We start from the raw sequence: 56,193 nt of genomic DNA on the forward strand, positions 1-56,193 counted from the left end.
CATCGTTACCTCATGGTCTGGCCGATTTACCCAGTGACTTGGCCACCAGCTGTTCGTAGAGTTCGGCGTAGGGTTCCACGGCCTGGCACCAGTTGAACGGTGCCGACATGGCCCGGCAGCGCATGGCGTTGAGCAGGCCGGGGAACTCGAAGACCTTGAAGGCCCGGCTCAGCGCCTGCTTGTAGCTCTCCACGGTGGATTCATCGAAGAGGAAACCGGTGATGCCGTCCTCAATGGTGTCCGCCAGCCCGCCGGTGTTGCGCGCCACCGGCAGCGAGCCGAAGCGCTGGGCATACATCTGGCTCAAGCCGCAGGGCTCGTAGCGCGATGGCATCAACAGGAAATCACTGCCGGCGAACATCCGCCGCGCATCGGTTTCGTTGAAGCCGATGCGCACGCCGATCCGACCGGGAAAGCGCAGGGCCAGCTCACGCATTGCCTGTTCTTCTTCGGGTTCGCCGCGACCGATGATGGCGATCTGGCCGCCAGACTCAACGATGAACTCCGCGACGGCTTCGGTCAGGTCCAGGCCTTTCTGGTACACCAGGCGCGACACCACGGCGAACAGCGGGCCGGTGGATTCATCCAGGCCAAACAGGTTGCGCACATGGGCGGCGTTGACCGCTTTGCCTTCCCAGTCGCCGATGGCGAAGTTGTGCAACAGGTGCGAGTCGGTGGCCGAATCCCAGCTTTCGTCGATGCCGTTGGGAATGCCGCTGAGCAAGCCTTGCTGGGTCTTGGATGCGAGGAAACCGTCGAGCCCGCAGCCGAAGGCCGGCGTGGTGATTTCCTGGGCGTAGGTGGCGCTGACGGTGGTGATGTGGCTGGAGTAGGCCATGCCAGCCTTGAGGAACGACAATTTGCCGTAGAACTCCATGCCTTCCTGTTGCAGGGCGTGTTCGGGAATCCCCAGCTCCGGGCACGACGCCAGGCTCACCACGCCCTGGTACGCCAGGTTGTGGATGGTGAACAGGGTCGGGGTGCGTTGTCCGCGCCAGTGCATGTAGGCGGGCGCCAGTCCGGCCGGCCAGTCGTGGGCATGGACCAGGTCCGGGCACCAGTGGATCTGCGCCAGGTTGGCGGCAATGTCGGCGGCGGCCAGGCCCAGTCGGGCGAAGCGGATGTGGTTGTCGGGCCAGTCGCGCCCGTTGTTGGCGCCGTACGGCGAACCTTCGCGGGCAAACAGTTCCGGGCAGATCAACACGTAGATGACCAGGCCGTCGGCCATGTCCATGCGCCCGATCTTGCACGGCGGCAACGCCGCGTGGCCGCCCAGTTCGCCGATGATGTGGATCGGGTTGCCGCTGTTCATGACCTGCGGATAGCCAGGGATCAAGACCCTGACATCATGCAGGCTGGCCATGGCCCGGGGCAGGGCGGAGGAAACGTCGCCCAGGCCTCCGGTCTTCACCAGGTCGGCGATTTCCGAGGTCACGAAGAGGATTTTCTTGCGATTGGGATTCTGTCGAACGACAGGGAGCAGTGCCTTGCCTCCGGTGGACAGTACCGGTGTCGTCGGCGATTCGGCCGCCAGCGGTAGTTGAGAACGGACTTGCTGTAGTTCCAAGGCAGCACTGATCATAAATGGCTCCTGTTTCGATCGGTTTCCGGCAAGCGCCAGAGCTGTTGTTTCATTGGCCGAATCCTGCGGCCAGGCGCACAAACACTACGCAAGGAGAGCAAAACGCTGCCCTATGCGACGAAGCGAATCAGCTGAAAGGGCTGCTGCATGGACTTGCAAGGACTGCACCAGCCACCGATGCCCTACCTCTAACCTGACCCGTCGCCGTTGCGAAAAGTTTCGACTTTTTTTCATCGGAGTGACCGGTCGGTTTTCCCCCCGGAGAGCCAGTCTAGGACAGAACATAGAGCGGTGCGGCACGCTTCGTCGCATTGTCGGACAATCGCGGTTTTTGTCGGCAATGTCTTACATGGAAAGGGGAGATATGCGCCGACGAAATGCATGGAGTTGAAACAAAAATGCTGTACGACGAGGGGGCTGTTCTATTGGTGTGCGCGATGTGATGACGGGGTGCACTATTGTGGTGCTGGATGAGGATGCGGTTCACTGACGATTTGGGCACTGAAGCCAGACAGGATGTGTGCTGCCCGGGTGGGGGCAGGAATCAGGCAGGCGGAGTCAGCAAACGGATCGGCTGGCCCTTGGCCCAGGCCAGCAGGTCTTCGATCATCTGGGCATAGAACTGCTGGTAGTTCTGTTGGCTGACGTAACCGACGTGAGGCGTGCCCAGTACGTTGTTCAGGGTGCGAAATGGATGGTTCGGTGGCAAGGGTTCCTGGGCGAATACATCCAGGGCGGCACCGGCCAGGCGCTTATGGCAAAGGGCGTCGATCAGCGCCGCTTCGTCGACGATCGGTCCGCGGGCGGTGTTGACCAGCAGCGCTTCGGTTTTCATCCAGCCCAGCGCCTGGGCGTCCACCAGGCCCCGGGTGCGTTCGCTGAGCACCAGGTGGATCGACAGGATATCGGCCTGCTCGAACAGCGCCTGCTTGCTGACATAGGTCACGCCCGCTTCGGCTGCTCGCTCGGCGGTAAGGTTCTCGCTCCAGGCAATCACTCGCATGCCGAACACCTGGCCGAACTGCGCGACCCGGCGGCCGATGCTGCCCAGCCCGAGAATCGCCAGGGTCTTGCCGTGCAGGTCGCCGCCCAGGCCTTGTTGCCACGCTCCGGCGCGCAGGGCATTGGCTTCCTGCACCAGGTTGCGGGTCAGCGCCATGACCAGCGCCCAGGTCAGCTCGGGGGCGGCGTGCTTGTAGCTTTCGGTGCCGCACACCTGGATCCCCAGTTCGGCAGCGGTCGCCAGGTCCAAGGCGGCATTGCGCATTCCCCCGGTCAACAGCAGCTTGAGATTGGGCAGGCGACGTAGCAGGCGCTCGTCGAACACCGTGCGTTCACGCATCACGCAGATCACCTCGAACGGCTGCAAGCGCTCGGCAAGAACCTCGGAGCTATCGGGATAGTCATGGAGGAACGTCACTGGGCCGATGCCGTCGAGCACCGACCAGTCCACCACGTCCCGCGCCACGTTCTGCCAATCGTCGAGGACTGCTATCTGCACCGCCATGGATCACCTCGTCAGGGAATGGATTTGTTCAGCCAAGCCAGTAGGGCCTTGAGTCGGACGATCTGCTTGCTACGTCAACGGGCCGGGTAATCGGCCACCACGGTCTGGCTACCGTCCGGCTTCTGGCCGATGACCTGGTACGCATCGCTCATGTCGTCCATCTCCATGCCGGGCGAACCCATGGGCATGCCGGGTGCCGCGACGCCGAGCAAGTCATTGCGCTTGCTCAATGCCAGCACCTGGTCGGCAGGCACGTGGCCCTCGACGAATTTGCCATTGATCTCGGCGGTGTGGCAGGAGCGCAGGTTCGGCGCTACGCCCAGGCGTTGCTTGACCGAACTCATGTCGGTCTCGACGTGGTCGTTGACCTTGAAGCCATTGGCTTGCAAGTGCGCGATCCACTTCTTGCAACAGCCGCAATTGGCGTCGCGGTGCACGTCAAGGGTGACCGGCTCGCTGGCCTGGACCAGAGTGGTGACGAACAGGGCGCTCAGGGCGAGCAGGTGCAGGGGATTAGCCATGTGGGCAGTCTCGTGTAGAACGGTTGGGCGGGAGGATAACAGGTTAGCGGGTGCGAGCTGACAGGTGGCTGAGGGATGGATTACAGCCTTGTCAGGTTTCGGCGGGGGCGCTCGATGTCGGTGTGCGGGCAGGCGTCTTCGGTTGTACCATGGCAAGCCGCTCGCTTCCCGTCGTCTCAAGACTTTTCGCACAGAGCCTACGGACGGCGTGCGGATTCAGAACGCAACATTCAGGAAATTGGCAATGACCCATTCGCAACGTTTGAAATACTCGATCCTGATCGTCCTCGTCGTGCTGGCGATCATGCTGGGGCTGTCCTGGATGCAGGGCCAGGGCATGATCAGCGAGAAGCTGTTCCAGTACATCGCCATTGCCGTGGCGGTCATCGTGGTGGTGCTCAACGGCGTGATGCGGCGCAAGGTCAAGCCCTGACCGTCTCGATCACCCGTCCGCCTGGAGCACCGCGACGGCATCGGGGTGCAGGCAGTAGGTTTTATCCGGGTTGAGGATGACCACCCCTTCGCTGCACAGACGCTTCAATACTTCGCGGACGCTGAGAAAGGACAAGGGAATGTCCAGCCCCAACAGTTGACTGTGCACGCCCCGCACGCCCAGGTTGCGGTTTTCTTCGGCGGCCTTGAGCAACGCATCGAGGACTTTCAGGCGGATCAGACTGGTCCTGAGCCCGAAGCGCTTGAGCAGGCGCTTGATCTGTTCGTTGCTGCCTCGCTCGGCGCTTCTGTCTGACAGGCGCTGGGGGGTGGTCATCGTGACGCCGGACGAGCGTGACTTGCCCTCCATGGGCAGTTGCGCGTTATGCATGCAAAAACTCCTTACGAGCCTGTTCAGAAAAGATCACCGACACTCTCCTGTAATAGGACGAACGAGGGAGGCCGATCATGAAGGCCGGGATGTGAAAAATTTGCCGGGGCCCTGTCAAAACCCCGTGATCAAAGACCCGAATGCCCTGTACCCATCAGCGCATGGCCATGTATTGCGAAGGTCTCGGGTCGAGTTGACGCCCCAGTTCACAAATCAGCAGTGTGATCGAGTCGGCGTTGCGAAGGATGATGTCGATTCGCTTGTCCGGCGATACCGGATCGAGGAAATCAGCGCGCGCCCTGTCCATGGTCTTGGCACCGGTTATCTTGAGGATTTCCCGGGTGGTTTCCTTATAACCGGGCAACAGCTCGATTTTCTTGTACGTGTTATCCGTGCTGTCCCATTCCGTGAACAATTTTGCTTTGGGTGTGCTCAACGAAAGCCCGTTGAGTTGCAGGTTCTCTAGCCTGTCGTATTGCTGTTTCCCCCAGTGAGTCACGGTAGAAATCAAATCGAGGAAGGGCAGCAGGGCGTCGAGGTAAGTGATGTCGAACGTATTGAACAGCTGATGCGACAGCTCATGGATGAAAGTTGCGCCCTGGGCGTGCGCCTCGACATTGAAGAACTCCGGTACGAGGGACTTGTATGAATCCAAGCCCATATCGAAGAAGAACTGCGTGAGGTAGATCCTTCCGACAGAGGAGGGCTCGAGCACGAAGGCCGTCGCTCTGTCCGCCAGGTGCTTGAGGTTGCCGATGACGATGTTCTCGGCATTCTTTAATTCCCAGGAAGGATCGGCCAGTGCCTGGCAGATGGGCGCGATCGCCGCTTCGATCTTGCTGATCAGGCGGGTGTCGACAGTGTCGACGCCAAAAAAAGACCTGAGGAATTTATCCAGCCGAGATCCCGCACGCGGTTGTCGCTTGAATTGATCAAAGTTGTAAAGGGTATTGAACGAGTAGAACCTCGCGGTTTCCAGGGCCTGGACAATCACATTGGCACGGTGCGGGTATTTGCGACGGATTTCAGCCATGCCGCGAGCTTCGATGTTCAGTGAACCCTTGGCCTTGAAGTCGCTATAGGTGACGGCCATCTTCGACCCGGCCTTACCAAAGCGTATGGTCTGGCGTTGAGGATCGATTTCCCAGGTTCGGCGGTCAGCCGATTTCTTCAATAACGGCCCTTCGGCGTCTACGTGAACGATCCGCCAGCTAGCATCGGCTTTCGCCACTTCAAAGACCTTGCCGGCAAGTGGCACATAAGACCGGCCGCTTTCCAGGGCTTTGTAGGTTCCATTGACCAGGTCTTTGTGTAGCTGCGACAAACTGATGCCCGTGGCTTCGAAAATGTTCAGGTCGGTACGCAACTGGGCGGTAGAGCCGATGTCCTTCCAGCGGTTCGCCAGCGAGCTTGCCTGGGAAAGCGGTTCCATGGGGTCGAGAAGCCCGAATGTATCGTTGCGGTTCAGCATGCCCAGCGACACCATCTCTGCGGCGCCGGCGATAAAGTCGTGCAAGCCCGTTTTCCAGTCGTGTTGCTGCAAGGCTTCGGCTGAGGCCTTGAAGTCCTGGTAGCTTTCCCAAAGCGTTTCGATAAACGTCAGTCTGCCCGCCACCTGCTTCCCCAGGAACTGGGCGCCGGAGCTGAGCCGATGCAGTACCGTGTTCCAGTCGACCTGGCGTTTTGCATGGGTTTGTGAGGTCAGAAGGTGCGATAACAATGCGACATTGTCGTTGAACAAGGTGTCGAGCAGATTGGTATGGATCGGATTCGAGGCCAGGGTTATTTCCGAACGTTTCCCGAGCGTGGCAGCGAACAGGTTCTTGAAAGTGGCCTGCTGGTTCTCGGGCAGTCGGCGAATCAGCAGGTCCTGAAGTGGGCCTGGCGCATTGAATGCGGCGATGAGGCTCGCTTCATCCTTGAACTCGGTGAAGTAATGACCCTCATGGTAAGGCGAATACAACACTTGAGGGGCCGTGGCATCGACGTTCGAACCGATCAAGTACAGCCCCAGCGCGGAATCCGGCACGGCGCCGCGGGTCTTGATCAACTCCAGGGGCCGAATCAGCGCATCGGCACCGTCCATCGCTTGCCGGGCGACGGCGTCGGGCATGTCCAGAACCTGACGGATCAAGTCAAATCCCCGGGCAGAGAGATGCTGTTGCAGATACCGCGCGTGTGCGTAGTGCAACAGCTGCCAGGGCAGTTGCCGGCGGAAGGCGGTTTTTCTTTGCTCAACGTCCGAGGTGGTGCCGGACAGTTTTTGCGCGATATGTTTTTTATAGTCGGTCAGGATATCCAGTGACGACAACATCTGCCTGACGGCGGTCTCGTTCAGTTTGTCCGGTAGCGGCTGCGTCGATGTTGAAGAAACCTTGAAGCCTTGCCGGGTCACTTCGATGTGCTGCACGGCAAAGTCGGTCAACGAGCAGGCCGGTCCCACGACGGCGAGGTTCGGCGTGATCTGGAGGGTATCGGGGTCAAGGTGTTTTTCAGCGAAGCGCGCGTCCAGCAGCGCCTTGAGTTTATTGCGCACATAGGTGCGCAGAGGCTCGACCCCGTCCAGGTAGTCCTTGCCATCCGCCAGGCTGTTTTTATATTGCTCCAGCAGTTCGACATGCAGGCGTTGATCGTCAAGCGCCGCTGTGCCGAACCAGGCGGGGAGTTGTTGCTGTCTGCGGTTGGCCTGGGCGATGCAGGTGGCGCGCTTGAGGTTGGTTGGAGCGCCTTTGCCGAACAAGGTTTCCAGGCTTTTCAATAATGCCTTGCCGGTCAGTTGCCAACGCCCGGCTTTCAATGTGCTCAGATAGCCATGTTCGGTTTCGAAGAGTCTGATGAACGACCCCATTCGATTCAGCAGCGGGTTGTCTTCGATCAACTCAAACCTTTGGAGTTGATAGCGCCCATGGGGCTTGCATTGAGCGGACGGGAGGTTGGCGAGCAAGCCGAAGCGTCTACGGGAATCGAGCAACTGTCGATTCAACTGCTGGGTGGCCACCTCGACGGAGGAAAAAGCCTGCAAGCCAGCGGCGGGCGTCCAGAGGATCGCCAGGCCCGAATGGGGCGTATCAAGTCCTCCGCGCTCGGTTAAAAAAAAGCAATTGGCAAGGGACAGGTAATCCGTCCGGCCTTTTTCGCTGTACGCCAGTGTCAGGGAGTAGACATCCGGTCGAAAACCCCGCACGCCGATGCGTTGTGAACGGTCCGGGTATTGCGCGTCATAGGCGAACACCGTGTTGATCAGCTCATTGGCAACCGGCGGCAGGCTCGCGTTAAGTTCCCGGAGTTCGGCTTCGGCGCGTATCCCCAGGGAAAACACATTGGTCAGTTCAGGCAACAACTGTCTGATTCCGCTATGCAACGCAACGTGGGTGGACGTCGGCAACCGGGTAAAGAGGCTATCGAAAGCCGCTTCGACATCGGTGTAGCTCTTGGCCTTTCTTTGCAGCTGATCGGCCATGAAGTTGGATGGTCGCAGGTCGCCATGGAAGGCCGGATGAGTTCCCCAGTGCCCGGCGGTTGGCTGGTTCAAGAGGCGTTTGCCGATGAAGGCGCGTATGTCCAATGCCTTGTCAATGAGCGGATGGATGTCGACATCGCCCTGGCGAGACATTTCCAATGTGTAATGAAGGTTGTTCTTCTGTTTTTCGATTATTGCGTTCGCCATGGATTCGGACACGGGCAACGCCAGCGGCGTGCCTGACACCTGTGGCGCGTCAAAGCGCAATAACCGGTTGCGCTCCTCCAGGCTCAGGAGGTTATAGAGCGCTTCCTTTTGCGCGGTGGTTGCAGGGTTGCCGAACAGCGCCTCCTTGAAATCCAGATAGTTTTCTACCGTCTGAAGGCCATGGAGGGGGGTGTACAGGTAGTTTTCCTTGGCGCTGATCATCAAGGAGCCTGCAAGCTCCACGTACTGTGGCGCATGTTCCCAGAGGCGAATCGTTTCGATGAACAGCAGCGTCTCGTCAGGGCGAGAGGGCCTGAACAGTCGGAGCAACTCGCGACATTGTTCATCCGTGAGTTGCCCTTTTTCCCGCCCGGCCAGAAAGGTCGCCCATAACCCGTCGCGGATGACCTGCGCCAGGAACTTGCGACGTGACAAATAGAAATAGGCCGTGGTGCCTTCCCAGAAGGCATCGATGCGGCCGATGAGCGTGGGGATCAGTTTGCCCGCAACGCCCCTGATGATGTCTTCCCATTGCGCGGCGGTGTAGGAGGAGGCGGGCGTACCGGGATGAGTCAGATCGATGCCGTGCCCGGCAGGCCAGCCCTGATGGTGGAAATAAGCCAGGACTGTGTCGGCCAGCGGCATGCTTTCGGACACCTTGATAGCCCGCCGATCCGCTGGGTGATTCCCTTTGCTGAAGGCCAGGCGGATCTGTCGATGATCCAGGTCTGGCAACGCTTCGTCCAACACGTGGTCGAGCATGACGCGTAACGAGGGCTGTTCGATCAGCTCATTCACCATGGCCAGGGCGTTGAGGTCTTGGGCCTGCTCGATGGCTTCGATCTGGGTCTGGAGAACATCGCCCGTGATGATCTGCCGGGTCTGTGTGATGTCGGCGGTGCCGTACAGTTCGCTGCGCTGGGGAATCGACAGGAGGCGAAACAGGTCGTCGCTCGCGGTGGTGTCCAAGCGCATCTGGTCAATCTTTGCTTCAAGGGCTGTCAGGCTGTCGAATTTCGTGATGCCCCTGCTTGGCGTATAGAGAAACGCGTGGCGGCCTGGCGAGGAGCTGAGGGCAAAGCAGCCTGCCAGCGCAATCGGCGGCTTTCCCCCGGCCTGCAAGAGAATCGTTTCGGCCATCATCGGCGGTGTCTGCGCTTGGCGTTGCGTGTGGCTGGGCAGAGTGATGTGGCGCAACCAGTCGAGGTCTGCCTGCGTCAGGCCGTGGGAGGCGGGCAAGTCTTCCAGGCCACGGGCGTTCAGTACCTTGGGAAATAAAAGTGGCGCGGTTTCAGTGGTCATCGTTGCTTCTCTATCGAGGCGCCTGAAGCGGCGCGAGCGTGGAGGAAGCGGCCAGACTAGGCAACGATGGGCGGGCGAAGGTGGTACATATTTATCGCATGGGGGCGGCGGGCGTCGGGACTCGGAACTGCCACGCTTACAAGGATTGACAGTGCGCGCCTGAAGCGGTGTTTAATCACCCGGCGAGTCTTTCTACGCTGTTGCTACCTCCAACAATCATTCTGGAGCTTCAGATGTCTGCGCCATCCGATCATGCCGCTTCTTGCACCTTGTCCTTCGATGCGCTGGTGAACTTGCTGGAGAGGATTTTCCTGCGCCATGGCACTTCGGCCGAAGTCGCCCGGTGCCTGGCTGAAAACTGCGCCGGGGCCGAGCGCGATGGGGCCCATAGCCATGGGGTGTTTCGCATCCCCGGGTATGTTTCGACACTCGACAGCGGTTGGGTCAACGGTAAGGCGGTGCCTAAGGTCGAAGACGTCGCGTCAGGCTTCGTCGCGGTGGACGCCGGTAACGGGTTTGCCCAACCGGCCCTGGCCGCCGCGCGCCCCTTACTGGTGGCGAAGGCCCGCAGCGCCGGTATTGCCGTCCTGGCCATTCGCAATTCCCATCACTTTGCCGCCCTCTGGCCGGACGTCGAGCCGTTTGCCTATGAAGGCCTGGTGGCGTTGAGTGTGGTCAACAGCATGACGTGTGTGGTGCCCCATGGCGCGGACCGTCCGTTGTTCGGCACCAACCCCATTGCCTTTGCCGCGCCACGGGCCGACGGTGAGCCGATTGTCTTCGACCTTGCGACCAGCGCCATCGCCCACGGCGACGTACAGATCGCCGCCCGCAAGGGCGAGTTGCTGCCACCGGGGATGGGCGTGGACAGCCTCGGTCAGCCTACCCGCGACCCCAAGGCGATTCTCGAGGGCGGGGCGCTGCTGCCGTTCGGCGGGCACAAGGGTTCGGCACTGTCGATGATGGTCGAGTTGCTGGCAGCCGCCCTCACGGGTGGTCATTTTTCCTTCGAATTCGATTGGCGCAATCACCCGGGCGCCAAGACGCCGTGGACAGGTCAACTGTTAATCGTGATCGACCCAAGCAAGTCCGCCGGCCAGGACTTCGCCGAGCGCAGCCAGGAGCTGGTCAGGCAGATGCATGGTGTCGGGTTGCGACGGTTGCCGGGCGACCGCCGCCATCGTGAGCGCAGCAAATCCACTGAACATGGGATCACGCTGGATGAGCAGACACTGGCACAGTTGCGGACGTTGGCGGGCGTCTGAATCGGCCTATCGAATCCGTGGCGCGTCTTGCGCCACGGTTTTTCCTCCTCCCCTCAGTGTTTCGACCCGCGCCAGTGCCGTGACAGGCTGCACCAAGCCTTCTACTATGGCCGCTTCTTTTCTCTGGAATCGCCTGGATGAGTAAGCCCGGCCAAACGGTGCTGATTGCGCTGCGCAGGATGATCGCCTCGGGTGAGCTGGCGGCTGGCGAGCGCTTGATGGAAATACCCACGGCCGAGTTGTTCGGTGTCTCACGGATGCCGGTGCGCATGGCGTTTCGTACCCTGGAACAGGAAGGGCTGCTGGTGCGCTTTGGTGGGCGAGGCTTCCAGGTGCGCTCGGTCAGCGCCGAAGAAATTGCCGGGGCCGTGGAGGTGCGTGGTGTGCTGGAGGGCCTGGCGGCGCGGCAGGCAGCCGAACATGGCTTGTCTGACGAAGCACGCACGACACTTGAGCAATGCCTGGCGCAGGGGGATGAACTGTTCGCCAAAGGCTATGTGACCGAAGAGGACCTGGAGGTCTATCACGACCTCAATATGCGCTTCCATCAAGTGATCGTCGCGGGCAGCCACAACCCTGCGATTGCCGATGCCCTGGCCCGCAACGACCATCTGCCTTTCGCCTCCGTCACCGCCCTGGCGGTGGATCGCCAGAACATGGCCGGCGAGTTCCGCCGCTTCAACTATGCCCACATGCAACACCATTCCGTGTTCGATGCCCTGGTCAATCGCCAGAGCGGTCGAGCCGAAGCGATCATGCGCGAACATGCCAATGCGACCTTGCGCTACGCAGAAGTGTTCGGCTCGACACTGGCGGATGAGCGGATGAAGGTGATCCAGCGGTCGGACTGAGCTGCCTCCTGCTACCTGGACTGGACCGGTTTAAAGATCCAGCACCAGCAACGGCGTCCTGGACCTGGAGCAACAGGGGGTGAACTGGTCATTGCAGGCCTGTTCCGCCTCGGTCAGGAACATGTCCCGGTGCTCCGGCACACCTTCAAGCACGCGCGTCAGGCAGGTGCCGCAAACGCCTTGTTCGCAGGAGATCGGTATTTCGACGCCATGGCTTTCCAACACCTGTACCACGCTGCGATCCGCCGGTACGTCGAACACCTGGCCGCTGCGGGCGAGTTTCACCGAGAAGGCGCCATCCGCGCTGGCGTCAACGGGGGCGGCGGCGAAGTACTCGCGGTGCATACAGTCGTCCCGCCAGCCCAGGGCCTTGGCCGTGTCGAGGATGTGCTGCATGAACCCGCCAGGGCCACAGACGTAGAGATGCAGGTCGTCGCCAGGTATGGCCAGCACCCGGGCGGCGTCCAGGATCGTTTCGGGTTCTTCATCGAAATGCAACGATACCCGGTCGGCGTACGGGGATTGGCGCAGGCGCTCGACAAACGCGGCGCGCTCGCGCGAGCGCGCACAGTAATGCAGCTCGAACGCCGCGCCGCTCTGGGCCAGGTGTTCGGCCATGCACAGGATCGGCGTGATGCCGATCCCCCCGGCGAACAACACGCTGCGCCGGGCCTGTGGTGCAAGGGCGAACAGGTTGCGTGGTGCACTGATGTGCAGGCGCATTCCCGGCTGGATCTGCTCGTGCAGGCAGCGCGAGCCGCCGCGCGAGGCCGGGTCCTTGAGTACGCCGATGAGATAACGATGCCGTTCCTCAGGGTGATTGCACAAGGAATACTGGCGGATCAACCCGCCGGGCAACTGCACATCGATGTGGGCGCCGGCAGTGAACGCCGGCAAAGGCTGGCCGTCGATACGGGTGAGCTCGTAGCTGCAAATGTCGAGGGCTTCAGGGTGTCGCGCTGCAACCTGGACTTCGATCATGACCGCTGCTCCGCATGCTGTGCCGGGCGGCTGCTGGCGATCAAGTCGGCCTGCGCCTCGCGCTCGCGGGCGATCCAGCGCTCCAGCACTCGGCGTGATTGCACACCGCCGGCGTCGATGTTGAGCTTGAGCAGGTTGCGTTGTGGATGCTCCAGCAGGTTGCGCTGTTGGCGCTCGAGCATTTCCAGGTCTTCGCTGAAGATCTTGCCCTGGCCCTCGCGGATGCTCGCGGTAAGCGCTTCGTCCTGTGGTTGGAAATGCCGGGCCATGCCCCAGAAATACCAGATGGAGGTTTCGGTTTCCGGGGTGATGAAATCCACCACGATGCTCGATGCCTTGAACTGCGATGCAGCGTGATAGCCGCCGTGGCCGGCATGGGCCACGCCGACTTCGATCATCACATGGCTGGGGGGCGTGAAGCGGCAGATCTGCCAGCGGTCCACCGGTACATCATCGGCCAGGTTGTTACCCCGCAGGGCCATGCGCCAGAACGGCGGGGCCATGATGTTTTCCATGTGTCGGGCAGTGACCACTTCATCGCCCTCGACCGTGGTCACGGGCGGTGCCTCGTCGATTTCCTTCTGGCCGATGCTCGATGCGTGGACATAGGTCTCGTGGGTCAGGTCCATCAGGTTGTCGATCATCAGGCGATAGTCACACTGGATATGAAACAGGCCGCCGCCGTAGGCCCATTCGTCATTGTCCGCCCATTCCAGAGGATGGATCAGCGTCGGGTCGGCCAGCGCCTGGTCCCCGGGCCAGACCCAGATGAAACCGTGACGCTCCTGCACCGCAAAGGTCTTGTTGCACGGAAACCCTCGCACCCGTTGCCCCGGCATCTCGACGGTCTTGCCGTCACAACCCATCACCAGGCCGTGGTAGCCACACACCAGGTTGCCGTTTTCCACGTAGCCCAGGGAAAGCGGGGCGCCACGGTGGGGGCAGAAGTCTTCGACGGCGGCGACCTGACCGCCATGCCCATGGTAAAAAACCATTTTTTCGCCGCAGATCTGGCGACCCAACGGTTTGTCGGCGATTTCATCGGGGGTGCAGGCAACGTACCAGGCATTCTTGGGGAACATGGGGATCTCCAGACGGATGTTGTTTTTATCTGTGGATCCATTAACTCTCTTAACTAATTTGTTTGTCAACAATTTGCAGGTTAAAAAGGACGTTTGGTTTATTTTATGGATCCATTGATTCGAGATGCGCCTTATCTGGCCCAGGCGGAAACGCGTGTCGTCTGCGGCACAAGAAGCTGAATTTCTGAATTTGTTGGCCCACACTCCGTCGAAGAACAAGACGGCGGGTCCTGTCCTGGACCTTTCTGCTGCACGGCGCGGAGTGATTCATGAAAACCAAAACGGTACTCACGGAACAAGACGTTGCGCAATTGCTGGTGGTGGCCAAGGAAATTGCCCATCAGCGCCAATGGGCGGTGTCGATCTGCGTGGTGGACGACGGCGGCCATCCCCTGGGGTTGTTGCGCCTGGACGACGCTTCACCGTTGTCAGCCTACATCGCCGGCGAAAAGGCTCGCACTGCCGCTGTCGGGCGGCATGACAGCAAGTTCTACGAGGACATGATCAACAGTGGCCGCTATGCCTTTCTCAGTGCCCCGCACCTACAAGGCATGCTCGAAGGCGGCGTGGTCATTCGCCATGATGGCCAGTGCATCGGGGCTGTCGGGGTGTCCGGGGTCAAGGCTGAGCAGGATGCCGAACTGGCCCGGCTGGCGGTGGAGACAGTGCAGCAGGCCATTTCGCCGGATACCTGAACGTCAGGTCTAGAACCGCCCCCTGGGGCGAGGAAGCTTGCTCCCGCTGGTCTGCGAAGCAGGTCCCTGCATTGTTTTAGGCCGCCGCTCGGATCTGCACAAATCTTCCAGACGTGATCGCCCTGAACGGTTAACCTGCCCCGAGCGGATACACAAGATGGGGCAGGGCATGACGACGCGTAATTGGATCGATCTCAAGCAGGACGCGACGTCCGGTATCGAGACCGTGCGCGCGCATTTCGAGGGGCATGCCTACGATCCCCATTGGCATGACACCTACCTGGTAGGCGTGACCGAGCAAGGCGTGCAGCAGTTTCATTGCCGCCGCCAGCAGCACAACAGCACACCTGGCAAGGTGTTTTTGCTCGAGCCCGGCGAATTGCACGACGGCCACGCGCCCCATGCCAATGGCTTCACCTATCGCACGCTGTACCTTGAACCGCATTGGCTGGAGCGCGAGCTGCGTTCGTTATTCGACGTGGCGCCGGACAATGCGCAGCTGGGCTTTGCCGCGACGCTGGCCGATGATGCGCGCCTGGCCAATGCCACCTCCATGGCATTCCAGAGCCTGCATGAGCAGGAAATCCGCATCGTGCGCCAGACCGCCCTCGACAACTTGCTGGCCAACCTGACCCAGCACTTGCACTGGCGGGCGCGCATCGACCCTGATCCACGCCTGCCGTGGGTGGCGCAGCAGGCCCGTGATTATCTACACAGCCACCTGAGCGAGGACATTGGCCTGGACGATCTGGCGCGGGTCACCGGCGTCGACCGTTTTCGCCTGAGCCGGGCCTTCAAGGCCGCGTTTGGCCTGGCGCCCCATGCCTATCTGATCCAGTTGCGGCTGGCCCGGGCCCGCCGTTTGCTGGCCGGTGGCGAGAGCCCCGTGTCGGTAGCGGCCATGCTCGGCTTTGCCGACCAAAGCCATCTGGGGCGGTGGTTCAAGCGTGCTTATCGGCTGAGCCCGGCGGACTACCGCAAACGCTGCTCAAACGTTCCAGACTGAATCGCCCCTCCTTGGCGATGATCGACTCACGATCATCACCGAGAAGTCGCTCCATGGACCAGTTGCTGCCGTTTGCCTTGTTCGCGTTTGTCGCCTCTATTACTCCCGGTCCGACCAACATTCTGGTCTTGAGCCACAGCTCGCGTTTTGGCCTGGCGACCACGTTGCCGATCATCCTGGGTGCCTGCGCAGCCGCGGCGTTGCTGGTGCTGCTGGTGGGCACGGGGTTAGGGGGTGTGCTGGCGCGCCACGCCACGGTCCAGGCCCTGCTGACCTGGGCCGGCATCGCCTGGCTGAGCTGGATGGCCTGGCAGATTTTCCGCGCGCCGGCCCAGGCCATCGATCCTCAGCGGCCGATTGAAGGCCCGCGATTGGGCCTGACCGGGGCGGCGGGATTGCAATTGGTCAACCCCAAGACCTGGATGATGGCGTTGGCGGTGGTCAGTGTGTTCGCCGGGAGCGACGCCGAGCGCACCGCGCGGGTGTTGTGGTTGTCGCTGGTGTTCTTCGCCATCTCGATTCCGTGCCTGATCGCCTGGGCCTGCCTGGGGCGCGGGGCGGCGCGGTTTTGCCGCTCCGCCGAGGCAATGAAACGGTTCAATCAGGTCATGGCGGTATTGTTGCTGGGGTCGGCGTGGTTGACGCTGGCGGTGTAGCGATCAGAGGGCGGCGTCGTTACGCTTGAACACCAGCGCCTTGAGACCACATTCCTTGTCGGTGTCGGGGAATTCCGGTGGATTGGCCAGGCGCTGCTCGAAGATCATCCCCGGCGCTTCGCGCGTGACGCCCTCGATGAGGAAATCCGAACCGGTGGCCGGGTCGTTGCTGCACGCCAGGACCGTGCCCTGCTCGGTGAGCAGTTCCGGTAAACGGCGCAGCACGCGCTGGTAATCCTTGGTCAGCAGGAAACTGCCTTTCTGGAACGTGGGTGGGTCGATGATCACCAGCTCGTAGGGACCGTTGTTGATCACCTTGCCCCAGGACTTGAACAAATCGTGGCCCAGGAAACTCACCTGGCTCAGGTCATGGCCGTTCAAGCGATGGTTGTCGCGCCCCCGGCTCAGGGCCGCGCGGGACATGTCCAGGTTGACCACGTGCCGGGCACCGCCGGCAATGGCCGCCACCGAGAAACCGCAGGTGTAGGCAAACAGGTTCAAGACCCGCTTGCCATGAGCATTGGCGCGCACCCAGTCGCGGCCATGACGCATGTCCAGGAACAGGCCGTTGTTCTGTTTCTTGCCCAGGTCGATGCGGTATTGCAGACCACCTTCGGTCAGGGTCCATTCGTCGATGGGCTCGCCCACCAGCCATTGATTGTCGCTTTGCGGCAGGTAACGGTGCTGCACGGCCAGTGTATGGGCCTTGCTCTGTTGCCAGGCGGGCGACGTGGCAAGGGCCAGCAGCGTCGTGAGCAAGTCGTCGAGCTGCGTGGGTTCCGGCTCCTTGAACAGCGAGACCAGCACCACACCTTGCAACCAGTCGACCGTGATCTGCTCCAGGCCCGGCCAGCAGCGCCCACGGCCATGGAACAGACGACGGGTTTCTTCCGGTACCGACGCCAGGGCGGTCAGCAGGTGGGCGTGAAGGGTTTGAAGGGCGACAGGATTCATCAGGCAACGCCAGGGATTCGAAAGGGCGGCATTTTAACCAGCCTTTCAGCGGGCGCAATCGGTGGCGAGGGGATTTAGCCACCGCTGGTAGCCAGAGCGCTCGCAACCTGCTGCGGCTGGCAGTTGAGATAGGCCGAGCGCTTGAGCCAGCTCGGATCCGGGTACCAGGAAAACATGAATTGGCCGCCTTTGAGTTTGTCGATCACTTGGCGTGCCACCTGTGGGCGCACGGCAGGGCAGCCCTGGCTGCGCCCGATGCGGCCCTGGCGCAGGCTCCACAACGGGTTCACATAGTCGGCGGCGTGGATCACGATCGCACGGTCCCGGGCCTGGTCATTGAAACCCGGCTCCAGGCCGTCCATGCGCAGGGAATAACCGTGGGTGCCCTGGTAGCTTTCCTGGGTGCGGAACAGCCCCAGGCTGGACTGATAGCTGCCCTGGCGATTGGAAAACTGCGTGGCGAAATTCTCGCCCGATTTCTGCCCGTGGGCCACGAGATCGCGCAGCACCAGCTTCTTCTGGCGCAAGTCGAAGATCCACAGGCGCCGGGCCGTGGAGGGTTGCGAATAGTCGATGACCGCCAGGTGCCGGGCCTGGGTTGCGCCATTGGCGACGGCGCATTGCATGGCGCTCAAGGCACTTTTGAGTGCCAGGGGATTGAGTTCCGGCGCTGCCTGGGAGAGGCTGTTGTAAAGGGTGGGCGACTTCGCCTTTTTTTCCGCCAGCGCCGGGCTGCAAATGATGCCCAGGCCCATCATGACCAGGCAGAATCGGCGCAAAAAGCCCGCTACAGGCGAAGATTTTCCAACGTGGTGTTCGTTTGCGGCATCCCGTCCGAGTTCGTGTGTGTGCATCATGATGGCGGGTCGTACCTGTCGCAAAGTTCACCGTCAGCGAGACGGCCATGGAATGGAGTAAAGCAGTTGTTTAAAAAGTCCGCATGTTACCTGAGCCTTTTATTGCTCACGGCGCCATTGGTCGCCACGGCCGAGGACAGCGATCTGACGCCGGTGCAGAACACACTGGCGCAATTGACGGTCGCATGCCCGGGAGTGGCCGTGGGTGTCGACTTTCCGACGATCGTCGACTTGCAGGCGTTCTACGAGCAAAACGCAGGCCAGCAAGTCTGGACGGAAGACGAACGGCGGATGGCGTTGCAGATCCAGTTGCAGCAACTGGCCGACGATGGCCTGGATCCGACGCGCTATGGCCTGCCGGTCCAGGACACGATCCAGGATGCTCATTGCCTCGACATCGCTATAAGCCAGCGCTACTTGCAAGCCTTGCATGACCTGCGTTTCGGCTATCTGCCCCAGGACGGGCTGGAGCCCGTGTGGAAGGCCAACCCGCAGCCCCAGGATCCTCAGGTCGTGGTGCTCGCCATCGCCGTGCCAGGCGTGCAGAACGTGGCTGGCGCCTTTGACCTGGCGCGGCCACGGCTGGACCTGTATCGCAACCTGCGTGCCCTCTATGCCCAGCTCCGACAACAGCCGTTATCCGATTGGCAACCGGTGCCAGGCGGTCCGTTGCTGCAACCGGACAAGCAAGACGCGCGGGTCCCGGCCCTGGCCCAGCGCTTGTTCAACGAAGGTTACCTGAGCACGCCGCTGCCCCCCGTCGACGAGCATTACAGCCCGGAACTGGTGCAAGCGATGAAGAGTTTCCAACTTCATCATTCGCTACAGGCCGATGGCGTGGTGGGGCCATGGACGGTGACTGAGCTGAACATCAGCCCGGCCATGCGCCGCGAGCAATTGCGGATCAACCTGGAGCGCATGCGCTGGCTGGCCCAGGACCTGGAGCCCGACAGCGTGCTGGTCAACGTGGCGGCTGCACAATTGACTGTCTATCAGGGCGGCACGCCGATCTGGCAGACCCGCACCCAGGTCGGGCGCGCGCAACGGCAGACACCGCTGCTCAAGTCCCACGTGACCCGGCTGACGCTCAACCCGACCTGGACCATTCCGCCCACCATCCTGCGGGAAGACAAATTACCCGAGATCCGTCGTGATCCCGAGTTCCTCGAACGGCAAAACCTGCGGATCCTCGACCGTGAGGGGTTGCCGTTGGCTGCCGCGGACATCGATTGGGAGCACCCGGGCAATCTCATGTTGCGCCAGGACCCCGGTCCGAAGAACCCCTTGGGCAAAATGGCGATCCGTTTTCCCAACCCGTTTTCCGTCTACCTGCACGACACTCCCAGCCAGGCACTGTTCAGCAAAGGTCCGCGGGCGTTCAGTTCGGGTTGTGTGCGGATCGAACAGGTGATGCATCTGCGCGACCTGCTGGTCAGTCCGGCCGAACGCGCGCGCACCGATACGTTGCTGGCCAGCGAGCAGACCCATGAATTCCGGCTGGCCCGGCCGGTGCCGATCTTGCTGGGTTACTGGACGGTGCAGGCCGACAGCCAGGGCCAGGCGGTGTACATCCCGGATATCTATGGGCGTGACGCCACGCTGTCTGCCGCCCGGGGGCGGACGCTCTGACGCTCTGAATGGAAGCCTGCGTTCTGGCGTCGACCGTCACGAAAGCATGCGCCCCCCCCTGATTCCATAGCCGAGCCCAGGTGGGCGCTTGCTCGCGATGGTGTCCGCACAATCAGCCTCTTCGAGCCCGACTGGCGTGTTCATGTCCAGCCTGACAACGCTGCACTTTTATGAAGCCGTGGCGGGGCATTCGCACCATCGCAAGGCAGTAGGTGGCGCTGGCGAAACGGGGCTGGCGTAAGTCAGTTCGCGTTGGCTGAGCTGCCGTCTTCGCGCTCGGACCCGCCCCACAGGGGCTTGCGCTGCGAGTGCGAGGCCGTGAACGCCGGGCGGATGCGGTTTGGCACGCTCGCTGCAAGAACCCTGGCAGGCTCACCGCGAACACAGTCGAGTGAGCAGCCCCGTCGGTCAACGAAGATCGAATGCCAGCAGGCCGGGGGACAACGGTAGATCATGGCGCAGTCGCCGGATCGATACCGCACAGAACAGGCAAAGACGCCTGGAACCGCAAGGTTTCAGGCGTCTTTTTTTTGCTTTCAAAATCGTGATGGGCTTTTTGTCGGGTGCTTTTATGAATTCCAACGTTGCGTCTCTGAACAAGCTGCAAACGCTGATCGTGATCGGCAATGGCATGGTCGGCCATCACTGCGTCGAGCAACTGATCGAACGCGGCGCGCTCGATCATTACCGCGTGCATGTGTTCAGCGAAGAGTCGATGCGGGCCTATGACCGCGTGCATCTGTCCGAGTATTTCTCGGGGCGCGATGCCGAGTCCCTGGCCCTGGGCGAAGCGTCGTTGTACCAGACTCCCGGCGTGACGCTGCACTTGGGCGTGCCGGTGCTGGAAATCGACCGCCAGGCGCGTGAAGTCGTGACTGCGCGGGAGCGGATCAGCTACGACAAACTGGTGCTCGCCACCGGTTCCTATCCGTTCGTGCCGCCGATTGAAGGTGCCGAAGGCGATTCGTGCCTGGTCTACCGCACCCTGCAAGACCTGGACGCGATCCGTGCCGCCGCCGGCAACGCCCGGCGTGGCGTGGTGGTCGGTGGCGGCCTGCTGGGTCTGGAGGCGGCCAACGCCCTCAAGACCCTCGGCCTGGAAGCCCATGTCGTGGAATTCGCCCCGCGGTTGATGCCGGTGCAGTTGGACACCCAAGGCGGCCTGGCCCTTAAGGCGCGCATTGAAAAACTGGGCGTCGGCGTGCACCTGTCCAAGGGTACCCAATCCATCAGCGTCGGCGAGCAGCACCGTTATCGGATGAATTTCGGCGACGAAGACTTTCTGGAAACGGACCTCATCGTGTTTTCCGCCGGGATTCGCCCCCAGGATGCCCTGGCGCGCCAGAGCGATCTGCAGATCGGTCCGCGCGGTGGCGTGGTGATCGATGATCATTGCCAAACCAGCGATCCAGACATTTATGCGATCGGCGAGTGCGCCGCCTGGAACGGCAGCATCTTCGGCCTGGTCGCCCCGGGCTACCAGATGGCCCGCAACGTCGCCGCCCGCTTGTGTGGACAGAACGCTGAAGCCTTCAGCGGCGCCGACATGTCGACCAAGCTCAAGTTGCTCGGCGTGGACGTCGGCTCCATCGGCGATGCCCACGGCAACACCCCGGGTTCGCGCAGCTTCCAGTTCATCGACGAAACCAGCGCCAGCTACCGGCGACTGGTGGTGGACGCCGACGGCAAGCGCGTGATCGGCGCGGTGCTGGTGGGCGACAACAGCTACTACGACACCTTGCTGCAATATATGCAGAACGCCATCGCCTTGCCCAAGGACGCGGCCAGCCTGATCCTGCCGTCGTCCGAAGGCGCCCCGACCCTGGGACCGGCGGCACTGCCCGATGCCGCAACCATTTGCTCGTGCCACAACGTCACCAAAGGTTCGATCTGCTCGGCCATCGACGGTGGCTGCACCGATCTGGGTCAGCTCAAGTGCGACACCAAGGCCGGCACCGGTTGCGGGGGATGCGCGGCCCTGGTCAAGCAAGTGTTCGAACACGAACTGGTGGCCCGTGGCGTCAGTGTCGACAAGAGCCTGTGCGAGCACTTCGCCTACACCCGCCAGGAGCTGTATGCCTTGGTGCGCGTGGAGGGCATCATCAGTTTCGAAGAGTTGCTGGCCAAACACGGTCGTGGCCACACTGGTTGCGACCTGTGCAAACCGGCGGTGGGTTCGATCCTGGCGTCGTGCTGGAACCAACCGATCATGGACCCGTCCCTGGTGCCGTTGCAGGACACCAACGACACCTTCATGGCGAACATGCAGAAGAACGGCACCTATTCGGTGGTGCCACGGATTGCCGGTGGGGAAATCACCGCCGACAAACTGATCGCCATCGGCGTGGTCGCCAAGAAATACGACCTGTACACCAAGATCACCGGCGGCCAGCGCATCGACCTGTTCGGTGCCCAGTTGCACCAGTTGCCGGACATCTGGGGCGAGCTGATCGAAGCCGGCTTCGAAACCGGCCATGCCTACGGCAAATCCACCCGCACGGTGAAATCCTGCGTGGGCAGCACCTGGTGCCGCTACGGCGTGCAGGACAGCGTGCAAATGGCGCTGACTCTTGAGGACCGCTACAAAGGCCTGCGCTCGCCACACAAACTCAAGTTCGCGGTCTCCGGTTGCACCCGTGAGTGCGCCGAGGCCCAGAGCAAGGACGTCGGCGTGATCGCCACCGAGAAGGGCTGGAACCTCTACGTGGCGGGTAATGGTGGCATGCGCCCGCGTCACGCCGAGCTGTTTGCCACCGACCTGGACGACGCCACGCTGATCCGCTACATCGACCGCTTCCTGATGTTCTACATCCGCACCGCCGACAAATTGCAGCGCACCTCGGTCTGGCGCGAAAGCCTGGAGGGCGGCCTGGACTACCTCAAGGATGTGATCATCCACGACAGCCTGGGGCTGGGGGCCGAGCTCGAAGCGCAGATGCAGCTGGTGGTCGACCGCTACGAATGCGAATGGGCCAACGCCCTCAAGGATCCGGAAAAACTCAAGCGTTTCCGTACCTTCGTCAATGATGGCCGTGGCGACCCGGATGTTCATTTCGTCCGGGAGCGCGGCCAGCGCCGGCCGGTTCACGCCGGCGAACTTCACCTGATTCCCGTCACCGAGGAGGTGCTTTGATGAGCCAGTCAAACGTCGTTCGTATCACTCGCGAATTCGCCCAGGAACCGTTGCAATGGCGCGCCCTGTGCAACCGCGAGGACCTGGTGCCCAACTCCGGCGTCGTCGCCTGGCATGACGGCAGCCAAGTGGCCTTGCTGTACCTGCCCGAGCAGCAGGACAAGCCGCTGTACGCCATCGACAACCGCGATCCGAAATCGGGGGCGAATGTCATCGGCCGCGGCCTGTTGGGCAGCATCAAGGGCGACCTGGTGATCGCCTCGCCGATGTACAAGCAGCATTTCCGCCTGGAAGACGGCCATTGCCTGGAATACCCGGAGCAACGCCTGCGGGTCTGGCCGGTACGCTTGAACGGTGATGTGGTGGAGATTGGTGAAAGCTGATCGCCCAATGCAAGTGTGGTGGGGGAGCTAGCTCCCCGCCACAAAGGCAATTACAAGCACGCCATTATTTCAAACCGGGGATTTGCCATGAAAACCGCCGCTCAACTGGTGAAACTCAAAAGTGTGCTGCACCAGCAGGTCCACAGCATCGCGCCGGAGCAGACCGTACTCGAAGCGTTGCAGATCATGGCCGAGAAGAATGTCGGTGCCTTGCCGGTGATCGAGGACGGGCAGGTGGTGGGGGTGTTCAGCGAGCGTGACTATGCTCGCAAGATGGTCCTGCACGGGCGTTCATCCGTGGGCACCCCGGTGCGCACCATCATGAGCACGCCGGTGATCACCGCCGACAGCCAGCAGAGCATCGAACGCTGCATGGAGGTCATGACCGACAGCCACTTGCGGCACCTGCCGGTGTTGGATAACGGCCAGTTGATCGGCTTGTTGTCGATTGGTGACTTGGTCAAGCAAGCCATTGTTGAACAGGCAGACCTGATTCGGCAGTTGGAACATTACATTCGCGGGCACTGAGCGCGCGTTCCCGCTAGCGAGGGTCGACCGTGGGCCGGTGCTGTCTTAGCAGCTCGATCTGCTGGGACGGGACCAGCGCTTGCAACGCCTTGTAGAGTGCCCGGGTTTCCAGCAGGTTCCAGATGCGCAGCATGGTTTCCAGTGCGTCCAGAGGTTTGCTGATGAAATCCCTGGCGCCGAGGGCGAGGGCGCGCAGGCGGGTGTCGCGGGTCGCGTCGGCGGTGAGCACCAGGATCGGCAGGTAGTCGTTGGGCGGGATGCGTCGGTTGAGTTGCTCCAGCACGGCGAAGCCGTCGAACGCCGGCATGTGCAGATCGAGGATGACCAGGTCCGGTTCGAAGCTGTTGAACAGGTCGAGGGTGCGCAGCGGCTCGGTGCTGCTGAGCACGTTGTGCAAGCCCTCCCGGGCCAGCAGTTGCTCCATCAGGTCCAGGTTGGGACGCTGGTCGTCGACGATCAGGATGCGTAAGTCGTGATTCATGCGGGCTCCGGCAAATAGTGTTCAAGGTGGCCCAGGAAAGCCTGGATATGAATAGGCTTGGTCAGGATCGCCGTGGCGCCGGCATCGTACAGGGCGCGGTGTGTCAGGTCGCTGGCATCGGCCGTGATCATCAGCACGGGCGTCGATGCAGTGACCGTGCATTGACGCAGGCGGCGCAGGACCTCCAGGCCTTCCAGGTCCGGCAGGCTGACATCCAGCAAGACCAGTTGCGGGCCGTGCTGGCGAGCCAGGTCCAGGCCCATCTGGCCTTGCATGCTCGACAGCAACTGAATGCCGGGGCGGCGTTGCAGCAAGGTTTCGATCAGCGCAAGGCTCGACAAGTTGTCTTCGATGCACAGGACTTTGCCGTGATATTCGACGGGCGGGCGCGGTTGTGCCAGGGCCGTGATGGCAGGCAGGTGCGTGTCGCTCACCTGGGCCGCGGGCAATTGCAGGGTGAAGCAGCAACCTTGTCCCGGCTCGCTGCGCACCTGGAGGGTGCCTTGCATCATCTCCAGCAAGCTCTTGCTCAGGGACAGGCCCAGGCCGGTGCCTTCGACTTCGGGATCGGCCCCGAGCCGTTCGAAAGGCTTGAACAACCGCTCCAACTGTTCGAGGGCGATGCCCTGGCCGGTGTCGCTCACGGCGATGCTCACCCGCTGGCCTTGGGCGGTCACGGCAACGCGGACTTCGCCGCCGGGCCGGTTGTACTTGATGGCATTGGACAGCAAGTTGAGCAATACCTGCACCAGGCGTTGACGATCGGCAAGCACACCGTTGCCATCGGGTAATGTCGGCAGTCCCGCGAGGTGAATCCCGGCGTCGGCGGCCATGGGCGAAACCAGGGTCAAGGCCTCGTGCAATACGCTCGCGAGGGCGATCGGCTCGATGTTCAGCGGCAGGCGACCGGCCTCGATCCGGGCGATGTCCAACACCTCGTTGATCAACGCCAGCAAATGCTGGCCGGCCCTGAGAATGTGACTGACCTGGGGACGCTGGCCCGCCGTGGAGTCCATGTCCAGCAGTTGGGCAAAGCCGAGGATGGCGTTCAATGGGGTGCGCAATTCGTGGCTCATGCGCGAGAGAAATTCACTCTTGGCCCGGCTGGCGCTTTCCGCTTCTTCGCGGGCCGTGCTCAGGGCGATTTCGGCGGCGCGCCGGTCGGTGATGTCGCGGGTGATCTTGGAAAATCCGCGCAAGGCCCCGGTGCTGTCGTACTGCGCGGTGATGACCACGCTGGCCCAGAAGCGGCTGCCGTTTTTGCGACAACGCCAGCCTTCTTCCATGTAATGACCGTCGCGGGTGGCTTCGCGCAGCGCCATGTCCGGGTGCGCGGGGCATTCTTCGGGCAGGTAGAACAGGGAGAAATGCTGGCCGAGGATTTCCTGTTCGGTGTAGCCCTTGATGCGTTCGGCGCCGACGTTCCAGGTGGTCACGTAGCCCTTGGCATCCAGGGCGAAGATTCCGTAGTCCTTCACGCCGTCGATGATCAGCCGCAAGCGCTCCTCGTTGTCGCGCAGGGCGCGTTCGCGCTCGGCAAGCAACTGCCCGGCCTCCACCAGGCGGGTGCCGAGTTGGCCGATCTCATCCTGCTCCGGTGGTTGCGGCAGCAAGGGTTGGCCCAGGGCCAGGCGCTGCGCATTGCCTTGCACCTGTTGCACCCGGGCGACGATGCCTTTGGACAGGAACAGCACCGCGACAACGGCGCCCAGCAACCCGCACACCGCCGCCAGCAAGGTGGCGAACAACAAGCGCATGCGCGTGGCCGAGGCGGCGGCGCTGCGTTCGGCCAGCAAGCCATCCTCGCGGATGCGCATGGCGCTGATCTGCTCGCGCAGCACGTCCAGCACCTGTTTGTTTTCGATCAGGATCCGGGTGATGGCCTCGTGGTCGTCGGGCCTGCCGTTGCGCAGCGCGAGCAAGCCGTCGAGCTTGTCGGCGATCAACGGGGTGATGGTCTTGAGGTGCTCGCGCATCCGGGCGTCGCGAATGTTATGGTCCAGCCGTTGCAACGCCGCTTGGATCAGGGGCGTGGCTTGTTCGTAGCTGGGCAGGAAGTCCTCGCGCCGGGTCAACAGGTAACCGCGCACACTGGCCGCCGCCTCGGCCAGCAGGGTGTGCACTGTCTGGATATCACCCTGGACCAGCAGGACCCGGCGCACGTCTTCTTCGGCGCGGGCGGTCTGGCGTTCGGTGATGTAGATCAGTACCAGCGACAGCAGCAGGACCACCAGTGGCAGGGAAATCACTACCAGTGCTTTGCCCCGCAGGGGCAGGTCGGCCCAACGGCGGGCAGCCAGGAACCTCATGGCCATTGCCCCGCCGGTTGCGCCACCAGGCCCAGGGCAACGCCACGGACCGCCGCCTGGGTCCGGTCGGCGGCGCCCAGCTTGCCGATCACCCGCTCGACATGGGCCTTGGCGGTGCCAGGGGCAATGCCGAGTTTTTCGCCGATTTCACGGTTGCTGAAGCCTCCGGCCACCAATCCCAGTACCTGGCGTTCGCGGCTGGTCAGGGCTTGGACCGGCGTCGCGCCCCCGGCCCCGCGCTCGGCCATGCGGCGCAGCAAGCGAGCGCTGACCGAGCTGTTCAACGCCTCTTCACCCAGGGCGACCCGCCTGAGTGCGTCGAGTACTTCATCGCGGCTGGCATCCTTGAGCAGATAACCGACCGCTCCCGCGCCAATGGCGGCTTCCAGGTGATCGGGGCTGTCGTCCATGGTGAAGATCACCACTTTGATCCCGGGCTGGCGCTGTTGCAGGATGCGCGCCGCGCCCAGGCCATTGAGCACCGGCATGCGAATGTCGAGGATTGCGATGTCTGGCCGCAAGCGCTCGCACAGCTCGAGTGCCTCCTGGCCATCGCGGGCCTGCCCGACGACTTCGAACTCCGGATTGCCGGCGAGCATACTGACGAACCCGGCGCGGGTGACTTCGTGGTCATCGGCCAGCAGTAAGCGTAGAGGCGCGGTCATGGGTGGACTCCGTGGGTCGACAGGGGCACGCGGGCGAGCAAACGGGTGCCGATGCCAGGCTCGCTGACGCAGGAAAAATGACCGCCCAGCAGGCTGGCACGTTCCTGCATCGCCGCCAGTCCCAGATGGTAGGTGCCGTTGCGCTCGATGGGTGTTTCCAGGATAAAACCCCGGCCATTGTCCTCGACCCGTAGCGAGGCTTGTTCGTCGTCCACGCTCAGGCCCAGGTGGATGTGTCGGGCCCGGGCATGCTTGAGAATGTTGTTGATGCCCTCCTGGGCGATGCGGAACAGGGCGATCTCGACGTTCCCCGGCAGGCGGGCGGCGCTGTGTTCGGACCAGTCCACCGCCAGGCCTGCCTCGCGCAAGCGATCGGCCTCCTTATCGACGGCCTTGTACAAGCCAAAATCATCCAGCACGTGGGGACGCAGGCCGCCGATCAATCGCCGGCCCTCACCGACGCAGCCCTGGGCCAGGTCGAGGATGGCACTCAACTGATCGGCCATCTCCACCGGCAGCGCCGGACACCGGCCGGCGAATCCTTGCAGGCGTTGATGCAGGCCGGCGAGATTTTGCGCCAGACCGTCATGCAGGTCGTAGGCCACGCGCTTGCGTTCGTCTTCCTGGGCGCTGAACAAGCGGTGGACCAGCTCGGACATGGTCCGCTCGCGGGCCTGGAGCGCTTCGAGCAGGCGGCTGTTCTCCAGGTGTGTCGCCAACAGGGTCGCCAGCAATTGCAGCGATTCGAGGTCTTCGTTGTCCGGGGGGGCCAGGGCTACGCTGTTGCCCAGCATCAGGGCGCCGAACACCACACCATCGGAGGTGCGCAGCGGCACGCGCAGGACCTGGGGCAGGGCGCTGCCGGGATATTCCAGCCATTGCGCAGCGAGCGACGGTGGCTGCGCCAGGCCGGCAAGCAGGTCGAGCCGTTCGCTGCTGCCGTGGCTGGCGAGGGTGCGCAATGGGGTGTCTGGCGTCCACTCCAACAACAGGCCGTGGTCCATGGCCATGAAGGCACATGCACGCTGCACCACGCTCTGGCGCATCTGCGCCAAGGGCAGCCGGGTCAGCTCATCGCCGGTGCCCAGCAGCAGGCCCAGGCGCGCTGCGCGATTCTGTGACTGGCGGTACTGGGTGCGTATGGCCAGCGCGCTGCCAGGGTCATGAGGTGGGCTTTGCATGGGAACTCCAGCGTGAAAGGGAAGCGGTCCGGTAATCGGCGAACCCATTAGACTCCGCCATCGACATCGGGCCTATCTGCCGATCGGCATAGGTAATGTGCACCGGTTGGCCGATGGCGCGGGCCGCGTGGGCCGGCAAAGTACAGGCATTGAAACCCAAAGGAACGCTTCGATGAAAATGAAAACCTGTGCCATGGCTGCTTTTTTTCTGCTGGCCGCTCCGTTTGCCCATGCCGCTGACGTCACACCTTACGTGTATCGCACCGTGGCCGAACAGCCCAGCAACGTGAAGGACCGGGAAATCGCCGGCCTGTTCGATCGCTGGAACGCCACCCTGCAAACAGGCAGCGCCAAAGCCGTGACGGCGCTCTATGCCCCGGATGCGATTTTGCAACCGACCGTGTCCAACAAAGTACGTAGTACGCCGGCGCAGATCCAGGATTACTTCGAGCATTTCCTGGCAGGCAAGCCGGTCGGTCAGATCAACTACCGGGAGATCCGTCACCTGGGGCCCGACGCGGCAATGGACAGCGGGGTCTACACCTTCACCCTGACCAATGCCGATGGGTCCAAACGCGACGTCCAGGCGCGCTACACCTTCCTCTACGAGCGTCTCGACGGGCAGTGGAAGATCATCAACCATCACTCCTCGGCCATGCCCGAGGCGGCGAAGACGCTGCACGCCAGCAAATGACAATGGGCTTGCCGTCGGCGTCTGGCGTACACCATCCCCTGTAGAAGGGGGTTCCGGAGCTGGGCTGCGCGGCAGTCCAGCTTCATCTTTTTCAGGATTTACCTATTCCGCTGCACAAAGCGCTTGGATTAGCCCACAAGCATTAATTAGAATCAGTCTCATTTGAGACATTCCTTGCGCAAGGCTTCTTGACATGTTTGACGCAGCGACGCCGAACGAGCACTCCCTACATGCGTTATACCGTGACCACGGCAGTTGGCTGGAAGGCTGGTTGCGGCGGCGCATGGGCAATGCCTGGGATGCGGCGGACTTGCGCCAGGACACCTTCCTGAGGGTGCTGGCCAGCGCCCAGATGCCGGCCGAGCTGCATGAGCCTCGCGCCTATCTGCTGACGATCGGCAAGCGCCTGCTGAGCAACTTCCATACCCGTCGCAACGTCGAGCAAGCCTATCTCGATGCCCTGGCGAGCCTGCCAGAAGCCTGCGTGCCGTCGCCGGAGGAGCGCTGGTTGTTGCTGGAAACCCTGCAAGCCCTGGACGAACTGCTCGATGGCCTGCCGCCCGTGGTGCGGCGGGCCTTTTTATGGAGCCAGCTCGAAGGCCTGGGCTACCGGGAGATTGCCGAGCGTCTGCAGGTGTCCGAGCGCACCGTCAAGCGCTACATGGCCCAAGCCTATGAACACTGCCTGCTGGTGGACTTTTGATTCGCCCGGCTCCATCGCCTGAGGCCCGGGAAGTCGCCAGGGCAGCGGCCCGCTGGCTGGCGATGATGGAGTGCCACGGGGACGACTTCGACGGCGCAGCGCTGCAGAGTTGGCGGGACAGCAATGCCCTGCATGAAGCCGCCTGGCAAAAGGCCCAGCGCTTGCGTCAACGGTTCGCCGCTGTCCCGGCGTCCTTGGGCATGGCGACTCTGGACCGCCCGGCAATGAGCCGGCGCGCCGCGCTCAAGCGTGCATTGGGAGTCGCTGCGCTGCTGCCAACCGCCTGGTGGCTGGGGCGAGAGCTGCCGCTGGAGATCTGGCGCGCCGACCTGCGCACCGCCACGGGGGAACAGCGACGGTGGTCGCTGGCCGATGGCAATTCGTTGCAACTGAACACCGACAGCGCGTTGGACCTGGATCCCAAGGCGCGGCGCCTGGTACTGCTGCGCGGTGAAATGGCCCTCAAGGTCACAGGCACTGCACCGCTGGTCATCGAGGCCCCTTATGGGCTCATTACAGTCAGTCGTGGCGAAGTCTGCGTGCGCCTGCATGAGCGTGATTGCCGGGTGTCGGTGGCCAGCGGCGCGGTGCAGTTGCAACCCCTGCAAGGACCGTCGCTGACACTGGAGGAGGGCGAGCAAGTCACCTTCCAGGCTTCAGGCACGGGGCCGGTGGGCACTTTCGATGTGGCACAGCTGGGTTGGCGCGACGGCGTGCTGGTGGCGCAAAACCAGCCTCTTGGCGTTTTCCTGCGTGAACTGGGCCGTTATCGCCCTGGCGTGTTGCGCTGGGAGCAGGCCCTGGAAACGTTGCGGGTGACAGGCAGCTTTCGCCTGGAAAACACCGATCGGATCCTCGCGCTGCTCTCTGCCAGCTTGCCGCTGGACGTACAAACCCGCACCCGTTATTGGGTCACCCTTACGCTTCGCAAAAAGATTGCCTGAAGCCTGTCCCCTTTTTTTGTCTCGCTTGTCATTCAAGGCAACTGAACAAAAAATGCGAGCTATCTGCAATGTCGACAGTAGTCCCTCTGCGTTTGCGCCCGGCCCAGGCCGGATGGCGTCCGCTGCTGAACCTGAGTCTCCTGCTGAGCCTGAGCGCCGGCCCCTTTTTCATCTCGTCCAGCTTTGCCGAGGAAACTGTCCGGCGCAGCTACCAGGTGCCAGCCGGCAGCCTGAGCGCGGCGCTGACCCGCTTTGCGGGGCTGGCGGGCGTCAACCTGTCGGTGGACCCAGCCCTGGTGAGCGGTCGCAACAGCGCCGGGCTGTCCGGCGAGTATGGCGTGGAGGAGGGCTTTGCCCGGCTGTTGCAGGGTTCGGGCCTGCAGTTGCAGCCCGTGGGCGAACAGGCCTACATGCTGACCCCGGCACCCGAAGGCACCAGCCTGCAACTGGCCTCCACTTCGATTTATGGCTCCGCGAACGAGACACAGGGCGAGGCTTATGCCGGCGGCCAGGTTGCCCGTCGTGGTTCGCAAGGCTTGCTGGGGTCGCGGGATTTCATGGAAACGCCGTTCAGCATGACCACCTATACCAGCGAGACGGTCAAGAACCAGCAGGCCCGTACCCTCGGCGACTTGATCGCCAGCGACCCTTCCGTGCGTTCCACCAACCCGGCGGGCGGGCGTTATGAGCAGTTCACCATCCGTGGCTTCAGCCTGTTCAACAGTGACGTTTCCTATAACGGTCTGTACGGTGTGCTGCCAACCTATACGATCGACATGGAAATGGCCGATCGGGTCGACATCCTCAAGGGGCCGAGCCAACTGATCAATGGTATTTCGCCACGGGGCAGCGTGGGGGGCGGGATCAACGTGGTGCCCAAGCGTGCCACCGACAAGCCCATCACCTCGTTCACTGGCAGCTATGCCTCGGAGAACCAGATCGGCGGTGCCGTGGACGTGGGCCGGCGCTTTGGTGAGGACAACAAGTTCGGCATTCGCTTCAATGGCGTGAAGCAGTCTGGCGATACCGAATGGGACCACCAGAGCGTGGACCGCGAGATGGCCGTGCTGGGCCTGGATTTCCGCGGCGAACGCCTGCGGTTGTCAACGGATATTGGTCGCACCGAGCGCGATACCGATGCGCCGCAGGAGCGGGTGCAGGTTGCCGCCGCCGCGCCGGTTCCCCATGCCAGTGATGTGCGTCGCAACTATGCGCAATCGTGGAGCAAGGCGCGCACCAAGGACACGTTTGGAGCGGTGAATGCCGAGTACGACGTAAGCGACTCGGTCATGCTGTACGGCGGTGTCGGGGCGCGTGAAAGTAACCACGAGTTCCTCCGCCATGCTGTTTCGGTGCTCAATGCGGCCGGTGATTTTCGTGTCCAGCCCCGTGACTTCACCCGGGATGAAAGTGTCCGGACAGCCAACGTGGGGGTGCGCAACTGGTTCCACACCGGCCCGGTGAGCCATGAGGTCAACCTGGCCGCCAGCTATTTCTACATGGACTTTACCAACGGCGGCGCCCGCTACGGACAGACCAACAGCAACCTGTATAACCCGGTGCAAACGCCGACTCCGAGTGTCATCGTGCGTCCCGACCCTAAGGTCTACACCGAGAACCACTTCAGCGGCGTGGCGTTGTCGGACACCTTGGGCTTTTTCGAAGACCGCCTTCTGCTGACCCTGGGCGCTCGCTGGCAGCGGGTGGAGGTTGACGACTGGTCGGACGGCGTCAAAGGCCGTACCGCCTACGATGAGGAAAAAGTCTCGCCGTCGGGCGGCATCCTGTTCAAGGCCACCGACAAACTGTCGCTGTATGCCAACTACATGGAAGGCCTGAGCCAGGGCAAGATCGCGCCGTCGACCTCGATCAACGAGGATGAGATTTTCCCCCCGTTCATCAGCCGCCAGGTCGAGCTCGGTGCCAAGTACGATGCCGGTCCGTTCGCCGTGACCGCCGCGGTGTTCCGTATCAAGCAACCGGCCTACGCAACCGACACCACGACCCTCGTCTTCGGTCCGAACGGCAAGCGCGAGAACACCGGGGTGGAGCTGAGCGTGTTCGGTGAACCCGTGAAGGGCACCCGCCTGCTTGGCGGTGTGATGTATATCGACAGCGAACTGACCGACACCACCGGCGGCACGTTCGACGGCAACCGGGCACCTGCGACACCGAAATACAACGTCAACCTGGGTGCCGAGTGGGACGTGCCGACTGTCCAGGGCCTGACCCTGACCAGTCGCGGCATCTATTCCAGCGCGCAGTACCTGGACCAGGCCAACACCAAGGAAATCGATTCCTGGGTGCGCATGGACGTGGGGGCACGCTACGGTTTCAAGGTCGATGAAAAGAACATCACCCTGCGGGCCAACGTCGAGAACGTGGCGGACAAACGCTATTGGAGTTCGGCCGGCGCCTCGGATGACAGTGAGCCGGGCCTGACCCTGTCGACGCCGCGTACCTACGTACTATCGGCCACTGTGGATTTCTAAGAAAAGATGCTTAGCCCGAGCACCCCCAACCAACGGGCTGACCGTCAGGCGTCGCGAAACAGGTCGTGAGCGTCCAGCAGTCGCCAGGCGATTTCGGGGCGCTTTTCCAACCCGCGCCGGATCGCCGCCGGGATCGACTGGCGGATCTTGCGACACAGGCCGGGTTGTTCCTGGAACTCGATGGCGATGCCGCGCATGGTGCGGACCTCGTTGTAGCCGGGTTCGATGGTCACGCGGATCCCCAGGTTCTCGAGCATTCGCTGCTGCAAACGCTCCAGCTCATCGAGGCTCTGGATGTTCTCCAGCCGTTCGAGCAGGCGTTTTTCTTCCTGGCGGTTCAGGCAGAGGATGCGCAGGTCGCTGCCAGGCGCCTGCAACAACGCGTCGCGCCCGCAATCACAAACGCCGGGCGGGCAGGGGGGGCGAATCGGAATCGACGCAGTCATAAGCTCCACAACGTCTGCAACACAACGAACGGCCTCGTGCAAATGGGCGCTCATGCAATGTGATGCCTGGCGACCCGGCGGTCAACCCTCGCCATGGGCCGCCGGTCTATCACCGTCGATCGAAGCCACTGTCAGGGTGCCCTCGACCTCCAGCAACGACACGGCCGCTGAGCCGGTGCCCCCGGTCGAGCACATAGATGCTGTAGATCTGGGTCAGCACTGTTTTTCCTATGAGCAGAGCTTGGCCCCACAGACACAAATCGACGTTTCATGGTGTAAGCTCATCCGCTCTTCGGAACCGACCTATTGCGAGCCCTATGCCGTCGCTCTTCAAACGCTCCCTGCTGCCCAAGCTGCGCAGCTTCGCCCTGACCGCCGAAGCGGTGACCATCCTCGATGGCGCCGCCGAGTTTCGCCGTTGCCTGCTGGAGAGAATCGCCCAGGCCACCCAGCGCATCTACATCGTCGCCCTGTACCTGCAAGAGGATGAGGCCGGCCAGGAAATTCTCGATGCCTTGCACGCCGCCAAAGCCGCACGTCCCGAACTGGACGTGGCGGTCGTTGTGGACTGGATGCGAGCCCAGCGTGGGCTGATCGGCGCCAAGAAGCAGCCGGGCAACTCGGCGTGGTACCAGGATCAGACCCGTTCCCATGCCAGCGAAGTGCCGATCTACGGCGTGCCAGTGCAGACCCGCGAACTGTTCGGCGTGTTGCACTTGAAGGGTTTCGTGATCGACGATTGCGTGCTGTACAGCGGTGCCAGCCTCAATAACGTGTACCTGCACAAGTTCGACAAGTATCGCTACGACCGCTATCACCTGCTGCACAACGCGGCGCTGGCCGACTCGATGCATCATCTGGTGCAGCACGGCCTGGTCGCTTCCAGGGCCGTGCACCGTCTCGACCTGCCGAACCTTCCCACCACCCGCAGCCTGCGCAAGGACATCGGCGACCTGCGCAGTCGCCTCAAGTACGCGGCGTATGACACCACCGCCGGCAGCCTCGACAAGAGCGGCCTGTCGGTGAGCCCGTTGCTGGGCGTGGGCAAGAACAACCCGTTGAGCCGGGCGATCGGCGAGCTGATCGCCAGCAGCCGCCGGCAACTGACTATCTGCACGCCGTATTTCAACCTGCCCCTGGCCGTGACCCGAGAGCTGAACCGTGCGTTGGCGCGAGGCGTGAAGATCGACATCATCGTCGGGGACAAGACCGCCAACGACTTCTTCATCCCGCCGAGCGAGCCGTTCAAGATCATCGCCGCGTTGCCGTATCTCTATGAAATCAGCCTGCGACGCTTCGCCAAGCGGCACCAGCGTTTCATCGACAGCGGGCAATTGAACCTGCATCTCTGGCGCGATGGCGACAACAGCTATCACCTCAAGGGCATGTGGGTCGACGAGCGTTACACCTTGCTGACTGGCAACAACCTCAACCCACGGGCCTTTCGCCTGGACCTGGAGAACGCCCTGTTGCTGGACGATCCCAAGGGGGAGTGGCTTGCACCGCGCCAGGCCGAGCTTGAACGGATCATGGGACACACCCGTCGGATCGGGCGTTTCCAGGACCTAGAAAGCCTGCCGGATTATCCGGCGGCGGTGGCCAAGTTCCTCAAGCGGGTCAGTCGGGTGCGGATCGAGCGACTGCTTTACCGGATCCTGTGATCAGGCGCGTCATGTCGGAAAAAGACACCATCTCCATCCAGTTGGTCCGTGAGGCGTTGCTGCAAAGCTGCCCCCCGGGACCGGCCACCCATGAAGTGCTGGGTAAGGTCGGCATCGATCCCGGGTGGCTCGACGATCCCCAGGCGCGTGTGCCAGCCCATGCCTATGCGCGGCTCTGGCGTTTGCTGGCAAGGCGTCTGGATGATGAGTTCTTTGGCATGGACCCGCGCAAGCTCAAGGCCGGCAGCCTGGCGTTTCTCTGCCAGTGCGCCATGGCCCAGCCGACGCTGGCGGCGGGGTTGACGGCGGGGCTGGGCTTCCTCTCGCTGATGCTCGAACACTTGCCGGCACAGTGGGTGCGCCAGCAGAGCCTGGCCGAGATCGTCTTGCTGGAGGACGACAAGGCCCCGCGCCGGGCCTTTACCTACTTCACTTATTGGATGATCGTCCACGGCGTGGCCTGTTGGCTGGCCGGGCGGCGCATCCCGATCCTGGCGGTGGAGCTGCGCTGTCCGGCGCCGGATTTCTGTGACGATTACCGGGTGATGTTTTCCCAGAACCTGCGCTTCGACCGACCGCGCACGCGGATGATCTTTTCCGCCGACTGCCTGGATCAGCCCATCAGGCGCACTTCGGACGAACTCCAGCGTTTCCTGGCCCAGGCGCCCGCCAATATCCTGGTCAAATACCGCGACCCGCAAAGCCTGGCCAGCCGCATCAGGCACGACCTGCGCCAGTTGCCCGCCGAACGCTGGCCGGAAACCGAAGCCCTGGCCCAGCAGCTGTGCGTGTCTGCTTCCACCTTGCGCCGACGCCTGGCGGAGGAGGGCCAGACCTACCAGGGCATCAAGGACAGCGTGCGCAAGGAACTGGCGATCGGTTGGCTGGCCGAGCCCTCCATCAGTTTCGTCGAGATTGCCAGCCGCCTGGGCTTCGCCGATGCCAGCTCCTTCTACAAGGCGTTTCGCAAGTGGTCCGGCTCCAATCCGGGGCACTATCGCAGCCTGATTCTCAACGAACCTGCGTGAGGCGTCAGCTGGCGATCCGGGCCGTCCATTTCTGATGCGGGATCGGCAGCCTGCACGAATCGCCGCGCCCCATCGGGAAGTACTGGAACCCCCGCTGGGCCAGGCGCTCGGCGTCATACAGGTTGCGTCCATCGAAGATCACCGGGGCTTTGAGCCGTTTGTGGATCAGGTCGAAATCCGGTGCCTTGAATTGCTGCCACTCAGTGCAGACGATCAGCGCATCGGCACCGCTCAAGGTCGCTTCCGGCGTGCCCATCAGACTCAGGCCGGGGTGGTCCTGGTACAGCGATTGGGTCTGCTGCATCGCCTCGGGATCGAAAGCCCGGACATGGGCACCGACTTCCCACAGGGCCTCCATGAGCACGCGACTGGGGGCGTCGCGCATGTCGTCGGTGTTGGGCTTGAACGCCAGGCCCCACACGGCGAAGGTCTTGCCGCGCAGGTCGCCCTTGTAGAACGCGTTGATGCGCTCGAACAGCTTGTGTTTCTGTCGCTGGTTGATCGCTTCCACGGCTTGCAGCAGATCATTGGAGCACTGGGCCTGCTGGGCGCTATGGATCAGGGCGCGCATGTCCTTGGGAAAGCACGAGCCGCCATACCCGCAGCCGGCGTAGATAAAGTCATAACCGATGCGTGAATCGGCACCGATGCCCAGGCGCACGGATTCGACGTCGGCCCCCAGGTGCTCGGCCAGCTCGGCGATCTGGTTGATGAAGCTGATCTTGGTCGCCAGCATGCAATTGGCGGCGTACTTGGTCAGCTCGGCGCTGCGCAGGTCCATGAACATGATCCGGTCATGGTTGCGATTGAACGGTGCGTACAATTCGCGCATCACCTCGCGTACTTCATCGCGCTCGCAACCGATGACAATGCGGTCTGGACGCCGGCAGTCGGCCACAGCCGAGCCTTCCTTGAGAAACTCCGGGTTGGAAACGATATCGAAATCCAATGTCCGACCCGCGCGTCGCAAGGTCTGGTCGATCCGATCGCCCAAGGCATCCCCGGTGCCGACCGGTACCGTGGATTTCTCGACGACGATGACGGGTTTGCTGCGATGCCGGGCGATGGCGTCGCCGACGGCGAACACACCGCTCAGGTCCGCCGAGCCATCGGGACGCGACGGCGTACCCACGGCAATGAACAACACTTCGCCGTGCTCCACGGCCAGCGCTTCCTCGCAGGTGAAATGCAAGCGTCCGTCCGCCAGGTTCTCTTTCACCAGGTCCGCCAGGCCAGGTTCGAAAATGCTGACCTGCCCATGATTGAGGGCCGCGACTTTACCGGCGTCGATGTCCATGCAGATGACGTCGTGCCCCACTTCCGCCAGGACGGTGGCCTGGACAAGGCCGACATAGCCGCTACCGAATACACTGATTTTCATGACGCACTCCTGGGGTCCGTCGCAGGGACAGGTCGAAAATTGATGGTGAGGACGCCAAGGATGACCAAGGCCACCCCCAGGCTTTTGCTCAGGCTGAACGTTTCGTTGAAGGCCGGGAGCGCGGCGGCGAGCAGGTACACCAGCGCGTAGCTGATACTCAGCAGCGAATAGGCGCGACCCAACGGCAGGTCCCGCAGGGCCAGCAACCAGCTGAGCATCGACAAGGCATAGGCGCAGATCCCCAGCAGGACCACGGCCAGTGCGAGCGGATCGACGCTGGTGCCAGGCCAGGCACTGGGCAGCGGCAGGCGACTCATGCTCCAGCGCAGGCCCAATTGCGCGGCGCTGACGAGCGCCACGCTGCCCAGCGCAAACAGGATGCCGCGACGCAGGTTCATGCCTGTTGCCCCAGCAGCACGACGCCACCCAGTACCAGGGCGACGCCCAGCCAATGGCGACGGTCGACGGTCTCGTGGAAAACGAACCGGGCGATCAGGGTGATCAACACGAAATTCAGGCTCAGCATTGGGTAGGCGATGCCAACTTCCAGGCGTTGCAGCACCAGCAGCCATACCAGCAGGCCACCGGCCAATGCGGCCAGCGCCAGCCACAACCATGGCGAACGCAGTTTCCCGCGCCAGCCTGTCGACTGGCCGCGCCAGCCTTCGATGGCGCACTTCTGGGCAATCTGGCCCAGGCACGTCAGAGCGCAGGCGAGCAGTAACAGCAACAGGCTCATGACGGCTCCCGGGGGAAAATCAGAATGACCAGGTTGCCGCTTTCATAACGCACGCCGTCCTGGGGCAGCCGTTCGATTTCCTGCAGTTCTTCGTCACCCTTGACGCGCATGAGCACGCCGACCGAGCCGTTGCGCCGCGCCTCGTGCATCCACTGCTGCACCTGGGGCGGGTCGACTCGCTGCTGGATGCCGTCAGGGTAGGCCAGGCCGTACTTGAGCTCGCCTATGGTGTTGTACAACGCCACTTGTGGACGTTCGAGACGCCAAGCCAAGGCCGATGCGGCTCCGAGGTCATTACTCAACAGGTGGTTGACCTGGCTGAGTTCTTCCAAGTGAGCGGCGACGAACTGGTCAGGCATCTTGTTGGCGACCACCGAGCGCGGCAGCCCAGCCGGCAGCAACGCCATCAACAACAGACTGCCGAACGCAGGCGCCGCCCAGCATTGCAACGGGCTGAGGACTTGCAGCAGGTTTGCCACGACCCAGCCGATCAAGGCCATGAACACCAGCAGCAGCGTGTAGGGTTCATGGACATACAGCGGCTTTTTCAGTTGCAGATAGGCCAGGGCCATCAGGGCGACCAGGCCCAGGGTCAGGTTCAGCAACCCGTTGAGTCCAAGGGTTCGGCGCTGGTCGAGCTTCAGCCGCTCCACCAGGGTGTGCCCCAATAGCAAGGACAACGGCAGCAGGCAAGGCAAGATGTAGCTGGGCAATTTGCCTTTGCTGAGGCTGAAGAACAGCAGGGGCATCAACAGCCACAACGACAGGAACGCGATGTTCGCCTCACGCCGTGTTTGCCAGGCCTGGCGCAACGCCGCTGGCAACAGCGCCATCCACGGTAGGCTGAACGCCACCAGCAGCGGCAGGTAGTACCACCATGGCGCATCATGCTGGGCGTCGTCCCCGGCGAAGCGGCGGATGTGTTCATGCCAGAAGAAGAACCGCCAGTAGTCCGGTTCTTGCCCATGGATCGCCAGGGCCCAGGGCAGGCTGACGGCGATGGCCACGACAATGGCCCATGGACCATAGGTCAACAACTCGCGCCAGCGCTTTTGCCAGACCATCCAGGGCAGGGCGATGAGTACCGGTAGCAACCAGGCGAGAAAGCCTTTGGTCAGGAAACCCATGCCACAGGCCAGCCCCAAGACCGTCCAGCCGATCAGCCGTTGGCTGCGTGTGACGCTGTCCAGCGCGAACCACAAGGCCACCAGGCTCAGGTTGACCCAGAGGGTGAATTGCGGATCGAGGTTGGCGTAGCCTGACGCACCGGCAATCACCGTGAAGCTCATGTACAGCAAGGCGCAGGCAAAGCTTTTGCGCGGGTCGCTCCAGAGCCTGCGGGCAAGCAGGTAGCACAGCAGCACGCTGAGCCCGATGCTGAGGGCCGAGGCGATGCGCACGCCAAACAGGTTGTTGCCGAACACGCCCTGGCCCAGGGCAATCATCCAGTAACCGGCCACCGGTTTTTCGAAGTAGCGCAGGCTCATGAAATGCGGCGAGACCCAGTTGCCGCTCAGCAACATGTCCTGGCTGATCTGCGCGTAGCGTGTTTCATCGGGAATCCACAACCCATGGCTGCCCAGCGGCAGCAGGTAGGCCAACAGGAACAACCCCAGCAGCAGCGGTAAACCCCAGCGTTTGCTCATGCCCCTTGCACCCCCAGCCAACCTTCGCGTCCTTCGAGGGTGCCGCGCACCACCTGGCCGGTCGGCAAGGTGGCGGGAACTTCGGGCAGCAGCGCGCCCAGGGGTTGAAACACTATGCCTTGCTGGCGCGCGTCGGCCAGCAGACGACGGAAATCGTTCGCCATCAAAATTCCTTCTACTTCGGCGTGGATCGTGTAGACGTTGAGCCTTTCAGGGGCGAAGCGCTGCAGGATAAAAGCGTTGTAGTCGCTGGCCGCCAGCGCTGGCCCGACCACCTCATCGAAGGTCGGCAAGTCCACCGGGATCTGCGGCGCGCCCGCGCTGCCCCCGGCTAGCAACGGTTGGAACAGGCTGCGGCCACGGCAATCGCTGTTGTAGCGAAAGCCGAACGCCTGCTTGGCCTCGATCACGCGCTCATCCGCCCGCCAACCGGCCGCTGCGGAGCACTCGACTTTTTCCCCGAGGATGTCGCTGAGGCTGTCCACGCCCAGGCGAAGCTGTTCGATCAGTTGCCGCTGGTTCCAGCACCCGGCATTGGCCTGCCAGGCGTGGTGATCCCAGGCATGCAGGCCCACTTCATGACCGGCGGCCCGGGCCTGGCGCATCAGGTGTCCGAGATCGCGACCGATGGGCTTGCCAGGCCAGGCGGTGCCGGCCAGCAGGATGTCCCAGCCGTACAACCCGGCGGCGTTGGAGCGCAACATCTTCCATAGGAACCGCGGCCGGATCAGGCGCCACAGATGGCGCCCCATGTTGTCCGGCCCGACACTGAAGAAAAACGTTGCCTTGACCTGCGCTTCCTCGAGCATGTCCAGCAACCGTGGTACGCCGTCACGCGTGCCGCGGTAGGTGTCGACATCGATTCGAAGGCCTGCCCGCATCAGCAGGCTTCTTCTGTGGCACGTTCCGCGACTTCGCGCATGGCCTCGCGCAAGAAGAAGTCCAGCGTGTTGCCGATGGTTTCCTGCATCTGCACGGTCGGCGTCCAGCCCAGCAGGCGCTGGGCATTGTCGATGCTCGGCTTGCGGTGCGACACGTCCTGGTAGCCATCGCCATAGAACGCCTTGCTTTCGACTTCACGGAACCCGGCGAACGGTGGAAAGTTGTGGCGCAAGGGGTGCATTTCGAACTGCCGCAGCAGCTCCTCGCCCAATTGGCGGATGCTGGCCTCGTTATCCGGGTTGCCGATGTTGATGATCTGCCCGTTGCAGGCATCGTTTTCGTTGTCGATGATCCGCGCCAGGGCCTCGACACCGTCGGCGATGTCCGTGAAGCAGCGTTTTTGCCCGCCGCCGTCGAACAGGCGAATCGGCGTGCCTTCCACCAGGTTGAGGATCAGTTGGGTGATGGCCCGGGAACTGCCGATCCGCGCCGAGTCCAGGCGGTCCAGACGTGGGCCCATCCAGTTGAAAGGACGGAACAGCGTGAAACTCAGGCCTTTCTGGCCGTAGGCCCAGATGACCCGGTCAAGCAACTGCTTGGACGTCGAATAGATCCAGCGTTGCTTGTTGATCGGGCCGACCACCAGGTTGGAGGTGTCTTCGTCGAAGTTGCTGTCCTGGCACATGCCGTAGACTTCCGAGGTCGACGGAAAGATCACGCGCTTGTTGTATTTGACGCAGTAGCGAACCAGCCTCAGGTTCTCTTCGAAATCCAGTTCGAAGACCCGCAACGGGTTGCGGGTGTACTCGATCGGCGTGGCGATGGCCACCAGCGGCAGGATCACGTCGCATTTCTTGATGTGGTACTCGATCCATTCGGAGTGGATGCTGATATCGCCTTCGACGAAATGAAAACGCGGATGGTTGCGCAAGCGGTCGATGGCGTCGGAACCGATGTCGAGGCCGTAGACCTCGTACTTGTCATCGCGCAGCAGGCGTTCGGACAGGTGATTGCCAATGAAGCCGTTGACCCCCAGGATCAGCACGCGGGTACGGCGTGAGGCTCGCCGGGATTCGGCGCCGTGAAGCAAGGAGCCGTCCACCAGGCCCAGTTCATCGGCCAATTGCGGGCCGCTGAGGTACAAGCCATTGTCATTGCGCTGACCGGCAGTGATCACCAGCGAGTCTTCGCCGCAAGCAATGCGCAGCGGATCGACACTGATCACCCGGCCAGGCGCCTGGCCCTCGTTACCTGGCACGACTCGCGCGCTCCAGACGATCAACTTGTGCTCGCCCACGGCGCAGAAGGCGCCAGGATACGGCTGGGTCACGGCGCGCACGAGGTTGAACAATTGCTGGGCTGGACGTTTCCAGGCCAGCTTGCCATCGGCCGCCGTGCGCCGGCCGAATACGCTGGCCTGGGACTCATCCTGTTCCCGCTCGCTGACGGTTCCGGCGAGCAACGCCGGCAAGGTGTCACGCAGCAGGTCGGTGGCGGCTACCCGCAGTTTGCCGTGCAGCGTCAGTGCGGTGTCGCTCTGTTCGATGACCACCTTCTGCTGGGCGAGGATCGCACCGGCATCGGCGCGCTTGACCATGCGGTGCAGCGTCACCCCGGTCTCGGTTTCACCGTTGACCAGCACCCAGTTGGCCGGAGCCCGCCCGCGATATCGCGGCAACAACGAACCATGCAAATTGAACGCGCCTTTGCGGGCGGTTGCCAGCAGTGGCTCGCTCAGCAGATGGCGGTAATAGAACGAGAACAGGTAGTCGGGGTCGAGCTTGGCGACACGCTCGACCCATAGCGGGTGGTTGGCGTCTTCGGGGGCGTGGACGGGAATGCCGTTGCGGGCGCAGAGTTGCGCCACGGAACCGTAAAAGGCGTTCTCCTTTGGATCGTCGGCGTGGGTAAACACGGCGGCGATCTCGAAGCCAGCGCCGAGCAGGGTCTCGATGCCCGCGCAGCCAATATCGTGATAAGCGAAAACTACGGCTTTTGCACTCATGAAAGAACCTGGTCTGTAGAGGTGGAAGTGAGTCCGTCAACGGTGACAGCGGGGGCGGGTGTGGCGGGTTGCCCGCGCAGGACCTTTTCGACGAAAAACCGGGGGCGGGCGCGAACGTCGCTGTACATCCGCCCCAGGTATTCGCCCAAGAGCCCCATGCCGATGAACTGCCCGCCGGTGAAGACGAACAGCACGGCGAACAGCACGAATGTCCCGCCGCCGGCCCAACCGGCGCCAAAGACCAGGCGCAGAATGATCAGCGCGATGGCGAACAACACGCCGAGGGCGGCCATGGCGAAGCCGACGATGCTCAGCAAGCGCAGCGGCGTGGTGGTCATGCAGGTGATCAGGTCGAACATCAGGTTGACCAGGCGCATGGGGCTGTACTTGGACTCCCCATGTTCGCGCTCGGCGTGGTTCACCGGGATTTCAGTGGTGTGCCGGGCGAAGCTGTTGGCCAGGATCGGGATGAACGTGCTGCGTTCGCGGCAGGCGAGCATGGCGTCGACAATCGAGCGCCGATAAGCCCGGAGCATGCAGCCGTAGTCGCTCATGGACACCCCGGTGGAGCGGCGTACGGCCAGGTTGATCAACTTCGATGGCCAACGCCGCAGGGCCGAGTCCTGGCGGTTGCTGCGCACCGTGGCGACCACGTCGTAGCCCAGCTCTGCCTGGGCCACCAGGCGCGGGATTTCTTCGGGCGGGTTCTGCAGGTCGGCGTCCAGGGTAATGACGACGTCGCCGGTGCACTGTTCGAAACCCGCCATGATTGCCGCGTGCTGGCCGTAGTTCCGGTTGAGAATCACCGCGACGAACGGACTGCCCCGCTGCGATGCGGCTTGCTCGAGCAACTGCGCCGAATCGTCGCGGCTGCCGTCGTCGACCAGGACAATTTCGTACTTGTGGTGCAGTTGCCGACAAGCCGCCTCGGTACGACGCAACAGTTCGGGCAAGCTGTCCTCTTCGTTGTAGACCGGAATCACGATCGATACGCAGTTGATTGGGTAAGGTCTCACGGGCGTGTGTCCAGGACGTTTTCAATGGTGTCGACCACGCGGTGCACGTCGGCGACGGTCATGTCGGGGAACAGCGGAATGGAGCACAGGCGCGCTGAATTCCATTCGGTGTTGGGCAGGTAGAGGTTGGGAAAACGCTGGCGGTAGTAGGTGTGCAGGTGTGTGGCGATGAAATGAATGCCGGTGCCGATATTCTGCTCCTGCAGGCCTTTCATGAAGGCTTCGCGGTCCAGTCCGCAGCGCTCGGCATCGATGCGCAAGACGAAGAGGTGCCAGGCATGTTGCTGCGGGTAGGTCGGGATCGCCAGCGGTTGCACCGCGGAGCCTTCCAACCGTTGCAAGTACACCTTGGCCAGTTCGGTACGCTTGGCGTTGATCTCTTCCAGCCGCGCCAGTTGCACCAGGGCGATGGCGGCGTTGATGTCGGCCAGGTTGTATTTGAAACCCGGCTCCATTACCTGGGCCTGGGGCTTGCGGCCATGGGTGAGGCGGTCGTAGGCATCGACGCCGAGGCCATGGAACTTGAGCGTGCGCACCCGGGTCGCGAGCGCTTCGTCGTCGCTGACGAACATGGCGCCTTCTGCGCAGGTCATGTTCTTGATCGCGTGGAACGAGAAGATCGCCGTGCCCTTGGCCCCGACATGCCGGCCCTTGTAGTAGGTGCCGGCCGCATGGGCGGCGTCTTCGATCACCGGGATGCCATGTCGCTGCGCCAGCGCGTAAAGCGGATCGAGGTCGAACGCCGCGCCGGCGTAATGCACCGGAATGATCGCCTTGGTGCGCGGTGTGATCGCCGCTTCGATACTCGCCAGGTCACTCATCAAGGTGTGGCGGTCCACATCGACGAAGACCGGCGTGGCACCCAACAGGCAGATCATGTTGGCGGTGGACACCCAGGTCTGGGAGGGGGTGATCACTTCGTCACCCGGACCGATGCCCAATGCCAATAGTGTGATGTGCATGCCACCAGTGGCCGAAGAAAGTGCAACCGCGTGGCGACAACCGACAAAGTTGGCGAACTGCTCTTCAAGTTGCTGGTTTTTCGGGCCGGTGGTGATCCATCCGGAACGCAATACTTGTTCTACGGCGGCAACTTCCTCCTCGCCAATACTGGGCCGGGAGAAGGGAAGGAACGCTTGACTCATGGACACCTCGAAGATGAAAAGCCTGTAGCCAGGCAACAAGCATGGATCCAACGGCAGCGTAGACGACAAAAGAAAAGCTGCATCAAACAGTTAGCGTTGAAATGAACAGAACGGTGGATGTCTGGCGTCAAAAGTCGAGTAGGCAAACGCTTACACAAGGGCAGCGAAACGGCTGTGATCGAGTGAGATTAGGCGCATTTTTTTGAAAGAAGTGTGAAAAAACGCTGGATAAAATATTTTTCACTAAACCAGGCGCGAGGCTTTTCGGTGGGGCGCTCACAGGAAAAATGGCGAAATTCTTACAATAATAATTGATTCTGTATTACATGAGGTGGCCGCCTTTTTTGGGGCGACGTTGAAGGTGTAAAGTTCGAAGAAAGTACTTCCCAATAAAAAATTTGTTGTTCTGGGCGCAACTTCAAGGGGGACGTAGTTGAGAGCTTTTCTCTGTTTGTCAGCGTCGCTCGGTGCGTCATCGTTCAATCATAAAACCGTCATTTGCATTTGATAAAAGGCCAGCAGGCGCGGGAGAAACCTGGGCCATCGATCAAGGTAACCTATGCAAGTGACGGTTTTTTGTAGCGGCCATGGCGGTTTGCAGGCGAGCACTTGGCATGCCGTTGGGAAACAGGCCAAGGGCCCAGGCTTATGAGAATCCTGGTCACCGGCGCCGCCGGTTTCATCGGGTTCCATACGGCCATGCGCCTTTGCCGCGATGGGCATCAGGTTGTCGGTGTCGACAATCTCAACGATTACTACAGCGTCGGGCTCAAGCAGGCTCGGCTCGCGCAACTGGCCGAATGGAGTAGTTTTCGCTTCCGCGCGTTGGACGTGGCCGACAAACCGGCGCTGCTGGCGTTGTTTGCCGAGCACGCGTTCGAGCAGGTGATCCACCTGGCGGCACAGGCCGGTGTGCGCTATTCCATCGACCATCCGGACATCTATGCGCAAAGCAATCTGGTGGGTTTTCTCAACCTGCTGGAGGCCTGCCGCGCCCAACGCCCGGCGCACCTGATCTACGCTTCGAGCAGCTCGGTGTACGGCTTGAACCAGCGCTTGCCGTATGCCACCAACGACCCCGTCGACCAGCCGGTGTCGTTCTATGCAGCGACCAAGCGCGCCAATGAGCTGATGGCCCACGCGTATTCGCATCTGTACGGCATTCCCACCACCGGCCTGCGTTTTTTCACCGTGTATGGGCCGTGGGGAAGGCCCGACATGGCGCCGTTCAAGTTCACTGAAGCCATCCTCGAGGGACGCACCATCGACGTCTACAACGAGGGGGCGATGTCCCGCGACTTCACTTATATCGACGACATCGTCGAAGGGCTCGTGCGGTTGCTGCCGTTGCCACCAACCGATGAAACCGGCGTGCCGTACAAGGTCTACAACATCGGTCGGGGTGCACCGGTCAACCTGCTGCAGTTTATCGAGCACCTCGAAGAGGCGCTGGGCATCCGCGCGCGCAAGAACTTCTTGCCGTTGCAGTCGGGCGATGTGGTCGACACCTGGGCCGACACCCATGAGCTGGAGGCTCGCGTCGGGTTTTGCCCGCAGGTTTCGATCGCCAGCGGTGTGCAGTCGTTCGTCGACTGGTACCGCCACTACTACCGCGTCTAATTCATTTCTTGGAGCCTCATGCATAGCCCCCTTTACGTGTCGGTCCTGATTCCGGCAAAAAACGAAGCAGGCAACCTGGTCCCACTGTTGGAAGAAGTGCGTGCCGCACTGGCCGACGAGGCGTTTGAAGTCATCGTGGTCGACGATGGCAGTACCGACGCCACCGCCGCGCAATTGCGAGCGCTACAAGGCGCTGGCTACCGCCAATTACGCGTGCTCAGCCACGCCCGTTCCCTGGGGCAGAGCACATCGATTCACCACGCCGCCGAAGTGGCGCATGGGCATTGGTTGGCGACCCTCGATGGCGATGGCCAGAACGATCCGGCCGACTTGCCCAAGATGCTCGACCTGGTGCGCGGTTCCGAGGGCCAGCCCGGCGGCGTCAAGCTGGTGGCGGGGCACCGGGTCAACCGCCGCGACACGGCGAGCAAGCGCTGGGCCTCGCGATTCGCCAACAAACTGCGCGCCAGCCTGCTCAAGGACCAGACGCCCGATACCGGCTGCGGCATCAAGTTGATCGAGCGCGAGGCGTTCCTGCGCCTGCCGTATTTCGATCACATGCACCGTTTCATTCCCGCGCTGATCCGCCGGCACAACGGCCGGATGCTGGTGCAACCGGTCAATCATCGCGAGCGCGGGGCCGGGGTTTCCAACTATGGCAACTTCGACCGGGCCCTGGTGGGCATCGTCGATCTGTTCGGGGTGTGGTGGCTGATAAGACGCACGCGCCTGGACGTCACCGCACAAGAAATCGAGGTCTGACATGGGCAGAGAAACCTTGTGGCTGGCCGTGGGTTTCGGTGGCCAGTTGGCTTTTACCGGGCGTTTTGCCTTGCAATGGCTGTACAGCGAATACAAGAAGCGCAGCATGATTCCCGTGGGCTTCTGGTACTTGAGTATCGTCGGCAGCGCGTTGCTGCTGGCCTATGCCATCTACCGTGAGGACCCGGTATTCATTGTCGGCCAGTCCTTCGGCTTCATCGTCTACCTGCGCAACTTGCAATTGATCGCCAAGCATCAGGCACAGGAAAACCGCGAACTGGCGAAGAAGGGCTGAACCGGTGCGGCTACGATTAGTTTCCTCGCGGCTAGAGCTGTGGGCCTTGGTGGCATTGGCGTTGATCATGGTGGGCGCCGGCCTGGGCTGGCGCCAGCCGTTGAATGTCGATGAAGAGCGTTTCCTCGGCGTCGCCCTGGAAATGCTGCAGAACGGCGCATGGTTCATTCCCCATCGTGCCGGCGAAATCTACGCGGACAAACCGCCGCTGTTCATGTGGACGGTGGCGCTGTTCGTGCAACTGACCCACCTGCCCAAAGTGGCACTGTACCTGCCGGCGCTGCTGGCGGGAGCGGTGACCACGGCCTGCCTGTATGACCTGGGACGGCGCCTCTGGGGGCGACGCGTGGGGATGATCGCCGGGCTGTTGTTCCTGGCGACCTACCAGACCTACAGCATTTTGCGGACCGGGCAGATCGACGGTTTCCTGGCCCTTTGGACGGTCTTGGGCATCTATGGCCTGGGCCGGCACCTGCTGCTCGGTCCGGCCTGGCGCTGGTACTACATTGCCTGCGCGGCGATGGGCTTGGGCATCATCAGCAAGGGCGTGGGCTTTCTGCCGGCGTTGATGCTGATTCCCTACGCCTATGGGGTGCGCAAGGGCTGGAAAGGTCTCGTGCCCATGCCCGGCCAGGCTGGGAAATGGTGGCTGGGCCTGCTGGTGGCGCTGGGCGCCATTGCGCTGTGGCTGGGGCCGTTGCTGCTGATCGTGTGGCAGGGCAGTAGCGACAGCCTGGCGTATGCCCAGGAAATCCTGTTCAAGCAAACCGCTGGCCGATATGCCCATGCCTGGGAGCACCGCGAGCCCTTTTGGTACTTCCTGGTCCAGGTGATCCCCAAGTACTGGCTGCCGATGGTGTTCATGCTCCCGTGGCTGATACCGGCCTGGCGCAGGCAACTGGCCAAGCGCGACGGTCGAGTGTTGGTCCTGCTCGCATGGGTGGTGTTGGTGCTGGTGTTCTTCAGCCTGAGCAGCGGCAAGCGCAAGCTGTACATTTTCCCGGCAGTGCCGGCGCTGGTGCTGGTGGTGGCGCCGCTTGTTCCGTGGCTGTTGCGGCGTTGGTTCAGCCAGCGTCCACGGGGCAGGGCGGCTTTCTCGCTGCTGGCGGCGGTGTGGTTGTGCGCCTGGTTCGTGCGCGGTTTCGTCGAGCCCCACAAGGAGGGCATCAACCCCCATGAAACACTGATGCAAGAGGTGGCACGGTTGACGGGCAATGCCGAGCTGGTATTGGTGGGTTGGCGTGAGGGGCATTGGTTGTTCGCCCGGCAGCCCATCGTGCATTTTGGCTTTTACAGCAAACAGTCCCTGGAGCAATCCGCCAGTTGGCTGCGCAGTCACCGGCAGGCCTATGCGCTGGTCCCCGCGCACGAGCTGGAGCGTTGCTACGACCTGCAAAAAGCCCGCCGCGTCGGCAATACCTCGCGGGCCGAATGGTTCCTGGTGGGGGCTGATGCGGATAACCAGCACTGCCAGCTGCCGGTGCCGGAGAAAGTGTATTCATTTGCCTGGAAGCAGCCTTTGTAGCGCCTGAACCGCCGCTATCGCGAGCAGGCTTTGCTCCCACAGGGGATTTGTGTGGGGGCATTGCTGCCGACACCTTCCCCAAACCATGGCCAAACCAGTCAAGCAACTTGATGGCTTTGACCATTGCCGCCACCCCCCTTCGGCGCGAGTATCTTCCCGCTGTTTACGGTTCCCCCACCAATAAAAAGTACAGAGGGATTCTGGTCATGCGCGATTACTCGTCCGCCACGTCGCAGTTCGATTACCTGCACACCGTCAATACCGCGTTGCACGGCTCGCTCGAGGCGCTCAATGCCTGTGTCGAGTGCTGCGACCGGCACGCGTTGCCGGGGCGCATCGCCTTGTTCTGGGAGGGCCGCGACGGCAGTGATGCGACCTGGACGTACCGCGACCTGCAGGACAACGCCGCACGTTTCGCCAATTTCCTGCTGGCCCAAGGCGTGGGCAAGGGTGACAAGGTGGCCGGCCTGCTGCCGCGCACTGCCGAACTGTTGATCGTGGTGCTCGCCACTTGGCGCATCGGCGCGGTGTACCAACCGTTGTTCACCGCCTTCGGCCCCAAGGCCATCGAACACCGTCTCGGCAATTCGGGCGCGCGGGTGGTGGTCACCGACGCCATCAACCGTCCCAAGCTCGATGAAGTGTCTGGTTGCCCCACGGTCGTCACGGTCGGCGGCGAAAAAGGCCGGGGCATTGTCCGGGGCGACTACAGTTTCTGGGCCGAGGTGGCTAACCATTCCTGTCAGTGTGAGCCGGTGATGCTCACCGGCGAGGACCCGTTCCTGCTGATGTTCACCTCGGGCACCACGGGACCCGCCAAAGCGTTGTCGGTGCCGCTCAAGGCCATCGTGGCATTCCAGAGTTACACCCGCGACGCCGTCGACCTGCGCCCGGAAGACGCGTTCTGGAACGTCGCCGATCCGGGTTGGGCCTACGGCATCTACTTCGGCGTGACCGGTCCGCTGGCCATGGGGCATCCCATTACCTTCTACGATGGCCCGTTCACCCTGGAAAGCACCTGCCGGATCATCAACAAATACGGCATCACCAACCTGACCGGTTCGCCCACGGCCTATCGCCTGTTGATCGCCGGAGGCGAGCAATTCGCCCGCTCGATCAAGGGCAAGCTGCGCATCGTCAGCAGCGCCGGCGAGCCGCTGAACCCGGAAGTGATCCGCTGGTTCGCCGACCACCTGGGCGTGGTGATCCACGACCATTACGGCCAGACCGAGCTGGGCATGGTGCTGTGCAATCACCATGGTCTGGAGCATCCGGTGCACCTGGGCGCGGCCGGTTTTGCCTCGCCGGGCCACCGGATCGTGGTGCTCGATGAAAATTATCGTGAACTGGGCGTGGGCCAGCCGGGCATCCTCGCCGTGGACCGCAGCCAGTCGCCCATGTGCTGGTTCGCCGGTTACGAGGGCGGGCCGACCAAGGCCTTTGTCGGCGACTATTATCTGAGTGGCGATACCGTGGAGTTCAACCCCGACGGCAGCATCAGTTTCGTCGGCCGCAGCGACGATGTGATCACCACTTCGGGCTACCGTGTCGGTCCGTTCGACGTGGAAAGCGCATTGATCGAACACCCGGCGGTGGTGGAGGCCGCCGTGATTGGCAAGCCGGATCCGGAGCGTACCGAGCTGGTGAAAGCCTTCGTCGTGCTCAGCGCCCAATACCGCGCCGCGCCAGAACTGGCCGAAGAATTGCGCCAGCACGTGCGCAAGCGCCTGGCCGCCCATGCGTATCCCCGTGAGATCGAATTTGTCACCGATTTGCCGAAAACCCCAAGCGGCAAATTGCAGCGCTTTATCTTGCGCAACCAGGAAATCGCCAAAGCCCAAGAAGCGATGGCGCACAACGTTTCAGCTTGAATCCAAGGAAACCATGATGCAGATCGACAACAAGATTTTCCTCGTCAGCGGCGGTGCTTCCGGCCTTGGCGCGGCCACTGGCGAAATGCTGGTCAAGGCCGGCGCCAAGGTGATGCTGGTGGACCTCAACGCCGAGGCGGTGGCTGCCCAGGCGCAAAAGCTCGGCTGCCAGAGTGTGGTGGCGGACATCAGCGACGAGGCCGCGGCTGAAGCGGCGGTCAAGGCCACCGTCACGGCTTTCGGCGGTCTGAATGGCCTGGTCAATTGCGCCGGTATCGTGCGCGGCGAGAAAGTCCTCGGTAAGAACGGCCCCCACGCGCTGGCGAGTTTCAGCCAGGTGATCAACGTCAACCTGATCGGCAGCTTCAACCTGCTGCGCCTGGCTGCCGCAGCCATGGCCGAAACCGAGGCGGACGCCGACGGTGAGCGCGGGGTGATCATCAACACCGCGTCGGTGGCGGCCTTTGACGGGCAGATCGGACAGGCGGCTTATGCGGCTTCCAAAGGTGCCATCGCCAGCTTGACCTTGCCGGCCGCTCGCGAGCTGGCGCGCTTCGGCATCCGCGTCATGACCATCGCCCCGGGCATTTTCGAAACCCCGATGATGGCCGGCATGATCCCGGAAGTACGCGATTCCCTGGCCGCCGGCGTGCCGTTCCCGCCACGCCTGGGCAAACCCAGCGAGTATGCGGCGCTGGCCAGGCATATCATTGAGAACAGCATGCTCAACGGCGAGGTGATCCGTCTCGACGGCGCCTTGCGCATGGCCGCCAAATAACCAGGAGGATTCATGATGTCCAACGATCCTATCGTCATCGTCAGTGCCGTCCGCACCCCCATGGGTGGTTTCCAGGGCGAACTGAAAAGCCTCAGCGCGCCGCAGTTGGGTGCCGCCGCCATCAAGGCGGCTGTAGAACGTGCCGGCATTGCGCCTGATGCGGTCGAAGAGGTGCTGTTCGGTTGCGTACTCGCCGCCGGCCAGGGCCAGGCGCCGGCGCGTCAGGCCGCGCTGGGGGCGGGGCTCGAAAAGTCGACCCGCTGCACCACGCTCAACAAGATGTGCGGCTCGGGCATGGAGGCAACGATCCTCGCCCATGACATGCTCATCGCCGGCAGCGCCGAGGTGGTGGTGGCCGGCGGCATGGAGAGCATGTCCAATGCGCCGTATCTGCTCGACCGTGCCCGCAGCGGCTACCGGATGGGTCATGGCCGGGTGCTCGATCACATGTTCCTCGACGGCCTGGAAGACGCCTACGACAAAGGCCGCCTGATGGGCACCTTCGCCGAAGATTGCGCCGAAGCCAACGGTTTCAGCCGCGAGGCCCAGGACGCCTTCGCCATTGCCTCCACCACCCGCGCCCAGCAGGCCATCGAAGAGGGCAGTTTCGACGCCGAGATCGTGCCGTTGCAGGTCATGGTCGGCAAGGAGCAAGTGACCATTCGCCACGACGAGCAACCGCCGAAGGCACGGATCGACAAGATTGCTTCTCTTAAACCGGCGTTCCGCGAGGGTGGCACCGTAACGGCGGCCAACTCCAGTTCCATCTCCGACGGCGCCGCTGCGCTGGTGCTGATGCGCCAGAGCCAAGCGACCCAACGGGGCTTGAAGCCCTTGGCGGTGATCCACGGTCACGCGGCATTTGCCGACACGCCGAGCCTGTTTCCCACGGCCCCCATTGGCGCGGTGAAAAAACTGATGAGCAAGACCGGCTGGTCGCTGGAGGACGTTGATCTGTTCGAAGTCAACGAAGCGTTCGCCGTGGTGAGCCTGGTGACCATGGACAAGCTGGAAATCCCCCACGCCAAGGTCAACATTCACGGCGGTGCCTGCGCACTGGGCCACCCGATTGGTGCCTCGGGCGCACGGATCCTCGTGACATTGCTCTCGGCCTTGCGCCAGAAAGGTCTCAAGCACGGCGTCGCGGCGATCTGCATCGGCGGCGGCGAAGCCACGGCCATGGCCGTCGAATGCCTGTATTAAGGAATCACCATGCTCCCGACTGAAGAACAGACCCAAATCAGCGACGTCGCCCGACAGTTCGCCCAGGAACGTCTGAAACCGTTCGCTGCCGAGTGGGACCGTGAGCACCGCTTCCCCAAGGAGGCCATTGGTGAAATGGCCGAACTGGGCTTCTTCGGCATGCTCGTGCCGGAGCAATGGGGCGGTTGCGACACCGGTTACCTGACGTACGCCATGGCCCTGGAGGAAATCGCCGCCGGTGACGGCGCGTGCTCGACCATCATGAGCGTGCACAACTCGGTGGGTTGCGTGCCGATCCTCAAATTCGGCAACGACGACCAAAAAGCCAGGTTCCTCACCCCCCTGGCCAGCGGTGCCATGCTCGGCGCCTTCGCCCTGACCGAGCCACAGGCCGGTTCGGACGCCAGCAGCCTGAAGACCCGGGCACGGCGCGAGGGCGATCATTACGTGCTCAACGGCAGCAAGCAGTTCATCACTTCGGGGCAGAACGCCGGGGTGGTGATCGTGTTTGCGGTGACTGACCCGAGCGCGGGCAAGCGCGGTATCAGTGCCTTCATCGTGCCCACCGATTCACCGGGCTACAGCGTCGCGCGGGTCGAGGACAAACTCGGCCAGCACGCCTCCGATACCTGCCAGATCCTCTTCGAGGATGTGAAGGTGCCGGTGGGCAATCGCCTGGGAGAAGAGGGCGAAGGCTACAAGATCGCCCTGGCGAACCTGGAAGGTGGCCGGGTCGGCATCGCTGCGCAGTCGGTGGGCATGGCCCGCGCCGCGTTCGAAGCGGCGCGCGATTACGCCCGCGAGCGGCAGAGCTTCGGCAAACCGATCATCGAGCACCAGGCCGTGGCGTTCCGCCTGGCGGACATGGCGACCCAGATCGCCGTGGCACGGCAGATGGTCCATTACGCTGCTGCCTTGCGCGACAACGGCCAGCCGGCGTTGGTGGAGGCGTCCATGGCCAAGCTGTTCGCCTCGGAAATGGCCGAGAAAGTCTGCTCCATGGCGTTGCAAACCCTGGGCGGTTACGGTTACCTCAACGACTTCCCGCTGGAGCGCATTTATCGCGACGTGCGGGTGTGCCAGATCTACGAAGGCACCAGCGACATTCAGCGCATGGTCATTTCGCGCAATCTTTGAACAGGAGTCCTGCATGAGCTACGAAACGATTCTATTGGAGATCAAGGACCGCGTCGGCCTGATCACCCTCAACCGGCCCCAGGCCTTGAATGCCTTGAATGCACAGATTGTCAGCGAGCTGAACCAGGCGTTGGACAGCCTGGAAGCGGATCCGAAGATCGGTTGCATCGTGCTGACCGGTTCGAAGAAGGCGTTCGCCGCCGGTGCCGATATCAAGGAAATGGCCGAGCTGACCTACCCGCAGATCTACCTCGACGACTTGTTCAGCGACAGTGACCGGGTGGCGAACCGGCGCAAACCGATCATCGCGGCGGTGAACGGCTTTGCATTGGGCGGTGGTTGCGAGCTGGCCTTGATGTGCGACTTCATCCTGGCTGGCGACAACGCCAGGTTCGGCCAGCCGGAAGTCAACCTCGGCGTGCTGCCAGGCATGGGCGGCACCCAACGCCTGACGCGTGCGGTGGGCAAGGCCAAGGCCATGGAGATGTGCCTGACCGGGCGCTTCATCGACGCGGTGGAAGCCGAGCGTTGTGGCATCGTCGCGCGGATCGTCCCGGCCGATGAACTGCTGGACGACGCGCTGAAAACCGCAGCGCTGATCGCCTCCAAGTCGGTGCCGATCAGCATGATGGTCAAGGAAAGCGTCAACCGTGCGTTTGAAGTGAGCCTGGCCGAAGGCGTGCGTTTCGAACGGCGGGTATTCCATGCCGCGTTCGCGACCCATGATCAAAAGGAAGGCATGGCTGCGTTCGTTGCCAAGCGTGCGGCTGAGTTCCAGGACAAATAAAGCGCTGTCCTGACTGACACCATCGCGAGCAAGCTTTGCTCTCACAGTTCGGGGGGCTCTTCGAATCCTGTGGGAGCAAAGCTTGCTCGCGATGCTTTTCCGGCCCTTACACCAGGTAGTGCTTCAGCTCCCGGGCGATAACCATCCGTTGTATTTCGCTGGAGCCTTCATAGATCTGGGTGATCCGCGCATCGCGGTAGTAGCGTTCTACCGGGTAATCCTCCAGGTACCCATAGCCACCGTGAATCTGGATCGCCGAGGAGCAGACCTTCTCGGCCATTTGCGAGGCGAACAGCTTGGCCTGGGAGGCTTCCGACAAGCAGGGCTTGCCGGCACTGCGCAGGCGGGCGGCGTGGAGGATGAGCAGGCGCGCAGCGTTCAGTTGGGTGTGCATGTCGGCCAGCAGGTTGGCGATGCTCTGGTGTTCGAGGATCGGCTTGTCGAACTGCACCCGATCACGCGCATAGGCCAGGGCCGCTTCAAACGCCGCACGGGCGATGCCCAAGGCTTGCGCGGCGATGCCGATGCGGCCGCCTTCAAGGTTGGAGAGGGCGATCGCCAGGCCCTTGCCACGGGTGCCCAGCAGGTTGGCCTCGGGAACGGTGCAGTTGCTCAGGGTGACGGCGCAGGTGTCCGAGGCGCGGATGCCCATCTTGTGTTCGGTGCGATCGACGATGAAACCCGGTGTCTGGGTGGGCACCAGGAACGCCGAAATGCCTTTCTTGCCCAGATCCGGATCGGTCACGGCGAACACGATCGCCAGTTTCGCCCGCTTGCCGTTGCTGACGAACTGTTTCGCGCCGTTGATCACCCATTGGCCATCGCGCAGTTCGGCGCGGGTGCGCAAGTTATGGGCCTCAGAGCCGGCCTGGGGTTCGGTCAGGCAGAAGCAGCCAATGGCCTGGCCACTGGCAAGCTCGGCCAGCCAGGTCTGTTTTTGTTCATCGGTGCCGAAATTCAGCACCGGGCCACAGCCCACCGAGTTGTGGATACTCATCAGTGCGCCAGTGGCACCGTCGCCGGCCGAGATCTCTTCCACCGCCAGGGCGTAGGCCACGTAGTCGACGTAGGTGCCGCCCCATTCTTCGGGCACCACCATCCCCAACAGCCCCAGCTCGCCCATCTTCGCCACCAGGCCATCATCGATCCATCCGGCTTTTTCCCAGGCCTGGGCATGGGGCGCGATTTCACCACGGGCGAAGTCCCGGGCCATGTCGCGGATCATCACTTGTTCTTCAGTCAATTCAAGGTCTTGCATGACTCAGTTCCCGTGTTCGTCGAAGTCGTCGAAGAAGCTCGCCACGTGGCGGGCGTCCAGCGCTTGCAGGGTGGGAGGATTCCAGCGCGGGGCCTTGTCCTTGTCGATCAGCAGGGC

50 protein-coding genes (2 of these 50 running past the window's edge) are annotated in these 56,193 nt (G+C 62.5%); 25 read left to right on the forward strand and 25 right to left on the reverse strand.

Translation table 11 applies throughout. The features are described from left to right. The 4 genes from treZ to N4Q37_RS13600 all read right to left on the reverse strand — a co-directional run. A protein-coding gene (gene treZ / locus N4Q37_RS13585; RefSeq protein WP_260958514.1) for a malto-oligosyltrehalose trehalohydrolase crosses the window boundary here: on the reverse strand, positions 1 to 3 show its 5' end (the start). 1,800 nt of this gene lie to the left of the window's left edge; 3 of the gene's 1,803 nt are visible here — the first part of the coding sequence; its start codon is at positions 1 to 3; its stop codon lies off the left edge, out of view. A gap of 7 nt (positions 4 to 10) precedes the next feature. Beyond that, on the reverse strand, positions 11 to 1,582 hold the full coding sequence (gene glgA / locus N4Q37_RS13590) for a glycogen synthase GlgA (RefSeq protein ID WP_260958515.1): 1,572 nt from the start codon (positions 1,580 to 1,582) through the stop codon (positions 11 to 13). Positions 1,583 to 2,126: 544 nt separating this feature from the next. Next, entirely contained in the window at positions 2,127 to 3,089 is a 963-nt protein-coding gene (locus N4Q37_RS13595; RefSeq protein ID WP_260958516.1) for a D-2-hydroxyacid dehydrogenase family protein, read from the reverse strand. Between the two features lie 74 nt (positions 3,090 to 3,163). Next, positions 3,164 to 3,610, reverse strand: a complete 447-nt coding sequence (locus N4Q37_RS13600) for a DUF411 domain-containing protein (RefSeq protein ID WP_260958517.1) — start codon at positions 3,608 to 3,610, stop codon at positions 3,164 to 3,166. Between the two features lie 244 nt (positions 3,611 to 3,854). Here N4Q37_RS13600 and N4Q37_RS13605 point away from each other — a divergent pair, with 244 nt between their 5' ends. Continuing rightward, positions 3,855 to 4,043 carry a hypothetical protein gene (locus N4Q37_RS13605; protein ID WP_260958518.1) on the forward strand — a complete coding sequence of 63 codons (189 nt, stop codon included), beginning with the start codon at positions 3,855 to 3,857 and terminating at the stop codon, positions 4,041 to 4,043. Positions 4,044 to 4,052: 9 nt separating this feature from the next. On the opposite strand, the gene N4Q37_RS13610 is transcribed toward N4Q37_RS13605, so the two are convergent. Next, a complete protein-coding gene (locus N4Q37_RS13610; RefSeq protein ID WP_390897927.1) occupies positions 4,053 to 4,379 on the reverse strand; it encodes a fe2+ zn2+ uptake regulation protein in 327 nt (108 codons plus the stop codon). Between the two features lie 208 nt (positions 4,380 to 4,587). Further along, a complete protein-coding gene (locus tag N4Q37_RS13615) occupies positions 4,588 to 9,402 on the reverse strand; it encodes a dermonecrotic toxin domain-containing protein (protein WP_260958520.1) in 4,815 nt (1,604 codons plus the stop codon). A 233-nt stretch (positions 9,403 to 9,635) separates the two neighbouring features. On the opposite strand from N4Q37_RS13615, the gene N4Q37_RS13620 reads away from it, so the two are divergent. Together N4Q37_RS13620 and N4Q37_RS13625 are read left to right on the forward strand one after the other, a co-directional pair. Then, on the forward strand, positions 9,636 to 10,667 hold the full coding sequence (locus tag N4Q37_RS13620) for an Ldh family oxidoreductase (protein WP_260958521.1): 1,032 nt from the start codon (positions 9,636 to 9,638) through the stop codon (positions 10,665 to 10,667). Positions 10,668 to 10,804: 137 nt separating this feature from the next. Further along, the gene (locus tag N4Q37_RS13625; protein ID WP_260958522.1) at positions 10,805 to 11,518 is read left to right on the forward strand and encodes a GntR family transcriptional regulator; all 714 of its coding nucleotides are present in this window, start codon (positions 10,805 to 10,807) and stop codon (positions 11,516 to 11,518) included. A 30-nt stretch (positions 11,519 to 11,548) separates the two neighbouring features. On the opposite strand, the gene N4Q37_RS13630 is transcribed toward N4Q37_RS13625, so the two are convergent. Together N4Q37_RS13630 and N4Q37_RS13635 are read right to left on the reverse strand one after the other, a co-directional pair. After that, the gene (locus N4Q37_RS13630; RefSeq protein ID WP_260958523.1) at positions 11,549 to 12,499 is read right to left on the reverse strand and encodes a PDR/VanB family oxidoreductase; all 951 of its coding nucleotides are present in this window, start codon (positions 12,497 to 12,499) and stop codon (positions 11,549 to 11,551) included. Then, complete coding sequence (locus N4Q37_RS13635; RefSeq protein WP_260958524.1) at positions 12,496 to 13,581, reverse strand: aromatic ring-hydroxylating dioxygenase subunit alpha; 1,086 nt, start codon at positions 13,579 to 13,581, stop codon at positions 12,496 to 12,498. The genes N4Q37_RS13630 and N4Q37_RS13635 overlap by 4 nt, the downstream gene beginning before the upstream one ends. A 269-nt stretch (positions 13,582 to 13,850) precedes the next feature. Here N4Q37_RS13635 and N4Q37_RS13640 point away from each other — a divergent pair, with 269 nt between their 5' ends. The 3 genes from N4Q37_RS13640 (at position 13,851) to N4Q37_RS13650 (ending at position 15,938) form a co-directional block, all read left to right on the forward strand. Next, complete coding sequence (locus N4Q37_RS13640) at positions 13,851 to 14,276, forward strand: heme-binding protein (protein WP_260958525.1); 426 nt, start codon at positions 13,851 to 13,853, stop codon at positions 14,274 to 14,276. A 169-nt stretch (positions 14,277 to 14,445) separates the two neighbouring features. Further along, positions 14,446 to 15,282 carry an AraC family transcriptional regulator gene (locus tag N4Q37_RS13645; protein ID WP_260958526.1) on the forward strand — a complete coding sequence of 279 codons (837 nt, stop codon included), beginning with the start codon at positions 14,446 to 14,448 and terminating at the stop codon, positions 15,280 to 15,282. Between the two features lie 53 nt (positions 15,283 to 15,335). Then, entirely contained in the window at positions 15,336 to 15,938 is a 603-nt protein-coding gene (locus N4Q37_RS13650; RefSeq protein WP_260958527.1) for a LysE family translocator, read from the forward strand. 3 nt (positions 15,939 to 15,941) lie between these two features. Here N4Q37_RS13650 and N4Q37_RS13655 read toward each other — a convergent pair whose 3' ends face one another. Next, positions 15,942 to 16,892, reverse strand: coding sequence for a class I SAM-dependent methyltransferase (locus tag N4Q37_RS13655; protein WP_260958528.1), 951 nt, complete (start codon positions 16,890 to 16,892; stop codon positions 15,942 to 15,944). A gap of 74 nt (positions 16,893 to 16,966) precedes the next feature. Further along, positions 16,967 to 17,650, reverse strand: a complete 684-nt coding sequence (locus N4Q37_RS13660; RefSeq protein WP_260958620.1) for a murein L,D-transpeptidase catalytic domain family protein — start codon at positions 17,648 to 17,650, stop codon at positions 16,967 to 16,969. A gap of 165 nt (positions 17,651 to 17,815) precedes the next feature. Here N4Q37_RS13660 and N4Q37_RS13665 point away from each other — a divergent pair, with 165 nt between their 5' ends. The 4 genes from N4Q37_RS13665 to N4Q37_RS13680 all read left to right on the forward strand — a co-directional run bounded on the left by N4Q37_RS13665 (position 17,816) and on the right by N4Q37_RS13680 (position 23,422). Then, positions 17,816 to 19,378, forward strand: coding sequence for a L,D-transpeptidase family protein (locus tag N4Q37_RS13665; RefSeq protein WP_260958529.1), 1,563 nt, complete (start codon positions 17,816 to 17,818; stop codon positions 19,376 to 19,378). A gap of 571 nt (positions 19,379 to 19,949) precedes the next feature. After that, on the forward strand, positions 19,950 to 22,511 hold the full coding sequence (nirB, locus tag N4Q37_RS13670) for a nitrite reductase large subunit NirB (RefSeq protein ID WP_260958530.1): 2,562 nt from the start codon (positions 19,950 to 19,952) through the stop codon (positions 22,509 to 22,511). After that, positions 22,511 to 22,894, forward strand: coding sequence for a nitrite reductase small subunit NirD (gene nirD / locus N4Q37_RS13675; protein WP_260958531.1), 384 nt, complete (start codon positions 22,511 to 22,513; stop codon positions 22,892 to 22,894). The genes nirB and nirD overlap by 1 nt, the downstream gene beginning before the upstream one ends. Before the next feature lie 87 nt (positions 22,895 to 22,981). After that, a complete protein-coding gene (locus N4Q37_RS13680) occupies positions 22,982 to 23,422 on the forward strand; it encodes a CBS domain-containing protein (protein ID WP_042728115.1) in 441 nt (146 codons plus the stop codon). Between the two features lie 13 nt (positions 23,423 to 23,435). On the opposite strand, the gene N4Q37_RS13685 is transcribed toward N4Q37_RS13680, so the two are convergent. Genes N4Q37_RS13685 through N4Q37_RS13700 form a run of 4 tightly spaced genes read right to left on the reverse strand, consistent with a single transcriptional unit; the run spans position 23,436 to position 28,058 of the window. Further along, positions 23,436 to 23,903: a response regulator gene (locus tag N4Q37_RS13685; RefSeq protein WP_260958532.1), complete on the reverse strand. Its 468-nt coding sequence runs from the start codon at positions 23,901 to 23,903 to the stop codon at positions 23,436 to 23,438. Further along, a complete protein-coding gene (locus N4Q37_RS13690; protein ID WP_260958621.1) occupies positions 23,900 to 26,212 on the reverse strand; it encodes an ATP-binding protein in 2,313 nt (770 codons plus the stop codon). Before N4Q37_RS13690 ends, N4Q37_RS13685 begins: the two co-directional genes overlap by 4 nt. Beyond that, positions 26,209 to 26,877: a response regulator gene (locus N4Q37_RS13695; protein WP_260958533.1), complete on the reverse strand. Its 669-nt coding sequence runs from the start codon at positions 26,875 to 26,877 to the stop codon at positions 26,209 to 26,211. The genes N4Q37_RS13690 and N4Q37_RS13695 overlap by 4 nt, the downstream gene beginning before the upstream one ends. Next, positions 26,874 to 28,058 carry a sensor histidine kinase gene (locus tag N4Q37_RS13700; protein WP_260958534.1) on the reverse strand — a complete coding sequence of 395 codons (1,185 nt, stop codon included), beginning with the start codon at positions 28,056 to 28,058 and terminating at the stop codon, positions 26,874 to 26,876. The genes N4Q37_RS13695 and N4Q37_RS13700 overlap by 4 nt, the downstream gene beginning before the upstream one ends. 172 nt (positions 28,059 to 28,230) lie before the next feature. Here N4Q37_RS13700 and N4Q37_RS13705 point away from each other — a divergent pair, with 172 nt between their 5' ends. From N4Q37_RS13705 to N4Q37_RS13720, 4 genes are all read left to right on the forward strand, one after another. Further along, positions 28,231 to 28,752, forward strand: coding sequence for an SgcJ/EcaC family oxidoreductase (locus N4Q37_RS13705; RefSeq protein ID WP_260958535.1), 522 nt, complete (start codon positions 28,231 to 28,233; stop codon positions 28,750 to 28,752). A gap of 193 nt (positions 28,753 to 28,945) precedes the next feature. Beyond that, entirely contained in the window at positions 28,946 to 29,455 is a 510-nt protein-coding gene (locus N4Q37_RS13710; protein WP_260958536.1) for a sigma-70 family RNA polymerase sigma factor, read from the forward strand. Further along, positions 29,455 to 30,399, forward strand: coding sequence for a FecR domain-containing protein (locus tag N4Q37_RS13715; RefSeq protein WP_260958622.1), 945 nt, complete (start codon positions 29,455 to 29,457; stop codon positions 30,397 to 30,399). Before N4Q37_RS13710 ends, N4Q37_RS13715 begins: the two co-directional genes overlap by 1 nt. Before the next feature lie 68 nt (positions 30,400 to 30,467). Continuing rightward, positions 30,468 to 32,891 (forward strand): TonB-dependent receptor, encoded by a 2,424-nt coding sequence (locus N4Q37_RS13720; protein ID WP_260958537.1) that lies wholly within the window; start codon positions 30,468 to 30,470, stop codon positions 32,889 to 32,891. 44 nt (positions 32,892 to 32,935) lie between these two features. On the opposite strand, the gene N4Q37_RS13725 is transcribed toward N4Q37_RS13720, so the two are convergent. Next, a complete protein-coding gene (locus tag N4Q37_RS13725) occupies positions 32,936 to 33,337 on the reverse strand; it encodes a hypothetical protein (RefSeq protein WP_260958538.1) in 402 nt (133 codons plus the stop codon). 317 nt (positions 33,338 to 33,654) lie between these two features. On the opposite strand from N4Q37_RS13725, the gene pssA reads away from it, so the two are divergent. Next, positions 33,655 to 34,998, forward strand: a complete 1,344-nt coding sequence (gene pssA, locus N4Q37_RS13730; RefSeq protein ID WP_260958539.1) for a CDP-diacylglycerol--serine O-phosphatidyltransferase — start codon at positions 33,655 to 33,657, stop codon at positions 34,996 to 34,998. A gap of 11 nt (positions 34,999 to 35,009) precedes the next feature. After that, positions 35,010 to 36,026 (forward strand): AraC family transcriptional regulator, encoded by a 1,017-nt coding sequence (locus N4Q37_RS13735; RefSeq protein ID WP_260958540.1) that lies wholly within the window; start codon positions 35,010 to 35,012, stop codon positions 36,024 to 36,026. Positions 36,027 to 36,030: 4 nt separating this feature from the next. On the opposite strand, the gene N4Q37_RS13740 is transcribed toward N4Q37_RS13735, so the two are convergent. The 8 genes from N4Q37_RS13740 to arnB are packed head-to-tail and all read right to left on the reverse strand — an operon-like array spanning position 36,031 to position 44,840. After that, on the reverse strand, positions 36,031 to 37,407 hold the full coding sequence (locus N4Q37_RS13740; protein ID WP_260958541.1) for a UDP-glucose dehydrogenase family protein: 1,377 nt from the start codon (positions 37,405 to 37,407) through the stop codon (positions 36,031 to 36,033). Next, positions 37,404 to 37,805, reverse strand: coding sequence for a 4-amino-4-deoxy-L-arabinose-phosphoundecaprenol flippase subunit ArnF (gene arnF, locus N4Q37_RS13745; protein ID WP_260958542.1), 402 nt, complete (start codon positions 37,803 to 37,805; stop codon positions 37,404 to 37,406). The genes N4Q37_RS13740 and arnF overlap by 4 nt, the downstream gene beginning before the upstream one ends. After that, positions 37,802 to 38,146: a 4-amino-4-deoxy-L-arabinose-phosphoundecaprenol flippase subunit ArnE gene (gene arnE / locus N4Q37_RS13750; protein ID WP_260958543.1), complete on the reverse strand. Its 345-nt coding sequence runs from the start codon at positions 38,144 to 38,146 to the stop codon at positions 37,802 to 37,804. The genes arnF and arnE overlap by 4 nt, the downstream gene beginning before the upstream one ends. Continuing rightward, positions 38,143 to 39,792 carry a lipid IV(A) 4-amino-4-deoxy-L-arabinosyltransferase gene (gene arnT, locus N4Q37_RS13755; RefSeq protein WP_260958544.1) on the reverse strand — a complete coding sequence of 550 codons (1,650 nt, stop codon included), beginning with the start codon at positions 39,790 to 39,792 and terminating at the stop codon, positions 38,143 to 38,145. The genes arnE and arnT overlap by 4 nt, the downstream gene beginning before the upstream one ends. Next, a complete protein-coding gene (gene arnD, locus N4Q37_RS13760) occupies positions 39,789 to 40,673 on the reverse strand; it encodes a 4-deoxy-4-formamido-L-arabinose-phosphoundecaprenol deformylase (RefSeq protein ID WP_260958545.1) in 885 nt (294 codons plus the stop codon). Before arnD ends, arnT begins: the two co-directional genes overlap by 4 nt. Continuing rightward, positions 40,673 to 42,679, reverse strand: coding sequence for a bifunctional UDP-4-amino-4-deoxy-L-arabinose formyltransferase/UDP-glucuronic acid oxidase ArnA (gene arnA / locus N4Q37_RS13765; protein WP_260958546.1), 2,007 nt, complete (start codon positions 42,677 to 42,679; stop codon positions 40,673 to 40,675). The genes arnD and arnA overlap by 1 nt, the downstream gene beginning before the upstream one ends. Then, positions 42,676 to 43,695 carry an undecaprenyl-phosphate 4-deoxy-4-formamido-L-arabinose transferase gene (gene arnC / locus N4Q37_RS13770; RefSeq protein ID WP_260958547.1) on the reverse strand — a complete coding sequence of 340 codons (1,020 nt, stop codon included), beginning with the start codon at positions 43,693 to 43,695 and terminating at the stop codon, positions 42,676 to 42,678. The genes arnA and arnC overlap by 4 nt, the downstream gene beginning before the upstream one ends. Continuing rightward, complete coding sequence (arnB, locus tag N4Q37_RS13775; protein ID WP_260958548.1) at positions 43,692 to 44,840, reverse strand: UDP-4-amino-4-deoxy-L-arabinose aminotransferase; 1,149 nt, start codon at positions 44,838 to 44,840, stop codon at positions 43,692 to 43,694. The genes arnC and arnB overlap by 4 nt, the downstream gene beginning before the upstream one ends. A 648-nt stretch (positions 44,841 to 45,488) precedes the next feature. Between arnB and N4Q37_RS13780 the strand changes: the two genes are divergently transcribed. From N4Q37_RS13780 to N4Q37_RS13820, 9 genes are all read left to right on the forward strand, one after another. Beyond that, complete coding sequence (locus N4Q37_RS13780) at positions 45,489 to 46,460, forward strand: NAD-dependent epimerase (RefSeq protein ID WP_260958549.1); 972 nt, start codon at positions 45,489 to 45,491, stop codon at positions 46,458 to 46,460. Positions 46,461 to 46,478: 18 nt separating this feature from the next. Further along, positions 46,479 to 47,222 (forward strand): glycosyltransferase family 2 protein, encoded by a 744-nt coding sequence (locus tag N4Q37_RS13785; RefSeq protein WP_260958550.1) that lies wholly within the window; start codon positions 46,479 to 46,481, stop codon positions 47,220 to 47,222. A 1-nt stretch (position 47,223) separates the two neighbouring features. Next, positions 47,224 to 47,517, forward strand: coding sequence for a lipid-A-disaccharide synthase N-terminal domain-containing protein (locus tag N4Q37_RS13790; protein ID WP_260958551.1), 294 nt, complete (start codon positions 47,224 to 47,226; stop codon positions 47,515 to 47,517). 67 nt (positions 47,518 to 47,584) lie between these two features. After that, positions 47,585 to 49,042 (forward strand): ArnT family glycosyltransferase, encoded by a 1,458-nt coding sequence (locus tag N4Q37_RS13795; protein WP_260958623.1) that lies wholly within the window; start codon positions 47,585 to 47,587, stop codon positions 49,040 to 49,042. Between the two features lie 206 nt (positions 49,043 to 49,248). Beyond that, complete coding sequence (locus tag N4Q37_RS13800; protein ID WP_260958552.1) at positions 49,249 to 50,913, forward strand: AMP-binding protein; 1,665 nt, start codon at positions 49,249 to 49,251, stop codon at positions 50,911 to 50,913. 16 nt (positions 50,914 to 50,929) lie between these two features. After that, positions 50,930 to 51,691, forward strand: coding sequence for an SDR family NAD(P)-dependent oxidoreductase (locus N4Q37_RS13805; protein ID WP_260958553.1), 762 nt, complete (start codon positions 50,930 to 50,932; stop codon positions 51,689 to 51,691). A 15-nt stretch (positions 51,692 to 51,706) separates the two neighbouring features. Then, on the forward strand, positions 51,707 to 52,894 hold the full coding sequence (locus N4Q37_RS13810; RefSeq protein WP_260958554.1) for an acetyl-CoA C-acyltransferase: 1,188 nt from the start codon (positions 51,707 to 51,709) through the stop codon (positions 52,892 to 52,894). 9 nt (positions 52,895 to 52,903) lie between these two features. Next, positions 52,904 to 54,031, forward strand: a complete 1,128-nt coding sequence (locus N4Q37_RS13815) for an acyl-CoA dehydrogenase (protein WP_260958555.1) — start codon at positions 52,904 to 52,906, stop codon at positions 54,029 to 54,031. Between the two features lie 13 nt (positions 54,032 to 54,044). Then, positions 54,045 to 54,818, forward strand: a complete 774-nt coding sequence (locus N4Q37_RS13820) for an enoyl-CoA hydratase (protein ID WP_260958556.1) — start codon at positions 54,045 to 54,047, stop codon at positions 54,816 to 54,818. A 106-nt stretch (positions 54,819 to 54,924) separates the two neighbouring features. Here the strand turns inward: N4Q37_RS13820 and N4Q37_RS13825 are convergent, their stop codons facing one another. Together N4Q37_RS13825 and N4Q37_RS13830 are read right to left on the reverse strand one after the other, a co-directional pair. Beyond that, entirely contained in the window at positions 54,925 to 56,076 is a 1,152-nt protein-coding gene (locus N4Q37_RS13825; RefSeq protein WP_260958557.1) for an acyl-CoA dehydrogenase family protein, read from the reverse strand. A 3-nt stretch (positions 56,077 to 56,079) separates the two neighbouring features. Next, on the reverse strand, positions 56,080 to 56,193 hold the 3' portion of the coding sequence (locus N4Q37_RS13830; RefSeq protein ID WP_260958558.1) for an enoyl-CoA hydratase/isomerase family protein. Its footprint extends 993 nt past the window's final position; the window shows 114 of its 1,107 coding nt (coding positions 994–1,107); its start codon lies off the right edge, out of view; its stop codon occupies positions 56,080 to 56,082.

The sequence above is a fragment of the Pseudomonas citri genome, assembly GCF_025336485.1.
GTDB classification, from domain to species: Bacteria; Pseudomonadota; Gammaproteobacteria; order Pseudomonadales; family Pseudomonadaceae; genus Aquipseudomonas; species Aquipseudomonas citri.

What these genes read in the sequence shown, in the direction of transcription:
- N4Q37_RS13625 (WP_260958522.1), top strand. Translation starts at nt 10,805, where the DNA reads ATGAGTAAGCCCGGCCAAACGGTGCTGATTGCGCTGCGCAGGATGATC.
- N4Q37_RS13700 (WP_260958534.1), bottom strand. Translation starts at nt 28,058, where the DNA reads ATGCAAAGCCCACCTCATGACCCTGGCAGCGCGCTGGCCATACGCACC.
- N4Q37_RS13785 (WP_260958550.1), top strand. Translation starts at nt 46,479, where the DNA reads ATGCATAGCCCCCTTTACGTGTCGGTCCTGATTCCGGCAAAAAACGAA.
- N4Q37_RS13695 (WP_260958533.1), bottom strand. Translation starts at nt 26,877, where the DNA reads ATGACCGCGCCTCTACGCTTACTGCTGGCCGATGACCACGAAGTCACC.
- N4Q37_RS13690 (WP_260958621.1), bottom strand. Translation starts at nt 26,212, where the DNA reads ATGAGGTTCCTGGCTGCCCGCCGTTGGGCCGACCTGCCCCTGCGGGGC.
- arnD (WP_260958545.1), bottom strand. Translation starts at nt 40,673, where the DNA reads ATGCGGGCAGGCCTTCGAATCGATGTCGACACCTACCGCGGCACGCGT.
- N4Q37_RS13815 (WP_260958555.1), top strand. Translation starts at nt 52,904, where the DNA reads ATGCTCCCGACTGAAGAACAGACCCAAATCAGCGACGTCGCCCGACAG.
- N4Q37_RS13650 (WP_260958527.1), top strand. Translation starts at nt 15,336, where the DNA reads ATGGACCAGTTGCTGCCGTTTGCCTTGTTCGCGTTTGTCGCCTCTATT.
- N4Q37_RS13780 (WP_260958549.1), top strand. Translation starts at nt 45,489, where the DNA reads ATGAGAATCCTGGTCACCGGCGCCGCCGGTTTCATCGGGTTCCATACG.
- N4Q37_RS13820 (WP_260958556.1), top strand. Translation starts at nt 54,045, where the DNA reads ATGAGCTACGAAACGATTCTATTGGAGATCAAGGACCGCGTCGGCCTG.
- N4Q37_RS13790 (WP_260958551.1), top strand. Translation starts at nt 47,224, where the DNA reads ATGGGCAGAGAAACCTTGTGGCTGGCCGTGGGTTTCGGTGGCCAGTTG.
- N4Q37_RS13795 (WP_260958623.1), top strand. Translation starts at nt 47,585, where the DNA reads ATGGTGGGCGCCGGCCTGGGCTGGCGCCAGCCGTTGAATGTCGATGAA.
- pssA (WP_260958539.1), top strand. Translation starts at nt 33,655, where the DNA reads ATGCCGTCGCTCTTCAAACGCTCCCTGCTGCCCAAGCTGCGCAGCTTC.
- N4Q37_RS13640 (WP_260958525.1), top strand. Translation starts at nt 13,851, where the DNA reads ATGAAAACCAAAACGGTACTCACGGAACAAGACGTTGCGCAATTGCTG.
- N4Q37_RS13735 (WP_260958540.1), top strand. Translation starts at nt 35,010, where the DNA reads ATGTCGGAAAAAGACACCATCTCCATCCAGTTGGTCCGTGAGGCGTTG.
- N4Q37_RS13610 (WP_390897927.1), bottom strand. Translation starts at nt 4,379, where the DNA reads ATGACCACCCCCCAGCGCCTGTCAGACAGAAGCGCCGAGCGAGGCAGC.
- N4Q37_RS13660 (WP_260958620.1), bottom strand. Translation starts at nt 17,650, where the DNA reads ATGATGGGCCTGGGCATCATTTGCAGCCCGGCGCTGGCGGAAAAAAAG.
- N4Q37_RS13600 (WP_260958517.1), bottom strand. Translation starts at nt 3,610, where the DNA reads ATGGCTAATCCCCTGCACCTGCTCGCCCTGAGCGCCCTGTTCGTCACC.
- arnF (WP_260958542.1), bottom strand. Translation starts at nt 37,805, where the DNA reads ATGAACCTGCGTCGCGGCATCCTGTTTGCGCTGGGCAGCGTGGCGCTC.
- N4Q37_RS13805 (WP_260958553.1), top strand. Translation starts at nt 50,930, where the DNA reads ATGCAGATCGACAACAAGATTTTCCTCGTCAGCGGCGGTGCTTCCGGC.
- arnB (WP_260958548.1), bottom strand. Translation starts at nt 44,840, where the DNA reads ATGAGTCAAGCGTTCCTTCCCTTCTCCCGGCCCAGTATTGGCGAGGAG.
- N4Q37_RS13615 (WP_260958520.1), bottom strand. Translation starts at nt 9,402, where the DNA reads ATGACCACTGAAACCGCGCCACTTTTATTTCCCAAGGTACTGAACGCC.
- N4Q37_RS13740 (WP_260958541.1), bottom strand. Translation starts at nt 37,407, where the DNA reads ATGAAAATCAGTGTATTCGGTAGCGGCTATGTCGGCCTTGTCCAGGCC.
- nirB (WP_260958530.1), top strand. Translation starts at nt 19,950, where the DNA reads ATGAATTCCAACGTTGCGTCTCTGAACAAGCTGCAAACGCTGATCGTG.
- glgA (WP_260958515.1), bottom strand. Translation starts at nt 1,582, where the DNA reads ATGATCAGTGCTGCCTTGGAACTACAGCAAGTCCGTTCTCAACTACCG.
- nirD (WP_260958531.1), top strand. Translation starts at nt 22,511, where the DNA reads ATGAGCCAGTCAAACGTCGTTCGTATCACTCGCGAATTCGCCCAGGAA.
- N4Q37_RS13620 (WP_260958521.1), top strand. Translation starts at nt 9,636, where the DNA reads ATGTCTGCGCCATCCGATCATGCCGCTTCTTGCACCTTGTCCTTCGAT.
- N4Q37_RS13645 (WP_260958526.1), top strand. Translation starts at nt 14,446, where the DNA reads ATGACGACGCGTAATTGGATCGATCTCAAGCAGGACGCGACGTCCGGT.
- arnA (WP_260958546.1), bottom strand. Translation starts at nt 42,679, where the DNA reads ATGAGTGCAAAAGCCGTAGTTTTCGCTTATCACGATATTGGCTGCGCG.
- N4Q37_RS13655 (WP_260958528.1), bottom strand. Translation starts at nt 16,892, where the DNA reads ATGAATCCTGTCGCCCTTCAAACCCTTCACGCCCACCTGCTGACCGCC.
- N4Q37_RS13710 (WP_260958536.1), top strand. Translation starts at nt 28,946, where the DNA reads ATGTTTGACGCAGCGACGCCGAACGAGCACTCCCTACATGCGTTATAC.
- N4Q37_RS13810 (WP_260958554.1), top strand. Translation starts at nt 51,707, where the DNA reads ATGTCCAACGATCCTATCGTCATCGTCAGTGCCGTCCGCACCCCCATG.
- N4Q37_RS13800 (WP_260958552.1), top strand. Translation starts at nt 49,249, where the DNA reads ATGCGCGATTACTCGTCCGCCACGTCGCAGTTCGATTACCTGCACACC.
- N4Q37_RS13605 (WP_260958518.1), top strand. Translation starts at nt 3,855, where the DNA reads ATGACCCATTCGCAACGTTTGAAATACTCGATCCTGATCGTCCTCGTC.
- N4Q37_RS13680 (WP_042728115.1), top strand. Translation starts at nt 22,982, where the DNA reads ATGAAAACCGCCGCTCAACTGGTGAAACTCAAAAGTGTGCTGCACCAG.
- N4Q37_RS13685 (WP_260958532.1), bottom strand. Translation starts at nt 23,903, where the DNA reads ATGAATCACGACTTACGCATCCTGATCGTCGACGACCAGCGTCCCAAC.
- N4Q37_RS13705 (WP_260958535.1), top strand. Translation starts at nt 28,231, where the DNA reads ATGAAAATGAAAACCTGTGCCATGGCTGCTTTTTTTCTGCTGGCCGCT.
- N4Q37_RS13725 (WP_260958538.1), bottom strand. Translation starts at nt 33,337, where the DNA reads ATGACTGCGTCGATTCCGATTCGCCCCCCCTGCCCGCCCGGCGTTTGT.
- N4Q37_RS13630 (WP_260958523.1), bottom strand. Translation starts at nt 12,499, where the DNA reads ATGATCGAAGTCCAGGTTGCAGCGCGACACCCTGAAGCCCTCGACATT.
- N4Q37_RS13720 (WP_260958537.1), top strand. Translation starts at nt 30,468, where the DNA reads ATGTCGACAGTAGTCCCTCTGCGTTTGCGCCCGGCCCAGGCCGGATGG.
- N4Q37_RS13635 (WP_260958524.1), bottom strand. Translation starts at nt 13,581, where the DNA reads ATGTTCCCCAAGAATGCCTGGTACGTTGCCTGCACCCCCGATGAAATC.
- N4Q37_RS13595 (WP_260958516.1), bottom strand. Translation starts at nt 3,089, where the DNA reads ATGGCGGTGCAGATAGCAGTCCTCGACGATTGGCAGAACGTGGCGCGG.
- N4Q37_RS13825 (WP_260958557.1), bottom strand. Translation starts at nt 56,076, where the DNA reads ATGCAAGACCTTGAATTGACTGAAGAACAAGTGATGATCCGCGACATG.
- arnE (WP_260958543.1), bottom strand. Translation starts at nt 38,146, where the DNA reads ATGAGCCTGTTGCTGTTACTGCTCGCCTGCGCTCTGACGTGCCTGGGC.
- arnT (WP_260958544.1), bottom strand. Translation starts at nt 39,792, where the DNA reads ATGAGCAAACGCTGGGGTTTACCGCTGCTGCTGGGGTTGTTCCTGTTG.